Raw genomic sequence first — 56,607 nt, 5'->3', positions numbered from 1 at the left:
TACCGTACTCGCCCGGGAACAAGGTTACGACGGGGTGCTATCAGTCGGTCGGGTCCAGACGCCTACATTACGCCTGGTCGTCGACCGGGATCGTGACATCGAGCGTTTCGTGCCGAAGCCATTCTGGGAAGTCTTAGGGCAGTTTTCGGCCTCGACCGGTAGCTTTGCCGCGAAGTGGAAACCAGCCGATGAAAAGCTGCTCGACGAGGAGGGACGTTGCATCAATCAGCAGGCGGCCCAGGCTGTGGCAGTTAAGGTCGCTGGGGGTACGGGGTCCATCACCCAGCTTGAGACGAGGCGTAAGAAGGAAGCACCGCCGCTGGCATTCGACCTATCAACGTTGCAGCAAGAAGCCTCGCGCCGTTGGGGTTACGGTGCCCAAGACGTACTCAACGCCGCACAAGCACTCTATGAGAAGCACAAGGCGACGAGTTATCCACGGACGGACTGCGGCTATTTGCCGGAGTCGCAGCTATCAGAAGCGAAGCAGGTCGTTGCCGCTGTTATGCAATCGGATTCGACATTGCAGCCGCTGCAGGGTCACCTCGACATGTCGCGCAAAAGCCGCGTCTGGAACGATGCCAAGATCACTGCACACCATGGCATCATCCCGACGCTGCAGCCGTGCAAGATCGACTCAATGAGCGAGATGGAGCGCAATCTCTATGATGCGATCCGTCGCCGTTACCTCGCCCAGTTCCTCCCCGACCATGAATACGATCACACTACGGTGACCGTGAACGTTGGGAATGAACAGTTCGGTACGACAGGGCGCAAAATCGTAGTACCGGGCTGGAAGGCGCTCGTTGCCAGTGGCAACGACCAGGACAAGAAGGACGAACAAACACTCCCACCACTGACCCTGGGGGAGTCATGCCATGTCGTGGGTGTCGAGGTGCAAAACAAGCAGACGGCGGCGCCCAAGTCTTTCACCGAAGGAACGCTAATCGCAGCGATGACCAACGCGTCCCGGTTTGTCACCGATCTGCAACTCAAGCAGCTATTGCGCGAGCATGAGGGGATCGGCACAGAGGCAACCCGGGCCGGAGTCATCGAGACGCTGCTGAAGCGTGGCTACTTGGAGCGCAAGAAGCGCGCTATCGTTTCGACCGCGACCGCGAGGACATTGATCGACGCGTTGCCGCCGATGATCACTGATGTCGGGACGACCGCACTCTGGGAGCAGTCACTCGGTGATGTCCAGAGCGGCAAGCTCTCCCTGGATACATTCATGAATCGCCAGGAAGCGGCGATTCGAAAGCTGGTTCAACTCGCCGGCAATGCCACCATGCGTTTGCCGGTACAGCCGTCCAAGACATGCCCGGAGTGCGGCAGCAATATGCGCAAGCGTAACAGCGAGCGTGGTGCCTTTTGGGGATGCATTAGGTATCCCGACTGCAAGGGGATCATCAATGTCGGAGGCAAATCAAGGGCGCGTAGCAAGAGGGCAGCGTCATGATGTTACTTGAGGTCTCTGCCGGGCGTGCTTGGGGGATCGCAGAATCCCGTGGATCCTGAAGCGTCTATTCAACACGGAGGACCTTACTGGCTTGTATGGGGGGGCGATTATCAGCCAGTCGTTTATCACCGCTGTCTGACGTTGGTTGACGGTAAATTGGATCGCACCGATAATGCCAAGGGAGTCCCGTTGGCAGCGTTCGGTCAAATGCTGCATCCCTTGATCCGTGTTCTGTGAGCGTCCACGGATCATGCTGAAGCGCTTCAAAACTCGCGAAAGTAGAGCGCGCCGCCTTGCCCCTGCTGGCAAAGTCTACACTCACACCACGACTGGCGGTCCGAGTTTCCTTTTTCCGCGCCGGACGGACACTCCGGCATACTGCTCCTACCGCCCGGCTCTCCACTGCCTCCGCTCCGCGGGGATAGCGGAGAGCCGGGTGTCATTTTCTCCTCAGCAGAGCCGGCTGCTCGAACACCGGACCCTTTTGTTGTTGTTGCCACTGGCAACACAGCTGATCCGTGATTAAAGGTACGGACTACCAGGTATCCACCCATTTGGCCTGGCTGCGAGGCTCATGCACGGCTACGAGGGACGTGCTCGCGCACGCAGAAGTGGACAACTGCTCTCAGCTACTCAACCGGCGGGTAGCATTAACTGCAATCTCTTGTTCTCTCCACATCATGAGGCCTGGCTCCGCACCTGCGGAGCCACCCTCATCGATGCAAACCCCCAGCCCTGAACTTAACGTTTCTTGCAGCATGCGGCGGCGGATACCGTCATCGTGGCTCCAATTCGACATCCGTGTATTGGGGCTGACACCTTGAGCCAACATCTTCCACTTACCTCTGCCGTGGCCATGGCGTGCATGCTCGCGGGCTGCGTGCCTCTGCAGCACCATGCCGCCGGCGCGAATCCTGGCGAGGACCATCCGCTCGCGCTCGATCGGAGCCAGCGAATGCCCAGTGTCTATGATCGTGAGCTCGAGCCTGTCGAAGTGCTCCGCACCGGACGCTATCAGTTGCGTACTGCATCAGCGTCATTAGGCCAACGACGTCTGCTAGAGCAGACCGTCGACGTTCAGATTCCACCAAGTGTCTCAGCCACCGTCGGTGATGCATTGGACTATGTGCTCGAGCATACCGGCTATGAGCGTTGCGAGCCGCGCGTCACCGCGCAGCGATGGCTGTATTCCAGACCGCTGCCGGGAGCGCACTACCAGATCGGGCCGATGCCATTGCGTGAGGCGCTGCAAACGGTAGCGGGAGAGTCCTGGGAGCTGGACGCAGATCACATCACTCGCACGGTCTGTTTTGAACCCCTGGAAGAGATCCGCTTTGCCCGCGAGCCGACGTCCGATCGTCGTTTCTCGACACTCTCGAGCCAGGCCCATGGTGGTGCTGATTGGGGTAGCGTGGAAGGGGGCACTACGGCAGTTCAGTCCATGCCGTTGTTGGCATCCAGTTCTCCCGTTTCCTCGACTCCACTTGACTCCCTGGCGGCGGGGGACGGCACTCACACCACTATCGTCACATCGGCGGTGGGTGACAACAGTGAGGAGCGTAACGCAGGGAGTGATGGGCCAGCACGTACCGCGCTGGAAGCGATCGAGCGAGCACGAGTGCGCGCCGCCGCGACGTCTGCAGGCGAGTCCGCCGCGGGAGCTTTCCCTGGCGCTGACGCCGACTCATCAAGTGCGAGTGCTGTAATCGTTTCCGAATACGTTGCTACTGACAACGGCAGCGGCGTTAGCACCTCCGGTGCCGACGCCGATGATGACATCCGAACCATCGACATTACGGGGACGGCTCCAGCATCTCGGACCGAACCGGCATCCGCTCCGATCCAGTATTGGGATATCCCTGCAGGCCAGAGTCTGGAAGAAGGTCTTTCAGCATGGGCCGAACGCGAGGGCTGGCAGCTCGTCTGGAAGAGCCGAGTCAACTATCGCATCGCGTCCCGCGTGTCTTTCACCGGGTCGATCGAGGATGCCGTAGAAGAGCTCATTCTCCTCTACAGCCACGCGGAACGCCCGCTCTATGCCGACATCAGCCCGAGGCAGCAGCTCGTCGTCATTGCATCCGATCCGGAGGACCTCGGCGAATGAACTTCCACACTCTAATGCGCGCACTCGCCGGGTGCGGGATGGTACTGGCCATTGGTGGGTGCGCAATCCAGCAAGCCAATCAGCGAGATGCCCAGGTCAATAACAACTACCGGGAAGCCCGGGAACAGCTCGCTCAGCTGCAAGCGGATGCAGCGGAACGCCGGCCGTTCGTGCGTGTGCGCGACCGGCAATGGGTCGATACCACTCCGATCATAAGCTCAAGGCAGCGTTTGCCTGAAGCACTGAATTGCCGTGTCAGCTATGCACCGTACTCACCGTCTGGGGTCTATGAGCTGACGCAGATTGTACAAGAATCCTGTGGAGTATCCGTACGGCTCACCTCTGATGCCGTCGAGTATCTTTGGGGTGAGCATGATCGCGGTAATAGCAGCGCGTCGACATCAAGTGATGGCTTCTACCAAGGGTATCCGAGTGGTGGAGGCGACTATGGTCCGGTCTCTGGGTCAGCTGCGGATGCGGTGTTGATGCAGGCGTTGGGGATCGGTGGCGAGCGTCCGCTCGGCAGCCGTAGTCTCAATGACCTGGTCTGGAGCGATGAGCCGCTGGATCGGTTGCTATCGGGGCTTTCAGCACACCTCGGCTTATCTTGGAAGTTCGAGGAAGAAGCTGGCGAAGTCGTGCTGTTCCACGTCACCTCACGATCGTTCCAGATCCACGCGATCGAGTCATCGACATCGATCAGCTCGACGATCAGCTCCGGCACTGCACTCGGTTCCACAGGCGCGGAAGGGGCCTCAGGGGATAACGTCACGACCGGCAGTGCTCAGTCAGGCATAACCACAAGCGTAGAACTCGATCACTCTCTCTATGACGGTATCGCGGGTACCGTCGAGTCGATGCTCAGCGCATACGGGCGCTTCCACTATTCTCGGGCCACTGGGCGCCTCACGGTCACGGATACCCCCGACGTCATCGCGGAAGTTGCACGCTATGTCGAGGGTGAGAATGAAGCGCTGGGCAAACCCGTCATGCTCGACATTACACTGCTGTCGGTGACTATGGACAGCAGTGACAGCTTCGGCATCGATTGGGATCTCCTCTACAGCACCGCCCAGGGACAAATCGGTTGGGACGGGACGATCAGTGAGCTCGGGGCCGGTGGGCAGGGATCTGTTCGTATTTTGGATTCTGGTAGCCGCTGGAATGACAGTCGTGTGCTGATTGATGCGCTCAGCACTCAGGGCAACGTCTCGCTCGTTAGCAATCATCCGATCAGCACGACAAACTTGCAGCCAACGCCTGTGTCAGTTTCCGAGCAAATTGGCTATCTCGTACGGACTAGCGTGACCGCAATGGAAGGCGGTCAGACCACTACCGAGATGGTTCCTGGAACGGTAAATGTTGGGCTGTCTCTTACAGCATTCCCACAGATCATTTCCGAGCGAGACATGCTTCTCCAGTTCGCGATGAACCTCTCGCAGATGCGTGACCTCCGTGTCGCCGAGAGCGGTGATTCTCGTATGGAGATTCCAGAACTCATAGTGAGGGACTTCTCCCAGCGCGTGCGACTGCGCTCCGGGCAGACCCTGGTACTGTCCGGGTTCGAGCAGGAGTCCAACCGCTCGAACCGGCGCGGCGTCGGCACTGCCAGGAATTTCCTCATGGGCGGTGGAGTCCAGTCCCAGACGTCACGTGAGGTACTCGTGATCCTCATCACTCCCCATTTCCAGGCGTGAGGTGAGTCATGGGTGATGGACGCTCATCGGTCACGATTTTGACAATCAATGGCCATCAGTTCGTCGTCGGACTGCTCTGGAAAACCCTTGCCCGAGTCACAGCCTATGAGCGAGAGGCAAAGGAGTTTGGCAAGTCCGAAGGGATGGATATCGTTGTGCTTAGGCGCACCGAGGAAACGGCCTATGCAGGTTTCGTGCAGGCCGGTCTCGGTGCCCAGAAAGGGCAGCTGTCTCTTGCCATGGCCCTTCATGGAGAGCTTGGTAATGATTGGTTCGGGGCGTTCGAAACCGAGCCGGGCAGCGGGGAGTACTTCATATCTGGCGTCAGCAAACACACGGTGCTGCCCAAGGGCGACCACATCGTAGACGCTGATGCAGCGAGGCAATTCATCGGTGACCTGCTCTCTCGATTCAACAAGGCGGTCAATGAGGGACGCTATCGTGTCTTTGCCCCACCTGGTTTGGGTATTCCCATCAAGGTCGAATATCAGTCCCTCACTGAGATCCTCGATCGAAAGCGATTTCCTAGGGAGTACCGTCTACGCCCGCTGACATGGGGCATGACGCGGCGTGAGTGGAGTTATCTGGGACTCTGTAGTGCGATTGTGATCGCTGGCATGAGTTGGTACTCGAAGCATCAGCGCGATGTCGCCGAAGCCGAGCGTCAGGCAGAACTCCGTCGGCAGCAGCTGCTCGCCGAACTAGAAGAAGAAACAGGGCGCAATGCCGCGATTGAGGCGTTGGAGTATCCGTGGGTCCATCAGCCTGATCCTCAAGTGATGTATCACCGATGTATCGAGCATCTGCTCGCCGCGCCGATGGAGCTGGGCGGCTGGCAGCTGACGCGAGGAGCATGCAGCCGCGATGCCGGCGAGACCGTGCTCACGTACCAGCGCGCTGAATGGGCCACTGCCCGGGATTTCCTAAGCGCCGCCGAGGCGGGGCCTTTCGATTTTTACGAAATCGACGACTCGGGGGATCTTGCTCTGACCGGGTTCGAGCTGCAGTGGTCACGCTACGGCGATGAGCCGTTGCTTGAGCAGCTCGATGCCGTGTCAGCGTTGCACTCTCACTACCAGCGTAGAGGGCGCGAAATGCGCATCCTCGGCTGGTCATCGTCCGGGTATGACGCCGAATTGATCGCAGCAGGTGCAATGGACTGGAGAGCATTCCAGTTCGAGGTGCGAGGCGAGCTCATTGAGTTCGTGGAGCTCGGCGACTTCTATCAAGCCGGGTTGCGGCTCGAGGAGCTGCTGATCGACCTCCCAAACGGTGGACTCGGCGAGGCTAACTGGATTCTGACTGGAGAGCAGTATGTCCGTTAAGCGATCTTCCATCTGGCTTCCCATCTGCGCCGGGGTCCTGGGCGTCATCGTCATGGTGACAGCGACAGCCGGGTATACCTTCGATCCTCTACCAGGTGTTGCCACTGGCAACGAACCCGCGCATCTCGAGCCCATCGGGGTAACTGACCCTCTCGATGATGTGATGGAGGAGATGGCCCAGGAGCTCGACGCCAGTATAGAAGCCCTTGAGGCTGAAGCCCCCGTGCTTGACACCAGCCTCCTCGTTGGTTCGCAGGGAGCCGGAGCGACGCTGGGCGAGAATACGCGTCTACGCCAGGAAATCTACCGGATGGAGCGGTTGGTGGAACTCTATGAGCGACGCCATCAACTGCGTCAGCTAATGCGTGCGGGCGCTGCAGACGGTGAGATTCCTTCAGTAACCGGCGCTCAGTCGAGAAGCGATTGGGAAAGAGAGCTCGATGAGCCGGGGCTCAGTGGGTTCGGCGATTTTCTGTCCCCAGCACAAGCGGCGCCACCGATGGCTGCGGAGGAGTTGCCCCTAGTCTCCCGGGTCTATAGCAACAGTCAGGGACTGCTTGCGGCGCAGCTCATCTACCGCACGGGCGATGTCATTCCGGGCGCTGTCGTGGGCACACGTCTGCCCAGCGGTGAGTGGGTTCGTCGGGTCAGCATGACCGGTGTCGTTGTTTCCGATGAGGAGGGAGAGGAGATCCCGCTCCGTTTCGTTCCCCGCCATCTCGCGCGCTAGAAGGATCCCGTGATGACTGACGTGAATGAATATGTAGATGTCACTCATGTGTGCGATCGACTCCAGCGTGGCGAAATGCGTCTGTTGAGTGAACAACAGGATATGAGGCCGCACCCGACTCTCGAACATTCGCTCGCGCTGGTTGTAATGGAGCAACCAGATCGTGTGCAGCACATCCTCTATGCAGCTGATAATGTCTGGGAGGCTCCTCTACTCCACGACTACGAAGCAAGTATTCAGCGCCGAGGGATTGAAGCTAGGCTGATCGCGGTCGAGCTCGAGGACATCGCTCGGCTGAGGGCTGCAGGACAATCGAATGCTGGCGTGCGCGCCTATGCCGGTGACAACCTCGAACAGGCGCAGGAGAAAATCATCGAGCTCGTCGCCGCCGCCAAGCGGATGAAGGCCAGCGATGTGCATTTTGTCACGGAAGGCGATGCGGATGGAGACATCTGCTACATCCGAATCCGTGTGGACGGTGAGCTCCGTCCATACCGGCAGCTCCCTGCACGTCAGGGCAATGTCCTGATGCGAGCCTTGTTTGGCTCGATGAGTCAGGTTACAGGAGCCACGGAAGGCTACCATCCTGATAAGCCTCAAGATGCCCGCTTGCTGCCCGAGTACACCACACACCTAGGGCTATTTGGTGCTCGCGTCACCACCCGACCCCGCGCGCCTGGACAGATGATGGTTCTGCGCCTGCTTCACGAGACACTGGATGTCCAAGGTGGACTAGAAGGCCTTGGCTACCTGCCAGAGCAGGTAGAACTAATGCGAACTTTCACGAGAATCTCTCATGGCATCGTGTTGCTGACCGGCCCAACAGGGTCGGGAAAATCCAACACAATGAAAGAAGCCCTGCAGGAGATGCTCGAGCAGTTTCAGTTCAATCTGCACTTGCTTACTGTCGAGGATCCGCCGGAGTACCGAATTCGAGGAGCCAACCAGACTCCACTGACCCTGGGCGGCAATTGGGAAGTCGACATTCGCAGTGCCATGCGCTGTGACCCCGACGTGATCATGGCCGGCGAAATGCGTGACCGCGCTTCCGCCGATGCGGCATTCAAATTTGCGGAAACGGGCCACGGATTCTGGTCTACCTTGCACACCAATGATGCGACATCAGCGATCGAGCGTCTCCGGCACATGGGGGTCCCCGATGTGCTACTGCTCGATCCTGGACTAATGCGGGGAATTGTTGCTCAAAATCTCGTCCAGAAACTGTGTCCGCATTGCTCGCTGACTTACAAGGAAGCCCGGGAGGAAAAAGCGAGCGGTGCGGTGATCAACATCAGCCTGAACCTCGAGAAGCGTCTCCAACGGCTGACTGATCTCAACGCTATACGGTTTCGCAGGCCGGGAGGTTGCCCTGAGTGCGAGTGGCATGGAATTTCGGGCCGGCTGCCAGTCGCCGAAATCCTCGTACCGAATCACCGCCTGTTCGATGTATTCCGTAAGGAAGGTAAGCTCGCGGCGCGGCGATGTTGGCTTGAAGAGATGGGTGCGCGCTCCAAGGTCGATCACCTGATTTTCTTGATCAATCAAGGGTTGGTGGATCCTGCTCACGGCGAGCAGGCCGTGGCGCCTCTCGACGATGATGAGCGGAGCCTGGGGATCGACATTGAGATGCGTAGAGGCCAAGTGGCATGAACGTTTCGTTTTCCTTCGGGCAGATGATCAGCCGCTTGCTATTTTCTCCCCGCAGGCGTTTGTTCACATACAAATGCCTGGGTAGGTTAATGGCGAACTCGGCAAAACCCTATGATGCGGTTGTCAAAACTCTCTCCGTTTTGATGGATGGTCGACGCGAGACGCTTCTCAATTTTGGTCGACTTGGAAAACTTTATCGCCCAGAAATTCTATTTCTTAAGGAAGCGAAACAAACGCTGGCTTCAGGAGAGAAAGAAAAGTTTGATGAAGTGCTTTCGGATTGGTTGCCAGCCCAGGAAGCAATGATGCTGCAAACTGGTGTAAAGACGGGGCGACTAGACATCGCATGTGAGGAAGCTAGCAATATCATGCTAAGGTCTCGAAAAATTAGAACAACGATTTTTAGTGGATTAATCGGTCCATTTCTAATGATCCAGGTCTCCATTGGGGTGATGATCATTATGGGTGGCATGATGAGCAGTGCGATAGCCCCATTGATGGGAGATGCCCGTGCAGGTGGTGCAACGGGCCTAATGTTTAGCTTGGGAGGATGGCTGCGCGATTGGCTACTTTGGCTGGAACTCGCGATTTTTGGTGCTATCGCGGGGATCTTCTGGATGCTACCACGCTGGACGGGCCGCCTGAGAGACAGGTTCGATCTCTACCCGCCGTTTTCGCTTTACCGCATCCTCTATGGTGGTACCTTCATCATCTCGCTGACGTCCATGCAGCGCACGGGATATCTGCCGTATAGAGCACTCCAGGAAATGTCGCGTAGTGCGAGTCCATGGCTCAAGCAACGGCTGGAAGATGCGCGCAAGGGCCTGGCTCGTGGGGATGCCCTTGGCGTATCTCTTGATAATGCGGGACATAACTTTCCTGATCCCTTTGCGATTTCATACATCAAGGTTCTTGATGAACAGGAGGGGTTCGAAGATTCACTGGAAGAATTCGGACGGCAATGGATAGAGGACAGTATCGAAACAGTGAAAGCTGTCGCAAAAATAATGAATATCGTCGGGCTGTTAGTGGTGGCCGCCATGATTTTCTTGTTAGCTCGCGGCATCATGGGGATCAGCCAAGAACTGATGCAAATTTATCAATTCTAGATCTGCAGAATCGTGGGAGAACGAAAAGATGCATGCTAAAGCTAAAAATGTAAGGGAATCTCGTTGTAACTCTCGGCGGCAAGGTGGATTCGTGTCCGCAGAAATACTCATCGTTATTGTGGTGCTAGGCCTGCTCGCGTGGGCCGCTCTTGGGCCGCTTACGAGTTTTTTTCAGCGTGGAACAGGCAGTGCTGAAACAACCAATGCGAGGAACCTCGTCAATAATGTTAGCACCCTGCGACTGAGCGATGGGCGGTATCCTGCGAATCTTCACCAGGCGATGCAGTTGGTCGAAGCTTACCCTGCAAACATGGAAAGCACTAGCTCAGGGGTACGTAATTCGTGGGGTGGGAATGTCACCGTAGCACGGGGGAGTAATGCCCGGCATTTTGTGTTGACATACGAGAACGTGCCCGCTGCCGCGTGCCAGCAGCTTGCCACGAGTGTCATTTCCGCTCGTAATATCGATGTCTATATCGGAAGTCAATCTGCACCATCGAGTGACCCCGAAGCGCTTTCCAACCTGGCCATCGCACAGTGCAGTGGTGATGCAAACACTATCAGGTGGCAGGGGTTCCATTGATGCAAGAACAATCAATGTCGCCCGTCAGGCACGGTTCGTTCTCCCTTCCTGACGAGTTCGTGAATCTCTATGTGGGCGCGGACTTCTGCCAGATGGCTGCCGGGGGCGGGCCTTTGCAGGATGCATATATTGGAGCGGAAGAGCAGCGCCTAGCGCTGTACCAGGCGTTACAGCATGAGTATCAGGCCGTAGGGGGGGCGGAGTTCACTTTCCGCCCTTCTCCGGGGCTAAATCTGCGTGCGACATGCGTGCGTGTGGTTGACGGCACACCGATATTCATCCTGCGTCGTTTTCGCCGGATCCCCGAGATCCATGAGCTTGGGCTGCGCACCGAATTGATCGATTTTCTCATGCGGCCTGATCTGACGGGGCTAGTCATCATCGCAGGCCAGCAGGCATCTGGAAAAACCTCGACCGCGGCGAGCCTGCTCAGGGAACGGCTTCGTCGCCATGGTGGCGTTGCGGCTGCGGTGGAGGATCCGGTGGAGACTGACCTTCTTGGAGTGCATGGAGCAGGGAGGTGCTTGCAGTTCGTTGCTTCGGCGGCGAATGGTGGGTATCCCGAGCAAATCAAGATATCTCTGCGCACTGGTGCGCTGCTAACTTTGATCGGAGAGGTGCGGGACCCGGTTGCAGCGGAGCAAGCGGTGAACGCAGGAATCAACGGCCACCTGATTCTCACCACCGTCCATGGGGGCGGCATCACTGAAGCCATTGAGCGCGTATGTTCGCTGGCAGGCCGGGCTATGGAACAGCGCGACAGCGCCAACTCCATCGTGGCGCATGGGCTCACGGCAGTGATCCACCAGGAGCTCCTGAGCGGTGCCGGCAGCACGATGGTGATTTCCCGAGGGCTCTATCTCCACGGTACCGAACAGGCCGTCAGGGACCGGATACGGAAGGGAGAGTTCTCCGCTCTGGAAGGGGAGATAGATCGCCGCGCGAATGAGCTTACGTGGGGAAACGGCTGATGTTTCTCTTTCTGGCAATCCCGTTCATCACGCTCATGTTACTGCTTTCTCAGAGCCTGGCGATGAGCATTGTGGTCGAGGGGGCCGATTTAAGGGCACGGACACTGGCGAACGCGATGCTAACTGCACGGATTTATGCCGATCGCAGCGTTGGCCCTACGCAGAGTGGTGTTCTTGACCTGAACGATGTCCTTCCGGCGCATCACCTGCATATCGCCACGGACCTTGGCGTTCGCGCGCTGGCTGACAGCGGGACGGTGTATCTCTATCTCGATGCCGATGTGCCCGGATTGATGCATCACCTTGCTGAGATGACGCGTCATTCGGTGCACGTGGGACGCATCATGGCTGGCACTGGCAATAGCCGAGTGCTGGTACCAAGTGCGGAGGCCTGCAAAAGCCTTGGTGTTACCGGCAATGCCTGCCAGACGCCGGCAGCAGCGGAACTCACGATTGGCGCCGTAGCGCTGCGCAGCGGCAATACCTGAGGAAAACGTCATGATGGTTAAACGTAATGCGTCACCTCTAAAGCTGTTGTCGAAATCGTCTCGACAAGGTGGTTTCGTTCTTCCCGGCGTAATGATAGCTCTCGTTGTTGCTAGCATCGTATCGGCGTCAGGCTGGCAGCTCTGGGGTTATTACAATGATCGTCAGGTGGCCGCTACGGCAGCAGAGCAGCATCTGCGCGTTGCACAGGCCGCTAGGACAGCATTGCGTGAGAACTACGCGTTTTTTCAGAGTAATAACAACTGTTCAACCAATCGCTGGAACTACCTGATCAATAATGGGTATCTGCCATCCGAGGAATTCTCCTCCGGGGTCAACCTACTGGGGCAGACCTACCAGGTCCGTTACTGTCGTTCTGGCGGGTCAGGAGAACCGATCCAGACACTAGTGCTAGCGTCAGGTGATCCAGCGACGAGCGCGCGTGTCCAGCATCGGCAGGCCATGAGCATGGGAACACAGGCTGCCTGGCAGACTAGCGCAGGACTGATGAGTCCGTTCTATGAGTCATTCGGCTATGAGTTGGCCACATTCGGGCAGTCTGCCGCTGCGGTGGGTTCAGTCGCATGGTTCGACACGCTCGAGTTTTCCTCTGCCGGAGGCAGTGAGTATCTCTATCGGCATGCGGTAGCGGGTTTCCCTGAACTCAACCGGATGCAGACCGACCTGGACATGGACGGTAATGACATCGCCAATGTAGGAGACCTCGGTGCTGTCTCTGTTGAGGCTAGCCAGGATGTCAATGCGGACCGCGACATCAATGCTGGTAGGCGGCTGACAGCGGCACAGGATCTTGTCGTCGGGCAGGATGTACTTGCCGATCGTGACGTGCGTGCAGGGCGGAATCTAACGGTCGGGCAAGATGCCACGGTGGCTCGAGACTTTCGGGCTGATCGTGACGTGACAGCGGGCCGGAACATCATTGCCGATAATGAGCTACGCGCTCAGGGTGATGTGCGCACCGGAGGTTATCTGCGCCTGGCCTATAACGGCCACAGCGCTGGGCAGAGCTGCAGCCAAGGACGGGGGGCCATAACGATCGATTCTTCCGGTATGATACTTTCTTGCCAATCCGGTCGCTGGTCTACGCCAGCGGCCGATGCCCCAAGAATTACTACCAGAACATACAGCAACCTGCCTAACGACAGCACTGTGAATGTTGGCACCTTTGATATGTGTTGGTTGCTTCGAGTAAATCCCACTGGCGATAGATCATTTAGTCCATACCTTTATTACACGGGGTCAGCTCCACCATATAGGTGGTATTTGACCGGCTACAGACTGCGCGATGTGCACGTTGGATGTATCTAGGCCAGCTTCGAGGTGCCAAAAGGCGTATCAAGTTTGGTTGTGGCAGCGGAGTATCTCCTATGGCCAAAGGTAAACAAGAACCTGCTGATATGGATTGAGCTTTCTACCTTGGCGTAGCCACCGTTATGTAAGAGCTGCTGCCGGACCCTCGGCTATTAGCACACTGAGTAGTTCCTGTATCACTCGTTAGCGTGCCGCCCCGATGGCTGGATATAGATTTTTCATGCGATTCCGTCGAGTAGCCAAACCAGAAGAATCTGACCGTATGAGTCGCTACGCTTGTTCCCGCCGGCGGCCGGATCGTAGCGCACCGGCCAGTTCGGTTTGCCTCGGTAACGACTCCGACTGGTGTACCGGACCGCCAGCGACCGGATTGGCAAAGCTGTTGCACGCAAGCGATTGAAGTAACATGGAATTTCCAGGATTTGCGTGAAACCCTTTCGGTTTTACAGTCGCATGCGGAGAACTGATAGTTGCTGCCTGATGATGAGTATGCCATGCATTACAGGCGTTGCCAGTGGCAACGCCTGAAGAGAGGTCATGCGGCCAGCGGATCGATGTACAGCGAGCAGTGTTGCGGTTCTGTGTCCGTGTCTTCGTAGCCAGGGGTGGGCAACTGATCACCTCGGGCCAGCGTTGTTGCGATCAGCTGGCAGAGCAGCGCTCGAGTGGTGTATTCAATCGAGTCTTCGCTGCCGATGATCTGATGCTTTGTGCCGAAGTCGGGGAACTCGACAACGACAGTGCCACAAGACTTGACCTCGAGCGTAGCGGGGTAAGGGATGAAGTGAGTGAGGATCTGCTGCCGTGCGCGTTTTCGCCCTGCGTCGAGCTTTTTCACCAAGCGCCGGGCGCGGAGGTGGGTATAGCGCTTGAGCATGGCGAGGCTTTTGTGGCCGCTGATCGTGGCGATTTCCATCACGTCCAACGTACCGAGTTCAAACAACCGAGAAATTGCTTCGTGACGGAGGTCGTGGAAATGTAGGTCTTCAATTGCGAGCTCTCTCATCATTGCGCGCCAGACACTCTTCAGCCCGGCCGCACGATACGTGAAGACCCGGCCCTGAGGTTGTGGTCCCAGGCGCATGAGCGCCTCCCGTGCTTCAAGAGATAGCGGCACATCTCGGCTTGATCCGTTCTTGGTTTCTGGAAGGTGAGCGATTGATGCTTTGAGGTCGATGCGCTCCCAGCGCAGGCCGAGCAACTCAGCCTGACGCATTGCTGTCGTGAGCGCGAGAATATAGATCGACAGCAGTTCCGGGTTCGAGTACGCCTCGCAGTATTTTCGGATAATTCTGTCCTCTCTGGGCATGAGGCGTCGTGTCCGCGGCGGTGCGGGCTTGGGTTTGCGCACCCGAGTGACAGGGTTTTCGTCTACCAACCCCCACTCGATTCTGGCGACATCGAACACGCTCGACAGCAGTGACATCTCCAGGCGCACAGTGCTGGGGGAGAGCGGCTTGCCGGTTTTGGGGTTGACCTCTGATAGTCTCTGGTCCCGGTAGGTTGCGATATCAACGCTTGTGAGTGTGCTGATAGGCTGCTCAGCGAGGAAAGACTGCTGCAGCTTGCGAATCCTATAGGACTCTTGTTCAAAGCCGCGCTTGAGGATCGATACGGCGTTTTTATAACGATCCAGCACCTTGTGGAGAGTGGGGTACTCAACGAGGGCGTCCATCAAATCATCTGCTCCGGAGTTAACGTTTCTGCTCGCTGCCGTTTCTGCTCGCTGACAAATTGAGCGGCAACTTGGTCAACAGCAGAACGCATGATGTCAACGTCAGCCGACAACACGGAACCCCTTGATTACAGTTACGATTCGCCTGGTGACTCCTCTAAGCCTGAGTTTTCGTTAGCTGCCGACCAGGATCATAAGCGTGAAACTCGTGGTCGCCAGCCCCGGGGCATGCTGGTCGCCGCTGTGGTGGTCTTGCTGTTTGTCGGGGCCGCAGGCCTCGTCGCTAGTTGGTTCATCATGCAGGGCAATGAGCAGAACGGGCTGCAGCTAGAGTTATCGGCGACCAGGGCCGATGTTGTGCTACTCGAGGAGCGTGTCGCTGACCTGATGATGCTCGGCGAGAGACTTGCTGAACTTGAGCAGCGTATAGAACAGCTCAGTGAGGCGTTGAGTGATCAAGCGGATCGTGTTGACGTGCGCATCTCGGGAGTGCAGCGGGAGCTCGAGCGGGTAAATGCACAGGGCGCTCGCTCGGAAGTCAGAATCGAATCGCTGCACGAGCAGCTCGGCAGTGCAGTTCAGGAGTTAGAGGGGGCGGTCAACGAAGCCCGCGAGGAGGCCGCTCAGGCGCGTGAGCAGGCGAGGGCAAGAAGCCAACAAACTCAGGCCCAAGTCGCCCGCGCTTCCTCTCCCCCTTCTCGTCCTCAACCTCAACCTCAACCTCAACCTCAACCGCCATTTCGCGTCAGCGGAGTAGAGTGGCGCGGAGGCAAACCTTTCTTGAGTATCGCCACCGGCGCCGTTCGGTCGCTGCGTGATGTGCGCCTCATCGGTGAGCGCGAGAGTGTCGATGGTTGGCAACTGATCGCCATTCGTGGCGGCACGGCGCAGTTCAGCGTGCGCGGCGAATCCGTCGATGTGCCTATCCCTTGAAGGAGATCTGATCGTGGCTCTAAATCCCTACCACCGAGCCCTGCTGGTTCTTGTGGTGTTTACGCCGAGCGTCGTGCTTGCTCAGTCGCAGCAACAGCAGGTGGCCTCCGATGTGTCTGGCGTTGAGCAACGCCAGACACAGATTCGAGACACACTGCGCGAGCAGGCCAAAGACTGGGGGCTGTCCGAGCATGAGTGGGAACGCTATGAGTCGATTATGGAAGGGATCCGCGGCATCTGGTCGCCTGGTCTGGACCCGCTCACCGCCTTGGGCGTAGAAGCTGAGACTACCGCCGAGCGTCGGCGCTACGCAGAGCTCATGGTCGAAGTCGAGCGCGCACGTGTCGAGCGAGAACTTGCGTTTGAGCGTGAGTACCAAGCCGCCTGGGCGCGGCTGTACCCTGATGAACTGCGCGTGCTGCCGTTCGAGACTAACCCTTCCGGGGGCGATGGGGGGGCCGTTGCCACTGGCAACGGATTCTTGTCCCAACTGACCGGAGGTAGTTCAACTGGTGGGTTAAGCACGAGAGCCCGTGTCTATGTCGCCCGAGAAGGCTGTCGTGAATGCTCCGCCGCTGTGTCGGAGCTGATCGGTAACGGGCAGCCGCTCGACATTTTTGTCGTCGATGCCGGTGGTGACGATGATGCGATCCGAGCATGGGCGCGAGCGCATGAGATTCCCGTCGAAGCAGTGCAAACCCGCCGCATCACGCTGAATCACGGGGCACTGGATGCATCCCGGGGTATCACACCTGAACGTTTGCCCGTCGTTCAGTGAGGGGAGCGATGGGATGCGACGAACCATCGTTCTGGTAATCGCTGCTCTTGTCACGCTGACTGCTCTGGCGACACCGGCGCAGGCCGGTCGCGATGTGCCGGCAGCTTATGTCACAGCGGCGAGCCGACACGGCGTGCCGCCGGCGATTCTCTACGCTGTGGCGCTTGCCGAGTCGCGCATGGCGCTCGGCAACGGTATGTCCCGCCCATGGCCGTGGACGCTCAATGTCGCAGGTCAGGGGCACTATTTCCCCGATCGTGCCAGTGCATGTGCGGCGCTCCAGAGGCACTTGCGCAGTACTCGTAACGTCGATGTTGGTATCACGCAGATAAATGTCCGGCACAACCCAGACCTCTACGGACAGGGACGTCGCTTCGCGGATCCGTGTGCGGCGTTGGATCCGTATGCAAATCTCGACGAGGCCGCACGGCTACTGCGGCGACATTACGGTGTTACGCGCAACTGGCTCGATGCGGCAGGACGCTATCACCGACCAGCTGGTGGGGCACCGGCGGAGCGCTACCGCCGTATCGTCGCCCAGAATCTGGCCCGCTTGCAGGCTGCCGTTGACACCATGCCGGCCGACCCACCGGAGGTTGCTTCGCTGGGGGCTATGGTGAGTGAAGCTGAGGCGCTGGGTAACGACGGCTCGCCGATTGCTATGTGGGTGGAGCCCGATGCTCCTGTGTCTACATGGATCGACCCCGAGAACCGTTGGTATCGGCTGGTTGCGGCTCACTATTGAGAGAGACAAATACATGAAAGGACTACGTCCGTTGCCATTGGCAACGCTTTGCATGGCCGCAGCGCTCTGGGGGCAGGGACACGCCCAGGAGAGACCACCAGGACTGCCGAGTCTCACAGTCGTGGCCGACCATGGCGGCGAGCCAGCGAAACCCTACTACGTTGCCATCGGAATGTCCGGAGTTGAAGAGCATGAGGGGTATGTGCCGGGACCAGGGTATCTCGCGCAGATCACTGAGCGAGACATGCTGCCGGTCATCAGCGAGCGACTGACACCCGGGCGAGTCGAGCCGCGTGTGCTGGATTTGCCCGCGTCCATGACGCCTTTCTTCCTGATTGGTGATGACGATGTCTCGTGGCAATGGATTGAGCAACGCCGGGACATGCTACTGGAGCAGCGCGCAGTCGGTTTGGTGGTCAACGTTAGTTCGATCGAATCGCTGGAGCAGTTGCGTGCTCACAGCGGCGGCATTGAGCTACGTCCTGTGTCGGGCGATGACCTGGCCGGACGCATCGGGATCGCCCACTACCCTGTACTGATCACGCCCCAAGGGTTGCACCAGTGACGGTAATTGATTTCAAGACATTTTGGCGCCGGAGAACGCGCGTGGACTTGCCAGAACATACCTTTGATGAGAACGAGTTGCCGCTGATACGCCTGTCTGAGGCACTGGGTGTCCCGGACCCCGAGCATCGTGTGCTCGTCGCTCGGGTGATGAGTGTAGTCCTGCGAGCACGTCGTGAGCTGGGGGCACCGGTATTGAACCCGTCGGAGCTCGTCGAGTGCATCCGCCACATCTCGGACCTGGACGATCTGTCGCTGGAGTATGCTGGGCATGTCCTGCCGGCCAGCGCGTGGCGAGCGGTAGCCGCACGCCTGGCGGAGCTTGAGCCCGATGGTATACCGGCACGGTATCGAGGGCGTGACCGCCGCATCCCGGCCCTGCTGATGCACTTGGATAATGAATCGGAGTCGTTCCCTGCAGATCCTTTGCTGGTGATGTGGTGCGAGCTGTGGCGTTACGATCCTGCCGTGTACCACGCCGTGGTCGCGGATCTGCAGCGCGAACGCTTGCTAGATCCCTTGGCTCGTGCGGTGGTGCTCTACCTGGGGGATACGCCCGAGTCGCCGTCGCCGGAGGCGTCGGCCTGATGGCGCACTATCCCATTGAGTCACTGCTGCGGCCCGCGGTCGAGCTCTACACCGCGGCGACGTGCGCGGCATGCGCACTTGTCTGCATGTATGCCCCCTGGGCGCTCGCGTTGACGCCCAGCGTTGGGTGGGGAATGTCGGCCGCATTCGCTGCGTTCGGTGCCTACCGTGGCCGGCAGGGATGGAGAATCCTCCGCTACCGACGCAACATGCGTCGTCTGCCGCGTTTCGAGCTGCGGGCCGATCAGATCCCAGTGAGCACAAGGGGACTGTGGATCGGGAAGGGGTTCCGGTGGGAGGCGCAGCATACCCAGCGACTCTATGAGGCCGCGGCACCGGATGCACGTCATTACATCAACCCGTCTCCGCTCTATAAGCTGGCACGCTCGCTCGAGCACCGCTGGGAGCGGTTCCGGATGCTGGCGATCGTCATTCGCCTTCTCTCGGCGGATACCGCGCTCAACCCGGTCCGGCCGCTGCCTCCTGTAGGGGGCAAGCCGGCGCTGCACGGCGTCGAGCTCGATGAACATGACGTCTACCTCCCACTAGGAGAGAGGGTCGGGCATACCCTGGTCGAGGGCACGACGCGAGTCGGAAAAACTCGACTCGCCGAAGTGATGATTACACAGGACATTCATCGCAAGTCTAACGAGTGTGTGATCGCCCTCGATCCGAAGGGTGACGTGGACCTGATGTTGCGGATGTACATTGAGGCGCTACGGTCGGGGCGTGGCGATGACTTCTATGTTTTCCACCTTGGCTACCCTGACCTTTCGGCACGCTACAACGCCGTGGGGCGCTTTGGCAGGCTATCAGAGGTTGCCACACGCTTGGCCGGACAACTCTCCGGGGCCGGTAACAGTGCGGCATTCCGAGAATTTGCCTGGAGATTTGTGAATATCGTTGCACGTGCACGTCATGCGCTGGGGCAGCGCCCCACCTATGATCAGATTCTGTCCGATGTCGTCAACATCGACGGCCTGATGATCGAGTATTCGCAGCAAAAGCTCTCTGAGCATAACGAGACAGCCTGGGAGAAAATTGCAACGATCGAAAGCAAGCTCAACGACAAGAACATTCCGATGGCGATGAAGGGGCGAGACAAGCGTGTCGTGGCCATCGAGCAGTTTCTACAGCAGGTTAAAGTGCGGGATCCTGTGCTTGAGGGGCTGCGATCGGCGGTGCGCTATGATAAGACCTACTTCGACAAGATCGTCGCATCTCTCCTGCCACTGCTCGAGAAGCTGACCTCGGGCCGGATCTCCGAACTACTGTCGCCCGATTACCAGGACCTGGACGATCCGCGTCCGATCTTCGACTGGATGCAAGTGATCCGGCGGCGCGGAATTGTCTATGTCGGGTTGGATGCGCTGTCCGATTTCGAGGTCAGCCAGGCGGTGGGCAACTCGATGTTCGCGGACCTTGTCTCGTGCGCCGGCCATATCTACAAGCATGGCGTGGATGATGACATGCCTGGGGCTGCTGGGGGTGGCAAGAAGGTTGCGATCAACCTCCATGCCGATGAAGTCAACGAGCTGATGGGGGATGAATTCATCCCACTGATCAACAAGGGCGGCGGCGCCGGCATTCAGGTCACTGCGTACACCCAGACGGCCTCGGACATTGAAGCTCGACTTGGCAGCGTCGCAAAGGCAGGACAAGTCGTGGGTAACTTCAACAACCTGATCATGCTGCGCGTGAAGGAGGAAAAAACTGCTAGGCTGCTCACCGACCAGCTGGGCCAGGTCAACATCAACGAGCGGATGCTGATGTCGATGACATCGGATGACCCTGATGTCGATACAGGGGTCGATTTCCGCTCTTCCGGTGGAGACAGAATCAGCACGCGTGCCGTGCCGGTGATTCAGCCCAACGACATCATCACTCTACCGAAGGGCCAGGCGTTCGCCCTGATAGAAGGCGGGCAGCTTTACAAGATCCGCATGCCGCTGCCGAAGCCCGACAGGGGCATCGATATCCCGAAGAACATCCAAGACATCGCAGAGCGTATGCGTGAGGACGCACAGGAGACAGGGGAGCGTTGGTGGGTACCGCTGATGCCGCCGCCAGTCGAGTTCGATGTGCCGGAAGAGTTCCGCGACGGGCGCAGGCAGGCGATGTACGTACCGCCTGGCGGTGGTGGCGATGCCGGCGTTGACGACGTGATGGGTAGCTGACTATGGCGAAAGCGGAAGCGCAGCGCACCCATCGGCGTCGCAGCAGCCTCTTCGGTAAAGCCCTGGGCTGGCCGTTTCAGTTGCTCGCGATCCTGCTTGTTTCGCTGGTTTGCTCGATCATCATCGAGTGGTTCGGCATGTACTGGGGATGGTGGTCGCAGCCGGGGGCAGAGCATGCGCGAGTGACGATGGAGCGCGAGATGGGCTGGCTTGATACCGAGTTCAACCGCTCGCTGCTGATCGCCGAGCCCATCGAGATGGCTACCATGGTGGTTGGCACGGCTTATGACTGGCTGTTCGTGCGCACTGGGATCGCCGGTTGGATCGAAGGCGGCGATGCTGGGAGGGGGGGGTGGGCTGTGACCGTGAGAGAGTATCTCGCCGCGGCGGTCTTCGTCACGCTGATGACGCTGACGCGGGTGGTCATCCTGCTGCTGACCTCGCCTCTGTTCGCCTTGGCGGCCCTGGTCGGCTTCGTCGATGGTCTCGTACGTCGCGATCTCAGGAGATTCGGCGCGGGCCGCGAGTCAGCATTTATCTACCACCATGCCAAGCGCGCCGTGGCGCCGGTGTTCGTTGTGGGCTGGATCCTCTATCTCAGTGTCCCGTTCGCGGTGCACCCTAATGTTTTCTTATTGCCGAACGCACTGTTGTTTGGGCTGATGGTGTCGGTCGCCACGGGCAGTTTCAAGAAGTACCTATAGCATCGGAAGTCCCCTCGGTGGATTCCACTGCTACCATTCTTGAGGCCCTCTCGGGCCTTATTTCATTCGGCGATCCGTTGCCACTGGCAACGGATCGACTCTCCGCGAAAACCCTCTCCACTGCGCTTAACGTTTACGGCTGCCCGCAGCGGCTTGATCTCGGATGATCGGCGCATCCGAACCAACCGTGGAGTGATCGAGTGATCCCGAGTTGCCTGTCGATGAGTCGTGCCGTTGTCGCCCTGGGGGCTGGTGTCTTCGGCGTAGTGCTGATTGGGCAGGCGATGGCTCACGACGAGATTCAGCGGCGCGACCTGGCTGTGATCCAGCAGCAGCTGGAGCAGATCCATGTGGTGGTTGATCGCCTCGAAGCGCGTCAGGCGAACCACACCCCGCAAACGACGAGCGTCTATCTCGACATCCGGCAGCTGCGCGCGGATCTCGACCGGATCAGTGAGGGCATCGATCTCTTCCTGGAACCTGTGCGCCTGCCGCCTCGCGAGCCGTTGCCGCTCGATGGCGATTATTTGAGGAGGACACGCTGATGGACGCGTTCGATGCTGCAGCGGGCAGTGGTGTTTCAGCGGCGGGAATCGCTTGGCTGATCGGAGGCTTCGGCTTCGGCATCGTGCTCGTCTGGACCGGGTGGGTGCTGCTGTCCGCCTATCGAGGTTGGGCGAGTGAAAACCGAGGCGTGGATGACAACGTCTTCTTGAACACCGTAATACACACCCTGCTCATTACCATCCTAATGAGCTGGATTCTTGGCTACAGATAAGCGTGGAGCGCAACAATGCAAGCTATCTATCGTTTTCTCACATCTGACCCACGAGGTATGCGTATCTCGATTGCCATCATGCTGCTCCTGCTATTGGTGGGCGGTGTGCCGGAATCCTGGGCACAGCAGCTGCCCAATGTGGGGGGAACCCTGACCAACAATAACGACTTGGTGGGTGGTAGCGCCGGCTTGGGGAACTGGGCGATGCGAATTGCCGCGCTCGCTGTGGGGGCCGTGGCCTTTATCGTGGTATCGATGCAAGTCTTGGCGGCATACCGCATCGCACGTGAGCGTGAAAACTGGGGAGGATTCCTGGCTCCGTGTGTCATCGGCGTCGTGATCCTAATCGCCATCATCTGGGTGCTTACGCTGGTCTGGCAAATTGACCTTTCCACCGCGACGACCACCTGACGGGAAGCCTTCTTCATGCCGACGATCGAATTCGTGCCCCGCCGTCTGCAAGAACCGCCCGTAGTATTTCGCGGCATGACTTCGGAGGAACTGAGGTACGTGATCATTGCCGGAGCGCTGCTTGGCGCAGTGCCGGGTGTTGTGGCTGCTTGGTTCCTTGGTTTCGCTACCATTCCCACCCTGGCTGTTGGTGGGGGGATGGTGAGCCTGCTCTTTGGTGGGTCTGTTATACAACCACTGCGCCGTGGCCGAAGCGTGCGCTGGCTGTATCAATGGGTGGAGTGGAAGCTGGCCCGGGCAGGGCTCATGTATCACGGGCAGTACATCACCGAGTCAGGGGCTTACCGCATCACCGGACGTGACCGCAGGGGGGGGAGAGCGTAGATGAGCCATACCCGCAATGCGCTGGCGGCCAAAGACTCGCACATCCTGACCCTGCGCGCCGTAATCGCTGTCTTGGTACTGATATGCGCGGGCCTATGGTACGGCTGGCAGTCGGCGCCGGAGCGGCTAACGATCCACAACCCGCCCGATCTGCGTACCGGCAGTACCCGCGCCTGGTGGGAGGTGCCGCCCCCGACCGCGTACGCCTTCGGCCTTTACGTATGGACACAGCTCAATCGCTGGCCGCGCAACGGCGAAGCCGACTACCCCCGAAATCTTCATGCGTATCAGGCCCTGTTGACAGAGAGCTGCAGGGCGGAGCTGCAGGCCGACGCCCAGCGCCGCGAGCGTGCCGGCGAGCTGCGCAATCGCTCGCGCGGGATCTACGAGATCCCAGGGCGGGGTTATAGCCGAGATGCCGTCACGATCGAGAGCCGTGATAGCTGGATAGTGCGACTTGATATGGGTATTGAGGAGCGCTATGCCGGGGAACCGGTACGCGACCTCTATATACGCTATCCGCTACGAGTTGTGCGGATGGACGTGGATCCGGAATACAACCCTTGGGGGCTCCAGCTCGACTGTTTCGAAGGCCAGCCTCAACGGCTACAGCTGCCCAATCAAGTATCTGGGGAGGGCCGATGAAACGGATCACCGCCGTCGTTGGAGTAATGCTGCTCTGCCTGCTGTCTCCGCTGGCGGCTTGGGCGCTGGAGATCATGGAGTGGGATCGCCGACCGCTTGCGATCGCCTTGCCGGTGGGCACCGAGCGGGTGGTGCAGATCGACCGCAATGTACGGGTCGGACTGCCCGCGCCGATCGCTAGCGTCGACGTGCTGCGGGTACAGAGCACCGGCGGCATGCTCTATCTACTTGCTCATGATGCGTTCGATGTCCAGCGGGTACAGCTGCAGGATGTCGAGTCCGGCGAAATCCTGCTCGTCGATCTCAGCGCGAGCGATGACGCCAGCGACGAGGATATCCGCATCGTCGACGCCCCGCCGCGCTTGGCGACAAGCGGAGGGAGGGCCGGAGTGGCTAGCGCACCGGCGAGCGCTGAGGCTCAGCACCCAGTGCCGGGTGCGCCGGTACCGGTAGCGCTCGTCAGACACGCCGCACAGTCACTCTACTCGCCGCTCCGTGCGATCGAGTCGTTGCCGGGAGTGCGGCGTACGCCGATGCAACTGCCAGAGACCTTACCGAACTTGATCAACACTCTACCGTTGCGTGCGGAGCCCATTGGCGCATGGACCCTCGACGGGCACACGGTCACTGCCGTGAGATTGGTCAACACCGATGTCCGTGGCTGGGAACTCGACCCGCGCTACATCCAGTGCGACTGCTACTCCGCCACGTTCATGCATCAGACATTGGGGCCGCGCGGCAGCGCCGAGGATACGACCACGGTGTTTCTCGTGACCCAGGGCGGCAGACTGCGTAGCGCCCTGTTGTTGCCACTGGCAACGGATGCTGGGGAGGGTGGGTAGTGAAAGGTAACCTTTTGCTCAAGCTCCTGGTCCCATTGATCGTGATTGTCGCCATGGTGTTGACGATCCGAGGATGCAGCAGCGGCCCGGAGCCGTACACCGCTCAGGATGTCGAGAATGCAGATCCAACCCTGATCCTCACCGACGACGATATTGAGGTGCTTGGCATCGAGGGAGACACCCCCGCCGATACGCTCGCGACCCTGGTCGGTGAGATGCGCATGATGCGCCGCGAGAACGACGATCTGCGGCAACAGCTCGCCGACATCCAGGCGCGTGAGATTTCAGTGGACGCACGAATCGAGGAGGCGGTGAGGGAGTATTCCTCGGATCGCGTCGATGCAGGTGTGCTCGAGACCGTGCGCCGCGAAATCGATCAAGTGCGGCAAATGGTGCGCGCGCCAGGGCCGGCGTCGAACGATAATCGCGGCGATCAGGATCTGCCAATAGGACTGGGGCTCGGTGACGATATTCCATTAGGAGTGCAGTCGCCGCCAGCGGAGCTTTCATGGGTCGAGCCGATAGATGCTCGGGAAGTCCCCCGTGGCGGTACCGCCCGCGATGAGATCAAGTTCCCGCGTGCGTTCGGCGAAGCAGTGACCGGCGCGGCGCGCAGCACTGGCGAAGCGCTCTCGCGCACTGGGACTAGTGTCGAGCGGGGCCTGACCGGGCAGCCTGACACCTCGACACTCGAGCCGCGCTATACCGTGCCGGAAAACTCCATGCTGGTCGGCTCGCTGGCGATGAATCCACTGATTGGGCGGATTCCCGTCGACGGTACTGTCAATGATCCCTACCAGTTCCGCGTGTTAATTGGACGCGAGAACCTGATGGCGAACGGCATCGAGCTGCCCGAGTTGCATAGTGCGATCGCCAGGGGCACCGCCACTGGCGACTGGACGCTGAGCTGTGTCAGGGGGCAGATCCACTCTCTCACCTTCATTTTTGACGATGGTACCGTGCGCACCGTGCCCTCTCCCGGCGATGTCGATGGTGGCGGGGGCCGTGGCGGCAATAGCACGGTTCTGGGCGAAATCGCCGACGCCCACGGCGTGCCATGTGTCAGCGGTGAGCGTACCAGCAATGCTGCGCAGTACCTTGGCACGCAGTCGCTGCTGACCGCCGCCGGGGCGGGGGTGGCGACGCTGCTGAGCGATGGGAACTCGGTATCAACGGTCAACCCGGATGGCACGGTCTCGAGCGCAATGACCGGCAGCCAGGCGGCGCAGTCGATCCTGGCCGGTGGTGTCAGCGACATGAGCCGTTGGGTAAACCGGCTGTATGGGGAGGCGTTTGCGGCGATCGTCACGCCGCCGGGGCAAGAAGTGATCGTCAACATCGATCATGAACTGCACATCGACTACGACACCGCAGGAAGGAGGGTCCGCTATGATCAGCGCGATTTGTTCATCAATCCTATGCCGTAGTGTTCTTGCCGTGGCTGTCATCACTCTGGTGGCGGGCTGCGCAACGAACAAGGATCGGCTGTTCGATCACGGTGGTGGGCCCACAGTCGCCGAGCTATGGCGACAAGGTCCTAGCGGCCGCGGTGCTGATGATACGACACATCGCGGGCTGCTCGACCGGCGCAGCGAATTGCGCCGCGGCATCGGCGATGGCGCGCTGGTCGATGAGCGCATCCGCTACACGCGGGAGGCGGCAAACGAGATCAACAGCCAGTTCCGCCGGCTCCCCAATCCCGACCTAGTGATGTACGTCTATCCGCACCTCGCCGGTGGCACCGAGCAGGTGCCAATCCCGGGTTACAGCACGGTGTTCCCGCTGTACTCGCGCACTCCCTACGCGATGCCCGGAGAGACGGCTCGCCCATGGCGCCAGGAGGACTGATGGGCACCTTCGATCGATTCCTGGAGTCGCTGTTTCCGACGGGACAGCAGAGTAGGCCAACGCCCACAGAGCCGTCTGCCTTCCAGTCCTCTAGTGGCCTGCTCACCGATGAAAGCGGACGACCCTTGACGTTGCCTCGCGGCAAGCCGATCACGCGAGCGGCACTGAAGAAAGCGTATAAGCGCCGCCCCTCGTTCGTGGACCGGCTGCCCTGGCTCGAGTATCTGCCCGAGAGCAAGACCTTCCTGCTGGAGGATGGTGTGTCCGTCGGCATCGTGGCGGAAGTGACGCCGATCGCAACGGAGGGACGTGAGGAAGCGGATCTCGACGAGATCCGCGACGTCATCGAGGGCGCACTGCAGGACAGCCTCCCCGAATACGACCGCAATCCGTGGGTACTGCAGCTCTACTGCACCGATTCCACCGACCCGCGTGAAGAGATCGAGCGCTTGCGCGCGTATCCCAAGCCAGAGCTCGCCGATACGCCCTATACGCAACATTGGCTCGACATGATGGAACAGCACTTGCGTTCCATCGGCAAGCCTGAAGGGCTCTTTTCCGACAACACCGTGACGCAGACCGTATGGCGCGGTCAGCGCCGGCGGGTGCGCCTGGTGCTCTACCGCTGGCTGAGTGCGGGCAAGAAGGGCCAGATCGATCGTGATGGCCTTACCCCGGAAGCGGCGATCAATCATGTCTATGAGCGGCTGACGACAGCATTGGCCGGTACCGGCCTGACGTTCCAGCGCTACGATGCCCGCGATTTCCACCGTTGGATGGTCCCCCGTTTCAATCCGAGACCTGAGTTCTCACCTGCCGATCCGCAGCGCTTCTACGACGCGTTCGACTACCCGGGTGACGATGACCGCCTGCCCCAGTACGACCTAGCGCAAGGGCTGCTCGCTAGCAGTCCGCGTGTCGATGTCGACAATGGGTTGTGGTACTTCGACGGGCTACCGCATACCGTGCTAGCCGTCGAGGAGATGCGCCGAGCGCCGAGCATCGGGCACCTCACTGGCGAAGTGTCGCGCGCCGGCGGCACGAGCCGCAACGCCCTTATGGATTTGCTGCCTGAAGGGGTGGAGGTGTGTCTGACGCTCGTAGTTACGCCGCAAGAGCCGCTGGAGGCCCGTATCGACGACCTGCGCAAGAGTGCTCAGGGTGACAGTGTGCTGGCGGACCGGGTGAGGAAGGACTGCAAGAAAGCTCGAGAATATCTCGGTGATGATCACAAGCTTTACCAATCGTCCCTGGTGTTTCTCGTGCGGGGTAATGACGAACGCGACCTGCAGTCACGACTGCTGAAGCTCACAACGCATTTGACGAACGCTCAGCTCAAGCCCGTACGCCCCGAAGATGCTGTGGCAGCACACAATGCCTATCTGCTGTGGCAGCCCATGGCATATGACCCCGATCTGGACAGGAAGGGGTATCACCGGCAGATGAATTTCGTCCAGCACTTCGCCAATCTGGCCCCATTCTGGGGGCGCGCGCGAGGCACCGGAAACCCAGGGTGGAGCTATTTCAACCGTGGCGGTGAGGGGTTCCACTTTGACCCTCTCAACAAGCTCGATCGCACACAGAATGCGCATTTGCTGATGTTCGGGCCGACCGGCGCCGGGAAATCAGCGACGCTCAATGATGCGCTGATGCAGCAGATGGCGATGTACAAACCCCGCCTGGTGGTGATCGAAAAAGGAAACTCCTTTGGGCTGCTGGGACAGCACTTCGAACGCCAGGGACTGTCCGTCAACCGGGTCCGGCTGACGCCAGGGGCTGGAACGACACTGCCACCGTTCGCCCAAGCGCATCGGTACCTGGAAGAAGAAGGTTTGGTCACCGCGAACGAGTGGGCTCTGGATACCGCCGAGATTGCCCGCGAGCTCGACACACCGGCGCCGCTTGAGGAGGAAGATGACACGGACCGTCCAGAGGGCGATGACGAGAAACGCGACCTGCTGAAAGAGATGCTGACCGCCGCACGGCTGATGATTACCGGAGGCGAGCCGAAAGAGGAGGAGGTGTTTCGGCGGTCGGATATCTCGCTCGTCACCACCGCGATCACCAGGGCGGCGCTGGCGACATATAAGGCCGGGCGCCAGTGCCTGACAGGGGATGTTCGTGACGAGCTGTATGCGCTTTCTCGCGATGAGGATCTGCCGCCCGCAGCCCGGCAGCGGGCCTACGATATGGGCGGCGCACTGGACGTATTCTGTCACGGGTTCGATGGCGAGGTTTTCAACAGTAAGGGGGAGGCTTGGCCGGAGTGCGATGTCACGATCATCGACCTGGCTCACTTCTCGGAAGAGGGCTACGAAGCGCAGCTAGCTCTGTCCGTGATCGGAGTGACCAACACGGTCATCAATATTGCCGAGCGGGATCAGATGTCCGGCCGCCCCATCATCCTCTGCCTGGACGAAGCCCACCTGATGATGGCCAACATCCTGCTGAGCCCCTATTTCGTCAAGGTTGCCAAGATGGGCCGCAAGTTGGGGCTATGGCTGTGGTTGGCCACACAGAACCTCGAGGACTACCCCGACGCCGCGGCCAAGGTGCTCAACATGATTGAGTGGTGGATCTGTCTCAACATGCCGCCTGACGAAGTGGCCCAGGTCGCTCGCTTCAAGACGCTCTCGCCGGCGCAGCGGCAACTGATGCTCTCTGCGGTCAAGAGTCCAGGGCAATATACCGAAGGGGTCGTGCTTGCGAAGAAGGTCGAAGCGCTGTTCCGCATCGTGCCACCGAGTCTCGCGTTGTCACTCGCCGGCACCGAGCCGCACGAGAAGGAAGAACGCCGCCAGGTGATGTCTGAGCTGGGCATCAGCGAATACGACGCCGCGGTTGAAATCGCTCGGCGGATGGATGAGAAGCGTGGCATTATCGCGCAGCGGGAGGCGGCATGACTGACTCCCGCCTCCCCGAGATGCCCGCGCCGGCGGATGACGAACGCCATCTGGTCACGCTGCGGCCGTCCGCGCGGGCGGCAATTCCCGTTCTTGGCGTCGTTGTGATTCTGGCCGTGATCGCTACGGTGGCAGTGTTGGCGTACCGTTACGAGATCCATGCCGTGATGCAGGTGGTGGATGAAGTGCTGAGTTGGGTGGGGCCCGAGCACGATACCCCATGGATAGCGATCTTGCTCACTGGCATCTGGGTCGGCGCTTTGCTGCATCCGTCGATCCGGCTGCTCGAGCTCAAGACCACCAGCTATACCTTCACATCTCAGCGGCTGCGCTATGCACGCGGCATTCTCCATCGCCGGCGAGATCAACTAGAGCTGGCCAGGATCCGCGACTTATCGACGTCGCGTCCCCTCCTTCAGCGCATGCTGGGGATTGGCACTCTGACGCTGGACACCGTGGATCGCACACACCCTAAGTTCGTCATCGAGGCCCAGCGCGATGTCTATGCGCTCAAGGAGTGGATCCACAGGCTCAACGTCCAGGAGCGTGAGCGACTGGGATACCGGGAGTTCGAGGGGACCCATGGGCCTATCAACTGAAGACGTGGGAAATGAACGGCCACTCCTGTGCGGCATTATCGCTAACGGCTTTATGTACATAAAATTATGTGCTATCAATACATTAATCTATGTGGTGTACAGGTGCGCCCGGGTGCTTTATGCAGATTTTCTAAAAGAGATTGAAAAAGCAGGGTTGAGTGTCCGGGCCTTCGCGGAGCTTATCGGAATGAATCCGAATTCGATCTCGAATTACGCGCGTATCGGCGAACTTCCTACGCACCTGGCCCTAATCGCCGTCTTGATCGCTGGAATCAGTGAAATGGGTGGCGACTACCGTAGCATGATGTCGAAAGTCGAAATCGTGCCGAAGAAGCCGCGTGGCGGTGCGCGTCGAGGGCATTTCGGTGGAGGTCGGCAAACTAATTTGGATTTGGATATATGATATTTTGCGGCATCCGGGTTCCATGTGTCTCCCACCAAGGCGGGAGCAAGTTCGATGGCTGATTTAGCAGGCATCATTACAGAGTTTGGGGGCGATCCTGCAGGGCTTCGTCTTTTGGATAGTAATGATCCTGATCTGCTGCCCTATGCAACACTCCTAACTACGCGCCGGACTGGGAGCGACCCGTTGGGCAGCGTAAGCGCCGTTTATGAATGGCAAGGTGCCCCACTGGTTTTCCTTGTCGATGCTGATACCCTTCAGGATGATAACCACCTCCATAAAATTAGAAGGTTGCTCGCCATGCGAGGTGACGCTCCGTACCTAGGGGTTGTCGGGCCGGGCCGTTTGGAGGTTTATCGGATCGCGCTCGACCGCAAGTCACCACAACAGGCCCGGGTTGATTGGGGAAATGATCAGAATGGTCGAGCAGCTGCCTTTGCACGCCTCGGTAATGTTCGTCCTGAAGCGGCAATCAGTCAGAGAAACTGGATTTCCAATGTTGTTCTGAACCTGCTCACAGGTTCGATTACGCGGTTAATAGTTAGTTCTAATGTCACAGACGAGGATGCCATATCGCTCGTTGGGCGTGCTCTTTTCACGCGATTTTTAGCAGACCGTGAACTGCTACCTGCGGCGCTGTCTAGCATTGAGGGAGGGGCTGGCCTCTTTGATAACCAAGAAATAGCAAAGAAAACATCTACATGGCTGGATGAAACCTTCAATGGAGATTTGCTGCCGCTTTCTGACGAAATTTTCGCAAAACTCCCAGATCATGCTTATCAAACTCTTGGCGATGTACTACGGCGCGCGCCAGACAGTCAGCTTTTTCTCGGTTGGAAAGAAAAGTGGGATAATCTTGATTTTGCGCATATTCCAGTTGGCGTTCTAAGCCAGGCGTATGAGCTTTATCTGCGTAGCCACGCGCCACTCCGCCAGCGGCGAGAAGGGGGGTTTTATACTCCCCGTCCGATAGCTGATCTCATGGTGAGAGCGTCATTCCGAGCCCTGGAACGGCAGGATTTAAGCCACAAGGCCAAGGTGCTTGATCCGGCGGCGGGCGCGGGAGTCTTCTTGCTAACGGCATTTCGTGAACTGGTCGCTGAGCATTGGCGTATAGAAGGAAAACGGCCTGATACGAATGCTCTTCGGTCCATCCTTTATGAGCAAATCGTTGGCTTCGATATCAATGAAACCGCTCTACGTTTTGCTGCATTGGGCTTGTACCTCATATCCATTGAGCTAGATCCGAATCCGCAACCAGTTGATAAATTGCGGTTCAAAGATCTGCGTGGGAAGGTGCTTCACCGCATCGGCACAGGTGGCGAAGAAGAGGGCGCTGAACTTGGAAGCCTGGGGCCGCTGGTAGGGGACGAGCACATCGCTCGTTATGATCTTGTGATCGGCAACCCCCCGTGGTCAAGCGGAACCGGACTGCCCGACTGGCACCTCGTTCGCAAAACAATTGCTCGGATAGCAGCGAAGAGGAATATATCCATAGTATCTCCCCCGTTACCAAACGAAGGCCTTGATCTGCCTTTTGTGTGGCGAGCCATGGAGTGGGCAAAAGCCGATGGGCAAATAGCCTTTGCGCTTCATGCCAGGCTGTTATTTTTGCAGGGCGACGGGATGGGCGATGCTCGCCAGGCACTATTCGAGGCGCTTGACGTCACTTCTGTCATCAATGGTGTGGAGTTGCGCCAGACGAAGGTCTGGCCAGAGATCACCGCTCCCTTTTGTATTTTATTTGCTAAAAATCGAATACCGGGGCCAAGTGCTGGTTTCCGCCTCATCAGCCCTAGGATTGAGGCGTCTCTCAATGAGGCCGGTGCGATGCGGATTGATGCGCTCAATGCGGAAGTGATCCCATCAAAGCAATTTGCCCATACTCCCGAGATTCTGAAGGTTCTTTTTCGCGGTACAAAAGCTGACTTAGGTATTCTCGAACGGTTGCGAAATCACGGCTATCCTACATTGGAAGCATTTTGGCGTGAGGCAATCGGAACTACCTCTAGTGGTCAACTCAGTGGTAGCGGAAACGGTTACCAGAAGCTACGCCCCAGTAGCACGATTCGCCGGAAAGGGGATGGTATGCCAGGCGTAGACGCATATCCGCTCTACGGTCTTCCGGAAATCACAGCGACGACGTTTAGCCGTGTAAGCATTAAGCATGAACGCTTGACCCCTTTTATGCAGGAACGTGTACACCGTCTCCGCTCCCAGGAAATTTATTCTGGCCCACTTGTTATTGTGCACGAGGCGCCTCCCGTGACTACTGGACGCATTGGGGTTGCAATTTCAGAAGCGGACGTAGTATTTAACCAGAGTTTTTATGGATACAGTCCGCGTGGATTTTCCGACGCTCATCTGTTCGTGCGCTATCTTGCTCTTGTTTTTGGAAGCAAGTTGGCCATGTGGATTGCTCTTGTCACAAGCGGGCGGTTCGGGATCGAACGTGAAGTTGTTGAGAAAGCGACATTGGATCGGATGCCACTTCCTGACTTCAGGAAGTTTTCTGTATCCCAGAAGGCTGAGATAAAGGCAATTTTCGAGAAATTAAGCCAAGGAAAAATATCTTGGAATGAAGTGGATGAATGGGTCTTGGAGCTCTATGGTCTTGGACAGCGAGACCAGCAAGTTATTGCCGATACACTTCATTTCAGTCTCCCGTTTGCGCATAACAGGCGGGAGGCTCAGGCCACTCCTTCAGAAGAGGAACAGATTCGCTTCTGCGAGGCTTTAGAAGCAGAACTATCTCCTTGGTGTGAACGGTTCGGATCCAAATTTAACGTACAGCGACTTGATCAGCCAATCATATCCCCTTGGTATGGTATTGAGATCCGCGCAAGCCGACCAAACGACGATATGTCGGTAGACGCGAGCGATTGGGTGGGATTACTGCGTGCTGCCGATGATGCGGCGGCGTCAGAGATAATTCTCCGTAGCGGTGCTGATACTTTGCTCATTGGACGTCTCGCGCAACGACGGTACTGGAGTGAAACGCAGGCGCGGCTGCTTGCTCAGCGCATCATTTGGTCTCACGTCGATCTATTCGAGAGGTCGTCGATCGCATGAGGCCTACTGCAATCCGCCCACGTCCAGACCAGATAGCTGAATTAACGCGCGGTCTTCATCTGCCGCTGCCCGAAGTGTCGAGTGTACATCTCGAAATCATTGCGGAAGGTCTGATCCGAGCGTTCAGCGGCATTTGCCTAGAAGCGCAGGCGACCGTTGCATCGGGCAGTGAGGCAGAGGTCACAGCGCTGATGGTATCACGCTTAAACGCAATGATTGAGTATGAACCTCTCTGGGGGCAACTTGTTCTGTGTGTGGCGCGCGGCCAGGAAAGCTTGAGCTTTGATGGATCTCATCTAGAAAAACGGCCAGATCTCTCTATCATCCTTTCCAACCAAAATCGAGGCTTTCCTCTTATAGCGGAGGCCAAGATTATAGATGCTGCCACGTCCAAGACGGAGGTTCTCTATTGCGACAATGGTATCCGCCGTTTTGTGGAAGGTGAATATGCTTGGGGCAACCGAGAAGCGTTCATGATTGCTTATGTTCGGGATGGCTCTTCGATAAGCGGAAAGCTAGTACCCTTCCTGTCCAATGCGATGACTAAAGCGCCACCAGACTATTGCATCGAGGAGCTTCCGGTAACAATTGGAGCGGGAGAAGCTGATATGGCAATTTCCCGCCATGAACGTCCCTTCACCTATCTGAACTCTTCGGCATTGGCAGACGGGCCGGGGCCGATTTCTGTATGGCATCTGTGGCTTGCTTAAGTCCATTCAGACTAACTGAATTCTAACAACGCCAGGGAAACCCTTAGCGTTGTTGGATTTCCATTGTGTAATTTACGAGTCAAGCTTTTAGTTATGCCGTGTCCAATATAAAGGGTGATAGCCCACCGATGGCGATGAGAGGCGGTCCTCAACCGCCAAGAAACAATGCGCTCCCAAGCTGGTGCGACCGAACTGCTGGTAGCAATAAGGAAAGCCCGCCGAAGCGGGCTTTTTGAGTATGAAGCTGCTTTTGCTCTTTATGAATCATGCTCTTGAGCACGTAGGAGCAGGCCTCGATAAATGAAGAATCCACCAATAGCGATGAGGGACAACCCCCAACCGCCAAGTACAAGATAGAACCCGAGATCCATCGTTAGGCCTCCTCGTCCAGTGAACCATCTGCTACCCAGTATAGCATGATGGCAACCATCAGGGTGATCACACCCATGGTGAACAGTGCAGCTGCCCCTAAACGGGTGAAGTCTCCTGTCGGGTTGAAAAAGGCTATCAACCCGCCTACCTGTGTTGCCAGGGCCAACTTACCAAGATGGTCACCAACCCTCTCCATCGTACGGAGTTCGCGCTTTGAGGGCTTCGCATCAAGGAGCGGGCGCAATAGCCGCTTGTACTTACCGAACATTTTTATCTCCTCATGTCCGGATGGATTGCACTCGCGAACCCCGCCCCGGTGGGGCGAGGCCCCGCCAGGGTGGGTAGAATGGCTAACCGAGGCTCTCGGCTCGCCACTGGTTTCGGTGTGTTGAGATTTCCTTGATCTCCACGAGCCTGCCTGCTTCATCGAACGTCGGCTCTTCGACGATGACGCGCTGGCGGCCTTCGTAGACCAAGCGCACCTCCTGGCCAGCGGCCAATGAGTGCTCCTGCGCGACGCGAGCGAGGTCGATACCCCAGACATCGCTTTCATTTCCGCCTACGTTGCGCAGCCGGATGAAGAAGTTCATCTTTTTGCGCTTATCGTGGCGGTAGTGGGCATGTCCCAGAGCGACGATAGTCCCCTCGTGCATACGCTCGGAGCTGGACTCAATCTCTGCGGCCTGTTCCTGCCTCGATTCCGATGACGCCGGCGGCGCCGGCAGCAACAGGATCTCTTCGCCGCGTAGGCGCCGCGCCCAGTACGACAGCCGGCCGCGGTGCTTCCATGCTGCGCAGCCAACCCAGCCGATCGCTAGCAGGATGGCCATGATGATGGCGACGCCAGCGATGTCGGGTGATGCCAGGCATAGCCCGATGAGGAACGGCCAGCCTCTCAACACCGTGGACATCATGGAGGCCATCCATGAGCCGGATGATGCGGGGCGGGTTGCAGGTGTTGCTGTTGCCATGGTGTTTCTCCTTCAGGTTTCAGTAGACGAACGAAACCATGAGAAACACCGCTCCCCGATGGGAAGGCAAATGCTTCCCATGGTGGGGTAGGTTGGCCGGAGGCCAGTGGTTTGAGAGTCGTGCCTTCACCGCTTGCGCGGCGCCGCCTGCTTGCGGAAGGCTTGGGCGGCTTCGGGGGAGCCCGTGGGCTCAAGGGGCTCTCGTTGGGGCCGGTGAGAAAGTCCGGGCTGCCATCGGCAGCAATTGCACTTCCAAGGATAGCCGAGCCCATGCTTGGGCGGAAGGGGGCGATTCTAATCTAGGGGCAATGCCGCCGTTGCCAGTGGCAACGGACGCTGCATTAAACCTCCACTAGCGGATTTAACGTTTCCACTCTCTGCAGCGGCATCGAATCGGTATCACTGCCCTGATGATGCCGCCGAATGGGAGAAAACGATGCCGCTTGTACTCAACCGTTTTACCGCCGCCCTGGGGCTGGGAGCGTGCCTGGCTGCCTCTTGTGCCTCGGCGGCGCCGCTGGCGGAAACGATCGAGGTGTTCACGGTCGCCGGTCAGCCTGTCACAAACGTGCCCAACGGTGTCGCGGTCATTGAGCTCGATGCTCCCGCGCGTCTCGACTTAGAACTGTCGCGGGGTCTGCCGGAGGACCCGGTCGCCGCAGAGGCTATCATGCGTGAGCGTATGCGTAGTGATGAGTGGCTACGGGCCGTTCAGGAGTACGGGGATCTGCATACCGGCCTGGCGCGCGCCTGGATCCTCGGCGTTGAGAAGGTGCCGGCGGTGGTGATGGGAGGCGCGTATGTCGTCTATGGCCAGCCTGACGTTCAATCCGCAATCGTTGAGCTCGAGCGCGGGAGGGCAGGGCAATGAAGTGGCGATCACTGCTCCCCGCGGCGCTGCTTTCCGTTTCCGGGATCGTCGGTAGCACGGCGCCGTCACCGGCTCATGCGATCACTACGCCGGAGATTATCGCCAGTGCTGTGGCACCGGACTGCCTCGAATACCGCGTGGTGGGTGTGTGTGTCTGGCTCCACTGTAGCTGGACAGGCTGCTCGATCCGTACGTCAGTAAAAGTCAGGCACTACGTCCCCGAGCTTGTCGTTTCCAGCTACGAGCGCCCTGGGTCGAATCCCTGGCGGGAAGTGTCGCTACTGACATCGCCGCTTGTGGACCTGGCGGAAGGCGCCCTGGGGATCGCCGGCGGCAGAGCGACATCCGATGGTACAACGCAGCACCGACAGTCGCTTCGTTTCAAGGAGGCCGATGTCATCGGGCACCCGGGTAACGAGGTATTTCGGGAGATGGCCGGCGCTTTCGGTCTCACCTGCGCGGGGCGCAGCCGGGCATTCGAGCCCTATTTCAGCTCCCCCTTAGATGTCCTGGCCTGGCGCTCGAACATCCCCGAGATGGCATATCCCGAGGCGCTGATCCCTGGGCGGAGGGAACTCGGCCAGCCGGGTGACAACTGGGGAAACATCTACCCGAGAGGAGCCTTCATCGGCTCGCGTAGCCATGATTACAAGGTCGCGGCGCTGATTGCACAGCGCGCCGTGGACATCGTCACTCGCACAGGCCAGCCCCACGTCTACCAGCCCCTGGCAGGTGGGGGCCGCGATGGCTATTGGCCGCCCGGCCCGGTGGTCGAGGGCGATGGCGAGCATCGCTGGCAGCATCTCTCACCGAATATGACGCAGCAATGTGTCGCCTGGCCGGACCGCAGTCCCAGCGACACCTACGCCGACCGGCTTGACCCCCAAGGCAACTACACCTTCGCCCTGTGGCAGCGCTACCGCTGTTGCCAGCGCCGAGGCCAGACACTGCTTACCCACACCGGAAATTGAGGTGGATGCCACTATGTCCCGTGCCTTTCGTGTATCTCGAGCACTCATCGCCGCTGCCGTGCTGGCAGCATCGACCCATGCCAGCGCCCAGTCCGCCGGCGACGCGCTCTATTACCAGATCGGTGGTGCGTCCCCGTTCAGCGTGTCCGCCGGCCGTGGCCACAATCCCTTCTCGCAGGGGATCGGCATTCGCTGGAACAGCAACATGACCTGCGGGAATTTCGATATCGGCACGACCGTGTCGAATCAGCTCAACGGCCTCACTCGTGGCTTCCAGAACCTGATGGGCGACGTCATCAATAACGCCCAGAGTGCCGTCATGTCGATGCCTGCCATGATCATCAAGCGCAGCAACCCGGACCTCTACGACATGATGAACAACGGCGTCTTGCAGGCATCGGCCTCGTTTGACCGTAGCCGGGTCTCGTGCCAACAGCTCTCCGAGCAGATGGCTGATGTCGTCATGGGCGACGCCTTCCGGCGGCAGTCCCTGGCCATGGCCTGGCAGGATGCCGCTGGCGGAACGCGGGACGCGGTGGCCGCCGAAGAGCAAGCCGAGTCGCGCTCAGGTGATGCCGGCGTGACCTGGGTCGGTGGTGAGCGCCGAGGTGGCGCCGGCCAGGCACCGATTCGTGTTGTCGAGGATGCCGCGCGCGCCGGCTACAACCTTCTGCACGGCCGCTCCGATCCTGGCAGCCGCCAGCCTATCGCAGGTGGCGGTGGGGGCTGGGGGGCCGCAGGGGCGAGGAATGGCAACGGTACGGGCGACGGAGGTGGCGGCTCCGGTGCGAGCGGCTGCGCCGGCGGCATGTGCTCTGTCTGGGCGTCTCCGGATGATGCCGTGGGCTGGGTCCAAACCGTGATCGGCGAGCTCGAGTACCAGACATGCGATGACTGTGAGCAGAGCCGCGGCCAAGCCGGTACCGGCCTGGCTCGCGAACTCGAGGAAGAGTATGCGGAACTGCACGAGCAGCTCGTTGCCCTGGTCAACGGAACCACAGCGCCGACCGCGGAGGCGCTCGCAGAGGTATCCGCCGGCGATGGTTTCGGCATCAGCCGTGGCGTGATCGAGAGTCTGCAGCGAGATCCGCAGCGCGACCTGCTCACCCACCGGCTAGCGAGCGAAATGGCCATGGCCCGCACCATCAGCAAGGCACTCTGGGGCAGGCGGCTGATGCTTGCCGGAGCCAGTGAACCGGGCATTGCTGGCAACGAGAAGGGGGTCGCAGCGATCGATCGTAAAGTGTCGGACCTGGACCGAGAAATCGAAGCGCTGCGCTACGAGTTCGAGTTACGTCACCAGCTGGCCGATAGCGCCGTGGGCAGCACGCTGCGCCGCGAGGCGTCACGTCGCTCGAGCTCCCAGGCGGAGACCGTGCGCCCGGGATCGAGCCTTCTCGAGCGAGAGTTTATTGGGGGCGACGAATGACCCCGCATCCCTGGTATCACCCGCTACGCTGGCACCCCCTGGTGCTGGCGATCGTCTCGTTGCTGTTCACGCTGCTTCTCGGCCTGCTGATGTTCGTGTTCATGTACCGGCAGCTGGGCAGCGTAATGGCAGTGCACGCCTGGATCTCGGAGTCCGAGTTCGGGCTGTTCATCTGGCGGGTACTGTTCGTCTGCGGTCTGGGCCTGGCATGGCTGAATCTGTTGCGACCCCGGCTGCTGACCCGGGTCGCGCAGGACCGCGACGGAGGTGTGTATCGCCGGCGTGTGCTCGAGCTGCTCGAACGCTACACGCTCTACTTCCTTGCCTTCCTTGAGATTCTCAACCAATACCGGTGGTGGGTGCTGTAATGGGTACCGCACACCTGGTCGTCTTCGATTATTTCCACAACCCGCTGTTGTTGGTGGGCTATATCGTCCAGAACTCGCTCTGGGGCATGCTGATGGGCACCAAGCTGGCCGTGCTGCCCTTCGTTACCCTAGTGATCCGTGAGTGGTACAAGGCCACCGAAGAGGGCGACGAGGCGGGCAACAAGGGCATCCTCACCGTTAATCGCATCAAGAGCTCATTCTGGGCGATGGTGTTCTGCTTTTCGCTGACATGCCAGCCGACCATGACACTGTCTGTGGTCACTGCGAGCATCAACCGGGACGAGTCGAGCGAGTGCGGAACCCGACGCCTCGACGCGGAGCAATGGGCGGGGGACACACTCAATCAGCTCGACGGCCAGTCTCCGGGTGTGCCGATCTGGTGGGCGTTCGTACACGTCGTCAGCCAAGGCGCGGTGGCGCATGGGGTGTCGGCCGTCCCCTGCACCACCGACTTCCAATCCATCCGCGTCGCCGTTAACGCCGAGTCGATCTCAGACCCCGCGCTGCAGCACGAGGTGCAGCGGTTTGCAAGCGAGTGCTACGCCGCAGCGGTGAGTATCGTGCGCAGCAACTACGGACGCATCGAGGACCTCTCGAACTCTACCATCCGCTATCCGGATGGTACCGAGATCGATGTCTCTGGCGACATTGGCTGGATAGGCTCGCGCTTCTTCCGCGCCACGCCGGGCTATTACGATGAACTCTTTGCGAGGGACGCCATCAGGCGTTTCCCTTACGTAGAAGAGCGCGACTACGGTCGCCATACCCCGCCCAGCGATGGTGGGTACCCAACCTGCAAGGAGTGGTGGGAGCACTCGGAGCTTGGGCTGCGCGCTGCGCTGCGCAATCAGATATCGCCGAGCACCATGGATCGCCTGCGGGGCTGGTGGAGCCGTAACGTGGGGGATGGCGAGATGGAACTGGCGGAGGATGTCACCATTCGCAGGATGGTGGCCCTCGAGCATGGTGCGGCCAACAACCGGCGGCTTGAGACTGCGGGCTACGCCGACACTCTCGGCTCCGGCTCGGCATGGGACGCACTGGGTGGGGGGCTGGGCACGGTCGGCGGTGCCGCCGGCCTGTTGGCTCTGGAATCCGGCATGTACGTGGTCAAGATGACGCTGCCGATGATCCAGGGGATCATGATCATGGCGATCAGCATGGTGCTGCCGATCATCATCGTGATGTCGGGGTACAGCTACAAGACGGTGGGCACGGCCACCTTTACGCTGTTCGGGATCTATTTCCTGACGTTCTGGTGGGAGCTGGCCCGCTGGATCGACAACCGGCTGTGGGACCTCATCTATGCCAGCGACGGCGCGAATATCGGCCTCCTGGGCCGTCTGGGCAGCGTACCGGATATGATCGCACTGCAATTCGTCTCGGCCACGACCTACCTGTTCCTGCCGGCACTCTGGATGGGGATGTTGGCGTGGGCGGGGCATCGAGTAGGTGGTGGGTTAGGCGACATCACTGCTGGCGGGGCAGGTAAGGCGCGCCAGGCTAGCGAACAAACCGCGAACAAGGCGACGCAGCGGTTGAGATAGGGCCGACCAGTGGTGTTGCCAGTGGCAACGGGGCTATCTTAGGCTGCCCCCTGTGGGAACAACAACCGCAGGGGGCGTCAATCATGGCGATGAAGCTATCCAGCAAGGCTAAGGGGCAGGTGGCTCAGACATTAAGTAAGTTGCTGCTTGAACAAGTAGGATATCGGGTAGTCCCTCTTGGTGTTGAAGAGCTTGTCAAAGGTGCGGCCTATTTAAGCTATGATGATTACAAGCAAATAAGCCTTCCTGATGGGTTGCGAAAACTCCCTGATTTCTTAGTGATTGATCCAGATAAGAAATCCTCGTTTCTGGTGGAAGTGAAATATATGAAGCGGAGTAATGGGTCTGTTTTGCATGCTATCCATGAAAGGCTTGTCGAGCAACTCAATTATTGGCCTGAAATGATAACCCTCTTGTTGAGGAGCACGCCTGGACATTCGAAGTCGAAGTTTCATTGCGACTTTATAAGAACGTTGGGGCCAGGCAAAGAACTGGGTCAAGATGCCTATTGTTTGATTGGTGAAGAGAGGTGGAGGGGGCGATGGGAATTCCTCCGAAAGCATGCTCGCCCGGAAAACGTAGAGAGCTACATAGGAAATGATATGTGGGAGTTGTTGCCAGAGCTAAGCGCTAACTTCGACAGGTTTCCCGAGAAGCGAGGGGGTGAAGATGGGCACCCTATGGGAACGGATACGGGCGACTTTGTTGCCAATGCGCTTAAGAATTTAGCGTTTAGTGAGGATTTCGATTGACTTAAGAGAGGAGGTGGCCAGCAGAGTAATAACCATTCTGGCCACTCGCTTAGTCGTCGCTATCGTAGTCATACATTTTGCGCCCCTCGTACCACTCGGAGCCATCGGAAGCGAAGCCATCCTTTAGACCTAATTTCAGTTCAAGGTCGCGTGAAAAACTTAAATCAGTGGCTTCGTCACCTTTCTCGCGCCCGGTAGTCACCAGCAGCTCGCCCGCCGCCTTCACCACACCCGCCGCGGCACCGGCCACCACCGGAGCGGCGACGCCGAGGAAGCGTACCAGGCCCTTGCCGACCCGGGCAGTAGTTCCGGGCTGTTCCTGGCAATCGTCGTCGTAGCAGACATGCTGGCGTTGTTGAGCGTTGTTTTTCATGGCCTTTCTCCCCTGCGGGATTTGACATATGAATCACTATATCCAAACGAAGTGAAATCGTCAACTCTGAGGACCACAAAAATGCTTTGATGTCAATAGGTTGCTGTAACAGTTCTAAATGCGCGCGAAGGGCTTGGGCTGGGGCAGGATACATAGAGTGGGGCGCGGCACGAAAAAGTCCCGGATCGGAAGCCAGGGAACACGCATGGTGTCGTGTAAGGCAAAGCTAAGCAACAATCGATTACATGATGTATTGTGAGCTGTACCACTTCACTGCCAGAGGAACATCCTATGGACGCTACGGCTCAGGCTCTGTATCAGCAGATGCGACTGACCATCTTGCTAACCGCGCAGGACGGAATTGAAGGCTCACCATTCACACCTGAGTATCTGCTGGCTTGGGATGAAGAGATCTATCCGATTCTCAACGACGGTCCCGAATGGCATAAACCACATGCCGACTGCTTCAAGATCAGCAAAGAGCGAGCAGAAGAAATGTTTGATTACCTGGTCCAGCATTTTGACAGTGGCGATGAACTCACATTCTATGGCCTTGAAGATAAATTAGGCATCAAGGGTACAGCCTATTCAACAGGTAGCTGGGAGCGTTACGAAGTTATCAAGCTGTGCAGATACTTCTACCTGTATGGATCATTCAACGAAAAATTCTGGCAGACGCTTACACGCAACGGTGAGTGCCCATCAGAGGCACACAGCATCAGAGTACAACCGGAGAAGATGCATATTTACTTCTGCTGATGATGGGGCGCCCTACCGGAAACGGGTAGGGCGCTGAAAGTATCTTTGCTAGTGCTAGTGCTAGTGCTAGTGCTAGTGCTAGTCGTGGGAGCGCGAAGGGCTTGGGTTGGGTCAGGTTACAAATAATCTTGGTGTTGCCAGTTGAAATATGGTTTGCATAGACTCTTGCGCTGATTGCACTGGCTGGTGAAGATGTCGCATGAAACTTGTCTAACAAGGCCTAAGAGTAGGAAAGTCAAATGAGTGAGCCTGAATCGACACCGTTGTCCTTGATCACAGACGCAGTTAGTTCGATACCAGAGCCTGTGCGGAAGCCCTTATGTATAGCGCTTAAGGATTTGCTGAGTGGACTTGTCTCCGTTCCGGCTGCGAAGCTCAAGCAATACGCTCAGGGAATCGAGGACGTGACGGCCGCGAGAACTAAGATAACAAATGCCATTGTGGCGTCTATGGCTGACGAAGTTAGTAACGACCCTGAGGTGATGCAGGCTGCGTCCGAGATTTACCTACCCACTACAGTACGAAAGCTGAAAAATAGGTTGGGTGTCGCCAAAAGAGCAGTCGAGCATGTGGCAAAAGCCGATGTTGATACTAATGGAGAAGGATGCGCGGCACCAGATGACGACTGGATGAACTGCTTTAGCCGGTTTGCCGAGGACGCCTCGTCAGAGCGCCTCCAAGATTTATTTGGCCGGATATTGGCCGGCGAGGTCTTGCGTCCAGGAGCGTTCGGATTGGCTACGCTACGGATTTTGAGCGAGCTAGATCAAACCCTCGCTAACGACTTCACCCAGGCGTGGTCCAAAAGTGTTGGAAATGCAGTCGATTACAGCCATGAGTGGAGCAAAGGGGATGAATTTTCGAGGTGGAAGCGACTGAGTGAAGCGGGATTGATGGCGCCTGATACCACCACTCAATATCTCCCACCGTTTAAACCCCTTATTAACGGCTCATCACTGTGGTCCCCAACTAACGTAGATGGCGTAGGGTTGCTTGTATATTTTCAAGAAAAATCTTCCTCGACTTGGAAGCATATTGATTTCACCCGTGCAGGCAGGGAGCTTGGAAGCATACTCCCGAAACCTGACTATGAAAATAATATCCGGGAAGTAGCGCGTCGCTTGCCGAAGCAGGGACTGACACAAATAGATTTTTTCAGTAATGGAAAAAATCCCGAGGTCATCTGGAAGTCCTCATCTTAGCGTGCAAGAGCCTGGGGCTGAGGCAGTGGGTGCCTTGCACAGTATGAAAGCTCTATACGGTCAGCTTTATATTAGTTTTTGTAAAACTTCTTGCTCTCGCAACCACGCTTGCTTGTCCAATGCTCGCTGCTCTCGCAGTTTAGTTATTTTCTCTTCAGCATCTTGCATATAGGATATGGGATCCCAGGCTCCAGCCAAACGTGCTGGCAGCTTGGCATGTTCGCGAAGGCGTGTTGAAAGATCCGCTGCTAGCAAGCCGAGTTGAGCGTATTGTAGTTGACGCTCCTCGAAGAACTCCACAAACTCTGGAGGGGAGGCTACATGCTCTTTCACACCTTGAATCCTGCGTTCTGCGACCTCAGTCTTGTACGGAAGATCTAGTATCTCGTACATTAATCGCACGGGTAGTGAACGCCATTCAACTTCTATTTGTTGAAGCTCAAGGCTTGGTGGATCGACTTGCGGGCTGTGATATCCATCCTTATCAGGTTGGCCATAGCATAAGCCATCATCTGCAACTACTTCAGCACAAGCGAGCACAAATTTATCTAGAAGAATGGAAACACGAGCAGCAAGATATGCAGAATTTCTCTTATTGCTGAGACTTTGAAGCCACCATTCTTTGAGGGCGGTCAATAATGAACCGCATATTACACCTATTAGTCCAAAAATTCCCGCAGTCATTGCTTTCTGTCCTTTTGTTCGATATGTGTATGCAGCAGTACAAGGGCATTGTCAGCGTTGTGGTCCGGCACCTGCTAGACTTTCGAGCTCCACGTGCTTTATTGTGAGCAACGGGAAAAACTTGGCAAGTAAATTTCTGATCGCTCGCGATAGGCTTTGGTCTGAATAGTAAAAAAAGGTCGTTATGTTCAAGAGATTACCTTCCATGGACAGCGTCGGACAAGACTCTCCTTTTTCGACACCGCGGATCTTCGTGCTAAGACTAAATCCGATAAGGAAGCGAGACCAGGCTGTGGCCCTCTTGGTCGAGCGTGAAGAACATCTCTCCAACCATGAGGAAGAGGGGGGGAGTGCCAGCCTGAGTTTTCATTACAAGTTAATATCAGATGACATGTCGGGATGGGAAAAGGATGGTGGCGAATTCTCAGCATCATATGACGACAGCTTCCTAGGAAGCCCCCATGTGCGCATCACTAGCTCCACTGTCTTAACAGGTGGATATTTTGTCGTGGATCCAGGGTGGCTTGCAGGACGTGGCATTGGCACTTTCTTTATGAACGAGATCGTTCGTTGGGTTAAGCAATGGCCAGAGGCAAGTGTGATGCCGGTAGAGCTACTAGAATCAGATGCCCACGGTGTGAATAAGGAGCGCCGTAACCGATTTTACGAAAACTTTGGATTTGTTTTTGATTATGAGGATGGTCGGAGAGTGTCCGGTCAGTCTATCCCCATGAAAGCAAGAGATTTAATACCGCTGTCCGATCATAAGAATCAGCTGCTGCAAGATAAGCTGGAGTGTTGTGAGCTCGGCGAGTTCTTATCGGGTCTTGTGCGAGATGTGCGTATTTTGGAACTCGAAAGATGGGGCCTACAGAATCAATTGGCATCATGCGACAGCGAGCTGGAAGCAGCTTATAAGTTCCCATTCCGGTGGGCTATGAAAACCTTCGCGTCTAAGTTCTTGAGAGGGTATTAAGCATGTTTTGCCCGTAATGATAGGCGAAGATTTTAGCTGTGTGGCGTTCACGTGCACCCTTATGCCTAGAAGAATCCAATGTAAAAGGTTAAAGGCCTGCAAAAGGTTTTAATGGAATGGATCGATCAAGGGGAAGGGGCTTATCCGGAAAAGCGAGAAGATCGGCGGAGAGGAGACACCAACCTCGAAAGGGCCAAAGGGCGAGGGAAAGGACCCATTGCCTGGCCCAGCTCCCGATGACAGGAAGCTTTCTCGCGCGCCCGTAGGCCGCGCTCGTGGGGTACTGTGGTCCAGTTCCACCTATTGCCAGAGGGAGCCGCTGCCCCAGTTCCCGTACGGGGAGGGACTTGCTACAGGACCTCAGCCAGGCGTTGCCACTGGCAACGCCTGGCTGAGGCTGAATTGGTGCTGAGGCAGTACGCCTGGAGATAACCTGTACTGGCTGAGGCAACGTTTCGCGCAGGGGAGATGCCGCCACACCAGAACCTTGGCTTAGCAGGAGATATTGGAATACCAGCTTCAGAAACGTTCTAGTGGTTGGTTCAACGTTTTTTAAGGCTAAGATCTGCTTCGTCAGATACCTTTAGGGGCGGCTCTATTAGCCAGCGCATGCATTCGGAATTCTGACATGGAGCGGTAACGCTCCATGGATGATGCCCGCTCGCTTCGGTCTAGCGGGTGCGTCACCTGCCAAGTGGTGAGCAGCCGGGGGCATCCCGGCACTCCAACTCCCCAGCTCTCTCAGAAGGGGATTATATGTCCCAACCTAACGGGCGGTAGCGTTGCCACTGGCAACGGATCGTCAGGGCCTATGCCTCTTCCGCTGCGCCCGTGCCTCGGCTATCCTTGGAAGTGCAACTGCTGCCGATGGCAGCCCGGTCGCCCGCCGGTCCCAACGAGGCACCCTGAGCCCACGGGCTCCCCCCCGAAGCCGCCCAAGCCTTCCGTAAGCAGGCGGCGCCGCGCAATCGGTGAAGGCACGACTCTCAAGCCACTGGCCTCCGGCCAACCTACCCCACCATGGGAAGCATTTGTCTTCCCATCGGGGGAGCGGTGTTTCTCATGGTTTCGTTTATCTAAACCTGAAGGAGAAGCACCATGGCGAATCAGGTGTATGAAGACGAGGTATTTCACCTCTTCAGGAAAAGCGCTGACGGTACCGTCAGCTTCTATGGTAACCAATCTGCTTCCGGCCTTATTGGACTGGGCCAGCCCCGTTCCATCGAGCCGCTGGTAAATGGAGCAGGATTTACAAAAGCGACTCACGTCGCCTGGTATCCAGGCGGCTGGGGGATTGGCATCCAATTGCCCGCTTGATTACTAACTACCGCCTGTCACAGGCGCACCCGACCAGGGAGATACATCCTTCCCTGGCGGGAACGGTGTATCTCCCATGGTCATATGAACCGGAAGAAGGGGATCCACCATGTTGATGAAAGACGACATCCGTCACGTCCGTATCGAAGCCGACTATCGGGACGAGGGTACTCGGCAAAGCATTCAGCAATTTACGCTTCCTTGCCTACGGCGCCGTGCCGAAGACTTGGAGAGGGAGAGGAGAGGTTGTGAAGTCCGAGCCGATTGGTTGGACAACTGGTCCAGCATGGGGTTGGTTACTGCGGAGGCGGAGCTGCGTCAGGCAATTGCTTATGCTGAACGCCAGCTTGCGAAGTACCCCACTCCTGAGCTGAAACGCGCTGGGGATCGTGGACATGGCTGGCGATCCCATCAGGGCTTGGCACAGCCAGTCGAATCGCTGGCAGCTCGCCTCGGCCTAATCTGAATACCTATACACTCCGACCGGCCCATGTGGCCGGTCTTCTTTTGTGCGGCCGTCGGAGGATGATGCAGCTATTGCCAGTAGCAACGGCTGGATCCACTGAAGGTTTTCGGCGATCAGTTGTTGGTTGGCACGGCCACCCAGCATTTGGCACCTTTGTAATCGTCGCCGCCTTCCGCCACGAACACATGATCATCCGCATCGACAGCATATACGCCTGGGCGCTCGTGGGCAGCGTCGCGCAACCGATCCTTCCACCCGTAGCCTTGCGCTTGCCAGACGAGCACTACTCCGCCTTGGTGCTCCGGGTGTTCAGTTCGCCACTGGCTGGCAGCAGCACGCGCAGCTTGGATCATATGGGGCATGTCGTTACCGCTCTTTCCAGAAGCCATCCATTCGGTCATTCGCTACGATTAGCCAATTCTGGCCTTTCAACTGGCAGGTCAAGACCAGCAAGCCTGTGGCGACATTCGTAAATGAACAGAACCAGATCAGCTCCTCGAGCAAAGCACCTGGTGCTTCGAATGCCAGGAGCAGGCCGAACGCAACAGCCACAATGCCTACCACCAACGATACTGTGCTCAAGATGCGATCGATCATTGCCGTGTTCCTTTTCCTCAGTCGAATAGTGTCTGGACCCTGGCGAGGGCGTCATCAACTACATAATCCGGCGCCGATTCGACCTTTTGCGCCCTTCTGGCTACAAGGTCCACGGCTCTTATCTGGTTGACCAACACGACTCCCTGGGTATGGGTGCCGGCCCCTGTCAGTGGTACCGCAAAGCCTGCGTGGCGGGCAAAGTTGCCGCCTTGTGTGATTGGAGCGATCACCACAGTGCCGAACTGATTGAATGCTGCCGGGGTCAGCACCAGTGCCGGACGGAAGTCCCCCTGCTGTTCTCGACCCTCCGTAGGGTTGAGATTGACTCGCACGATATCCCCTCGCTTGAACTTTGCTCGCTTCATTCCTCGCGCCCCACCGGCTTCATGTCATGCCAGGCTTTCAGCTCCTCGGGCTCAGGCGCATCAGGATCACACTGTGCGAGTAGTTCCTTGAGTGTGTATTTCGGCTTTGCAGTAATTGGCTTGAGCACCAATTTGTTGGGTGCATCTTCTACTTCCAGAATGTCGCCATCATGCAGGTCATATTTTCGGAGCAGGTCCACTGGCAGCCTGACGGCAGCGCTGTTACCCCACTTTTGAATCTTGAGTTCCATGGATCACCTCGTAGGCGTAAGTATCTACAGTGTAGATACGATGCACTCGCATTGCAAGTGATTTTGTAGATACGGCGTTTCTACAGTGCCAGCTCGAATGCACACCGTATCGTCACGCGACACGTGGTCAGGTATGGCTTCGTGTGATCCAACTCCTGGTGCCCCTGTACGACTGCATCGTCTGTACGCCGCCGGTGCGGCCAGCACCAACCTCAAGCGTGACATTCTCGATAAGTGCTCTCGCGGGTGACCCGCGGGCTCTGCAATGGCTCAACTTACCGCCTTAGCGGCCGATATTTCACATGACTCGAATCCATCGTCGGTGACGTTAACGTTTTCTGCGGCTCGAGCAGCTGGCGATTGGCAGATTGGCGCTGTAGCGCTACCCACAACCAAAATCCACAGATAAGGGATCTCATCATGCGTAGGACCTTTCTTGCCACGGTTGCCGTGGTAACCCTTGGGGCTAGCTCTCTGGCTCAGGCCGCTAACGAACTCACGCTCGGAGTCATTGGAGGCACCACTGGCGCGGGGGCCGACATTTCATGGCGTTTCAGCGATCGCTGGGGAGTATCGGCTCGTTATACCGGGGGCTTGAGCTGGTCCGGCGATTTCGATGACGATGACATCGCATATACCGGCGATATCGACCTGCGTGCCGGCGCCCTGACACTGGACTATTACCCCTTCTCCGGCGGCTTCTTCCTCACCGCCGGCGTGATGCTGCCCGACATGGAAGCCAATGCCACAGGGCGTCCGCGGGATGGTCTGACCTACGAGTTTGAGGGTAACACCTACACTGCCGCGCAGCTCGGCGAGGTGCGCGGTACCGTTACCCTGGCCGACAGCGTGCAACCCTATGCCGGCTTCGGCTACCGTAAGTCCCACCGCAATGGCTTTGGGATCTTCGGTGAGCTCGGTGTGATGGCCACGAACATCGACGTTTCGCTTTCCACCAGTAACAATTATGAAAGCGTCGACGCCCAGTTCAGCGAGGATCTCCGCGCCGAGGAACGTCGTATCAAGGATGATATCGATAAGCTGCCGTTCTACCCGGTTGCTCTCATCGGGGTGACCTACACGTTCTGACAACGCGGTAATCGTTGCCCGGCATATGCTGGGCTTTTTTGGTAGTGCCGGTGGTAACCACTACAAATTCCGATGTAAGTGAGGAAACAATGACCTACGTAGAGCGGTTCCGAGCTGCCCAAGCGCGCACAGGACGCCTGGGCCTGCCAGTTCCTACCGTGAGCACTACCGATGCCCGCTTCCTGACTGGTCCAGGGCTTTCTGATCTGCACGCATTATTGACCGACTTATTTAGCGAGCTTTCGCCTAAAGATCTGGTCGCGCAATGCGTATCTATCCATCGCGCTACGCGAGCGGACGTTTCCCGTGTACTAGGTTGTGACGCAGTGCTGACAATCGGCCATGTAGAGATGGCTGAAGCAGTGCTGTTTGAACGCAGCGAAGAGGATTACCTAGCCAACCTGGAGGGCACCTTTCTTGCTAACTTAAACCAAGTACATTGCTGGTTGACGCTTCCCTCGATGGAGATTGTTGACCTAACCCTGGTGACGAGCCTCGCGGTGATTCAGCAGTGGGACGAGTCATATGTCGGTCGACCGATCCTGCGCCATGGCGACGAGCTGACCGGCGGCATGGCCTATCATCCGATGTTGCTGGGCAACGCTTTCTTTGATGAAGTTGGCCGCCGGCATGGTGTCTGGATGCTATAACTGATCGAGAAAAATGGCATGGCAATTGGCGCGGGTATCGTGACCCCAACGTTCTAGGTCGCCCCCGGCTTCTGTGAGATCGACCCAGGCCTCGTCGATGCTGTAGACCGAGATGCTGGGGCCAGCCGTCCGAGCAGAGCCCTGACACGATTGGAGATGTCCTGATCTAGCGCCTTCTCATGCAATTGACATCGGTTAGCGCCACGCGCAGAAATGGCTGCCAGGGGTTGACATTGAGCTGTCCATGGCTAGCATGAGGATTGCAACTGTTGCCGATGGCAACCCGGTCGCCCGCCGGTCCCAACGAGGCACCCTGAGCTCACGGGCTCCCCCGAAGCCGCCCAAGCCTTCCGCAAGCAGGCGGCGCCGCGCAAGCGGTGAAGGCACGATTCTCAAACCACCGGCCTCCGGCCAACCTACCCCACCATGGGAAGCACCTGCCTTCCCATCGGGGAGCGGTGTTTCTCATGGTTTCGTTCGTCTACTGAAACCTGAAAGGAGAAACACCATGAGCAACTCCAACACTGTCAAGAAGTACTTCGATCTTCATATTTCCGGCCTCGGTTATCTCAACCGGATCCGCGAAGTGACTCCCAAGAAGGGATCGCCCTTCCTGGCTTGCGACATAGCAGCCCTTAGCGGGGATGCTGACGATGCATCCTACACAAGGTTTGACTGTCGAGTATCTGGCGCAGAAGCACAGTCTCTCGTGCGTCGTTGCCGAGATGCTGTAGAAGCCGAGAAGAAAGTTCTGATCGGCTTCAAACTCGGAGACTTGTGGGGAGACATCTTCACCTACTCCAAGGGAAAGAAAGCAGGGCAGCAGGATGTGAGCTTCAAGGCCCGACTATTGTTCGTCTCCTGGATCAAGGTCGACGGGCACATGGTTTATCAGGCGCCGAAGCGTGAGGGTGAGCATTCCGAGCTGGTCCCGCCCCAGGGTTTGGGTCAACAGGTGCCCGCTCAGTCCATGCCTCAACAGGTGCCGGACCAGGCTGCGCAATCAGGCGAGGCAGCCGGGGGCTACGATACACCTGCTGTCGCGTCATTCTGAAACTCAACCACCCACTCGCACGGGAAGTCTCCGCCCACGGTGGGCGGCGGTTCTTCAGTGTGGTAATCAGCTGGGAATCGTAAGTTTGCAGCCGTGAGCGTCACCGCTTAACCTTTTCATACCATCATTAAATTTCCGCAGCACTAAATCTCTTGGCCCCCTTGGGGCCTTCTTTTACCCCACTAGGGAGAGCCTCTCCCTAGTGGGGTGGTTCTCTCGTTGATGCATTCAACCCCTTGGGGAGCACGACTCCCTATTGAGGGCGTGCTTCCCTGATTTATCGAGGAGAAGCACAATGAAGGCACAAAGCGACATCTACCAGCGCGTTACTGATCGAATTATTACAGCCCTGGAGGCTGGGACTGCGCCTTGGGTCAAACCATGGACGGGGAAGGGGCTGGCAGGTGAAATCATTCCATGCAACGCCCCTACGGGCCGGAGTTACAGCGGCATCAATGTGCTACTGCTCTGGGTCGCGGCGGAAGAGCGTGGTTTCAGTCGGCAACGTTGGCTGACGTTAAAGCAAGTTCATGCTGCTGGTGGCCGCGTCATTGAGGAGGAGATACGGCGCAGTACGGAGATCTGCTTGTACCGTCCTCTGATCAAGCCCGAGCTCGACATGGACGGCAAAGAAGTGATGGACGAGGAGGGTAAGCCCAAGGAGCGGGTTGTGCCCCTCTTCCGAGGCTTCAGGGTCTTCAATGTCCAGCAGTGCGAGGGCCTGCCCGAGCAGCTTGTTGGTTCACGTATTGAAGCCACGCCGCAGTGGGCTGCTCATGCTGCGGCGGACCAGGTCATCAAGGTGAGTGGTGTGCCAATCGAGCATGTGCTTGGCGACGACGCATACTACTCGCCAGTTCTGGACAAGGTCCGCCTGCCGCTGCAATCACAGTTTGACGATGCAGAGCGCTACTACAGCACGGCACTGCACGAACTGACTCATGCGACCGGGCATCAATCACGGCTTGCACGTGATGGAATCGTAGCTTTCGAAGGCTTCGGCAGCGAGTCCTACGCGCACGAAGAACTGGTCGCCGAACTAGGTGCCGCCTTCCTCTGTGCCCAACTGGGCATCGAGGGTCGGTTGCAAGACCACAACGCCAGCTACATCGCAAGCTGGTTGAAAGCGCTGCAGAGTGACAAACGCGCCATCTTCCGGGCCACCGGGAAAGCGCGCAATGCAGCAGAATATCTGCTGGCACGAGTCGAGCACTACTCACAGCAAGCTGCATGACCCCAATGCCCTACCGCTTCGGTGGTGGGGCTTTTTTCTGTCCTGAAGAAATGTTACTTGGCGCGTATATCGTTTCCGCTGGACGGCCACCACCCGACTGGCAGAGTCGGGACAATCTGCGTTCAGAGGATCTTTCTTGTGCTCTCAACTCTTTTTGCCCCGGCACGCTGGTTCCGCAGGTCTTACCAGCAGACCGCCGGCGCTGAACATGGCGACAGCAACTGGCTAGTACCTGCCACTGGGCACGAGCTGTTGGGCGCAACACACCGGCGGCAACTGCTCCGGCAGATCTGGGACGTGGTCAGCGTGAGCCATGACGCATACCGCGTTCTGATGCTACAGCCACTACAGCGCTACGCTAACCTGGTCCAGCAGCTTCCCGCGTCGGAATCCCACCACCACAGCTACGCTGGAGGAATGCTGGACCATGCGCTGCAGGTCGTGATCTACGCGCTGCGATTGCGTCGGCAACACCTGCTGCCCCCAGGTGCGTCTCCCGAGGCGCAGTCATCGGCGGGCGAGCGCTGGACCATCGCCATCGCCTACGGCGCGCTGCTCCACGACGCGGCCAAGGTCCTCGTGGATGTTGAGATTACCCTGCGGGACGGTCGCCGCTGGTCGTTGCTACAGGGCGACATACCGGGTCCATACCGCGTCCAGTACCGACGTGGTCGAGATTATCGGCTGCACCAGGTTACGAATGGGCTGCTGTGTCAGCGGGTCATCGGGGCGGACGCATTGAACTGGCTCAGCGAAGATCCGGACGTATTCGCGCAGTTGATGTACGCGATCACAGGCTATGAGCATGAGGCCGGCATCATCGGAGAGATCGTTGCCCGGGCCGACCGCTCGAGCGTCGCCAAAGCCCTGGGAGGAGATCCATCTCGAGCGTTTCAGGCGCCTACTACATCGCTGCAGCGGAAACTGGCGGAAGCCATGCGCTACATCGTGCGCGAGCAGCTGCAGTCGAAGCTCAACACACCACGGTCGCCGGCGTATCTCACCGATGATGCGCTCTGGCTCGTAGCGCCGGCGGTACCCAACCAGGTCAAGGCCCATCTGCTGCACAACGGCGTGAGTGGGGTGCCGTCGCAGACGACGCGGCTCTACGACGAGATGCAGGCACACGGGCTCATTCAAGACACCGACGGCAAGGCAATCCACAAGGCGACAGTCGCGATCGGAGAGTGGTCGGCGGATCTCTCATTCATTCGCGTCCCCCCGCAGCTGATCTGGTCCGGCGATGATCGTCCCGCGCCCCTGGACGGCACGCTGACCGTGGTCGGTGCAGTGGCCGCAGGGGAGAAGGAGTCCGCTTCGGCACCCTCTAGTGAGAAGGCGCCGGCGGCTCCCGCAGCACCCACCAATGAGTCTGGCAAGCCTGAAGCGAATTCGGTGGACTTGGCGGACACTTCATCCGCGCAATCAACTGGCAACGATGACATGGCCGAAATGATCGCCCTGCTCACGGGAGGCGAGCCCACGGGTGGCGAGCCGCCCCAGTCCATTGGGAGGAGCGCCTCTTCTGCAGCTCCTGTGGAACCGAATGAAGTTAGTGCCAGTGCGGACGAAAAGCCGGTCGCGGCAGAGGAGGGGCCGGGGGGGCAGGCCCAAGATGATCTGGGGCAGGCATTTCTGACATGGCTGCGCACGGGGCTCGCCGATGGCACCCTGATCGTCAACGAGACCAGGGCTCTCATCCACGTTGTGGACGGGCGTTATTTTCTCGTCTCGCCTCGCATATTCAAGCGGTTCGCTCATCAGATGGTAGGAGACGAAAGCGCATGGGAGAGTGTGCAAAAAAGATGGGAGCGTTTGAAGTTTCATGACTGTCCTGCGCCAGGGAAAAACCTCCATCAGGTTAGCGTTCAAGGGCCGAATCGAAAGGGGAGAAAACTCAGTGGTTATCTACTCAAAAGCAGCTCTCATGTTACGCCCCGTTTACCAGACAATCGACATCTGACACTGCTAACAGAGCCGGCAACTAGCAAGGAAGATGCCTCATGACCTCGCAGAAGAAGCACCAACTCCCCTACGTGTGGCAGGACCTCCTTGAGACAATGACAATGGAACGCTGGCTGAAACCGAAGACACTGCAAACCTACAGCGGGGCCATTGCCCAACTGCTCCGCTTTGTGGGTACCGAGCGCATCCCTAGCAGCATTGAGCGTAGTGATGTTCTAGAGTGGCGCCGCGCGGTCGCACGTCATGCAGACAACCCTGGGGGTATCACTGAGCGGAGCTGGAACAGCTATTGCCGGCAGCTGCACGCGATATACAACTTTGGTATCAAGTCAGAGCCTAGGCTGATTGAGTGTGAGGTGTCTCCGTTTTCTGGCGTGCAGTTGCGTGAACCAATAAAGCCAAAGAAAACGCTACCTGAAAACAGCATATTCCATATCCGAGAAGTGATGGAAGAGTGCCGTCGCTGGGAAGTTGTGCATCAGGAGCCCTCCCAACTGTACCCTGTGTGGTTCTGGAGAGTGGTGATTGAGACCTTCTACTGGACGGGAATGCGGTTGAGCCAGCTGTTAGGGATTCGCCCTGAGCATGTCAATCTCAAGCGGCAATATATTGTCGGTGCTGCTGAGCATGAGAAGAACGGCAGGGAGCATTATTACCCTATCGTCGATGAGCTTCTTCCATGGATATCGATGTTGATGTCGTCGGCAAGCCTAGCGGGGGTGCAGCGGGATAACCAGTTATTCAATGTCAATGTCTGGAATCATCGCACACGAAAAACCACCATGGACGTGGATCAAGTTGAGAAGTGGTTTCAGCGCCTCTCGCGGCTCGCGGGGTATCGTGTCTCACCGCATCGATTCAGGCACACGTTCGCGACAGAGCTGCTGGCCAGCGAGCAGGGGGACCTCTTGAAAACCCAGGTCGCGCTGAACCACCGTGACATTAAATCGACCCTAGATTATGTCTCGTTCCCGCGCGACGGTGTTAGGCGGTACGTAGAACAGCGACATACCCGGGCCACCCACCATTCATACGATTGGTTGAAGTTGAGGCGTGACATCGTGTGAGAGGAATGTGATAAGGTAGCTGCCAGGCTTGCGCCATAGTTGCTTGACGGGTGAGCCTGGCTTGATGTAAAAGCAGTGTGTGAGTGTAGCGGGCAGGTGACTGCGACGCGAGAGGACTCACAACAGACGGCATTCACGACTGCCTCAGCCGATGGACTCACACGTCGGCAATGAGGAGAGAGCGGTGCAATGCGGGCCGGGAGAGCGTATCCGGCCGGCATAGCTCAGTTGGTAGAGCAACTGACTTGTAATCAGTAGGTCCCGGGTTCGACTCCTGGTGCCGGCACCATCCGAAACGGATGAAGAATCGGGACAAGCAGCGACTGGCAGACACCAGAAACCGCCCATCGAGGCGGTTTTTTCGTGTGCGCCAGGCATGGCGCGCAGCGCCTGACTGGCGCTGTTCCTGGGGGTGGTGCCTCGGGATGACTCGGGGGTGAAAGTCCCCTGCACGCCCGGCAAGGGGAAGTGCTAGCCGACGGCAAGGGTGTCCCCCGCGAGGGGGAATCTGAAGGAAGCCCGAGGCAAAACGCTGGCCTGACGAACAGGAAGCGGATACGAGGCGTCATGGTGGGGTGAGGTGGCACGAATCACCAAAGCCCGATACTTGCACAGAACCCCATGACGTAGATCCGACAGGCATAAGCGGGAAGGTCGCGCGTCTTACCCTGGGAGGTCTGGTGGTCTGCCACGGTGCTACCGGCGTCGAGAGGCGACGGGATGGGCCATCAGACGTCAGCAGAGGCCATAGTAAGTGCCGATTCACCCCGGCACCAAGGGCCGAACATGAAGAACCGCGAGTAGGCGATGACGTCTCGAGGATCGATCATGAAGACAGAAAGTGGCGCTGATACCGCCACCCACCCAGAGGGGCAGGGGCGGAACCCCGCGTCCCGGCCGGTGAGCGTCGAGACGGTCCCGGCGTCGTCATCGTGGACGAAAGCGGAGCCCGCCCCGCTCATGGAGGCCGTGGTAGAGAAGGCCAACATGGCGCGGGCTTACCGAAGGGTGATCGCCAACAAGGGGGCGCCGGGTGCCGACGGCATGACGG

56 protein-coding genes and 1 tRNA gene (1 of these 57 only partly in view) are annotated in these 56,607 nt (G+C 58.2%); 48 read left to right on the top strand and 9 right to left on the bottom strand.

Annotated features, from left to right (window positions below):
• The 11 genes from C4S71_RS17335 to pilV all read left to right on the top strand — a co-directional run.
• Positions 1-1,459 carry the 3' portion of a DNA topoisomerase III gene (locus C4S71_RS17335; protein WP_103970027.1) on the top strand. The gene continues 521 nt to the left of window position 1, outside the view, so the window shows 1,459 of its 1,980 coding nt (coding positions 522-1,980); its start codon lies off the left edge, out of view; its stop codon occupies positions 1,457-1,459.
• A gap of 955 nt (positions 1,460-2,414) precedes the next feature.
• Positions 2,415-3,563, top strand: a complete 1,149-nt coding sequence (gene pilL2 / locus C4S71_RS17330; RefSeq protein ID WP_160113408.1) for a PFGI-1 class ICE element type IV pilus protein PilL2 — start codon at positions 2,415-2,417, stop codon at positions 3,561-3,563.
• Positions 3,560-5,260, top strand: a complete 1,701-nt coding sequence (gene pilN, locus C4S71_RS17325) for a PilN family type IVB pilus formation outer membrane protein (protein ID WP_103970025.1) — start codon at positions 3,560-3,562, stop codon at positions 5,258-5,260. The genes pilL2 and pilN overlap by 4 nt, the downstream gene beginning before the upstream one ends.
• Before the next feature lie 8 nt (positions 5,261-5,268).
• A complete protein-coding gene (pilO2, locus tag C4S71_RS17320) occupies positions 5,269-6,585 on the top strand; it encodes a type 4b pilus protein PilO2 (RefSeq protein ID WP_103970024.1) in 1,317 nt (438 codons plus the stop codon).
• Positions 6,575-7,315, top strand: coding sequence for a hypothetical protein (locus C4S71_RS17315; RefSeq protein WP_103970023.1), 741 nt, complete (start codon positions 6,575-6,577; stop codon positions 7,313-7,315). Before pilO2 ends, C4S71_RS17315 begins: the two co-directional genes overlap by 11 nt.
• A 12-nt stretch (positions 7,316-7,327) precedes the next feature.
• Complete coding sequence (locus tag C4S71_RS17310) at positions 7,328-8,965, top strand: GspE/PulE family protein (RefSeq protein WP_103970022.1); 1,638 nt, start codon at positions 7,328-7,330, stop codon at positions 8,963-8,965.
• On the top strand, positions 8,962-10,074 hold the full coding sequence (locus tag C4S71_RS17305) for a type II secretion system F family protein (RefSeq protein WP_103970021.1): 1,113 nt from the start codon (positions 8,962-8,964) through the stop codon (positions 10,072-10,074). The genes C4S71_RS17310 and C4S71_RS17305 overlap by 4 nt, the downstream gene beginning before the upstream one ends.
• Before the next feature lie 28 nt (positions 10,075-10,102).
• The gene (locus C4S71_RS23040; protein ID WP_103970020.1) at positions 10,103-10,657 is read left to right on the top strand and encodes a type 4 pilus major pilin; all 555 of its coding nucleotides are present in this window, start codon (positions 10,103-10,105) and stop codon (positions 10,655-10,657) included.
• Complete coding sequence (locus C4S71_RS17295; protein ID WP_103970019.1) at positions 10,657-11,628, top strand: ATPase, T2SS/T4P/T4SS family; 972 nt, start codon at positions 10,657-10,659, stop codon at positions 11,626-11,628. Before C4S71_RS23040 ends, C4S71_RS17295 begins: the two co-directional genes overlap by 1 nt.
• The gene (locus C4S71_RS17290) at positions 11,628-12,116 is read left to right on the top strand and encodes a hypothetical protein (protein ID WP_103970018.1); all 489 of its coding nucleotides are present in this window, start codon (positions 11,628-11,630) and stop codon (positions 12,114-12,116) included. The genes C4S71_RS17295 and C4S71_RS17290 overlap by 1 nt, the downstream gene beginning before the upstream one ends.
• A gap of 10 nt (positions 12,117-12,126) precedes the next feature.
• Positions 12,127-13,443: a shufflon system plasmid conjugative transfer pilus tip adhesin PilV gene (gene pilV / locus C4S71_RS17285; protein ID WP_103970017.1), complete on the top strand. Its 1,317-nt coding sequence runs from the start codon at positions 12,127-12,129 to the stop codon at positions 13,441-13,443.
• Between the two features lie 538 nt (positions 13,444-13,981).
• On the opposite strand, the gene C4S71_RS17280 is transcribed toward pilV, so the two are convergent.
• Complete coding sequence (locus C4S71_RS17280; protein ID WP_103970016.1) at positions 13,982-15,121, bottom strand: site-specific integrase; 1,140 nt, start codon at positions 15,119-15,121, stop codon at positions 13,982-13,984.
• A 90-nt stretch (positions 15,122-15,211) separates the two neighbouring features.
• On the opposite strand from C4S71_RS17280, the gene C4S71_RS17275 reads away from it, so the two are divergent.
• The 20 genes from C4S71_RS17275 to C4S71_RS17180 all read left to right on the top strand — a co-directional run bounded on the left by C4S71_RS17275 (position 15,212) and on the right by C4S71_RS17180 (position 34,205).
• Positions 15,212-16,054, top strand: a complete 843-nt coding sequence (locus tag C4S71_RS17275) for a hypothetical protein (RefSeq protein ID WP_103970015.1) — start codon at positions 15,212-15,214, stop codon at positions 16,052-16,054.
• A gap of 13 nt (positions 16,055-16,067) precedes the next feature.
• A complete protein-coding gene (locus C4S71_RS17270; RefSeq protein WP_160113406.1) occupies positions 16,068-16,832 on the top strand; it encodes a TIGR03759 family integrating conjugative element protein in 765 nt (254 codons plus the stop codon).
• A 13-nt stretch (positions 16,833-16,845) separates the two neighbouring features.
• Positions 16,846-17,577 carry a transglycosylase SLT domain-containing protein gene (locus C4S71_RS17265; RefSeq protein WP_103970013.1) on the top strand — a complete coding sequence of 244 codons (732 nt, stop codon included), beginning with the start codon at positions 16,846-16,848 and terminating at the stop codon, positions 17,575-17,577.
• A 13-nt stretch (positions 17,578-17,590) separates the two neighbouring features.
• The gene (locus tag C4S71_RS17260; protein ID WP_235014605.1) at positions 17,591-18,142 is read left to right on the top strand and encodes an integrating conjugative element protein; all 552 of its coding nucleotides are present in this window, start codon (positions 17,591-17,593) and stop codon (positions 18,140-18,142) included.
• Between the two features lie 41 nt (positions 18,143-18,183).
• Positions 18,184-18,729 (top strand): hypothetical protein, encoded by a 546-nt coding sequence (locus C4S71_RS17255; protein WP_103970011.1) that lies wholly within the window; start codon positions 18,184-18,186, stop codon positions 18,727-18,729.
• On the top strand, positions 18,729-20,906 hold the full coding sequence (gene traD, locus C4S71_RS17250; protein ID WP_103970010.1) for a type IV conjugative transfer system coupling protein TraD: 2,178 nt from the start codon (positions 18,729-18,731) through the stop codon (positions 20,904-20,906). Before C4S71_RS17255 ends, traD begins: the two co-directional genes overlap by 1 nt.
• Positions 20,907-20,908: 2 nt before the next feature.
• The gene (locus tag C4S71_RS17245) at positions 20,909-21,610 is read left to right on the top strand and encodes a TIGR03747 family integrating conjugative element membrane protein (protein ID WP_103970009.1); all 702 of its coding nucleotides are present in this window, start codon (positions 20,909-20,911) and stop codon (positions 21,608-21,610) included.
• Between the two features lie 221 nt (positions 21,611-21,831).
• A complete protein-coding gene (locus C4S71_RS17240; protein WP_103970008.1) occupies positions 21,832-22,155 on the top strand; it encodes an integrative conjugative element protein, RAQPRD family in 324 nt (107 codons plus the stop codon).
• The gene (locus tag C4S71_RS17235; protein WP_103970007.1) at positions 22,155-22,388 is read left to right on the top strand and encodes a TIGR03758 family integrating conjugative element protein; all 234 of its coding nucleotides are present in this window, start codon (positions 22,155-22,157) and stop codon (positions 22,386-22,388) included. Before C4S71_RS17240 ends, C4S71_RS17235 begins: the two co-directional genes overlap by 1 nt.
• A 15-nt stretch (positions 22,389-22,403) precedes the next feature.
• Positions 22,404-22,799, top strand: a complete 396-nt coding sequence (locus C4S71_RS17230; RefSeq protein WP_146064621.1) for a DUF2976 domain-containing protein — start codon at positions 22,404-22,406, stop codon at positions 22,797-22,799.
• Between the two features lie 15 nt (positions 22,800-22,814).
• Positions 22,815-23,183: a TIGR03750 family conjugal transfer protein gene (locus C4S71_RS17225; RefSeq protein ID WP_103970005.1), complete on the top strand. Its 369-nt coding sequence runs from the start codon at positions 22,815-22,817 to the stop codon at positions 23,181-23,183.
• Positions 23,184-23,828 (top strand): PFL_4703 family integrating conjugative element protein, encoded by a 645-nt coding sequence (locus tag C4S71_RS17220; RefSeq protein WP_103970004.1) that lies wholly within the window; start codon positions 23,184-23,186, stop codon positions 23,826-23,828.
• Positions 23,825-24,670, top strand: coding sequence for a TIGR03749 family integrating conjugative element protein (locus C4S71_RS17215; RefSeq protein ID WP_103970003.1), 846 nt, complete (start codon positions 23,825-23,827; stop codon positions 24,668-24,670). The genes C4S71_RS17220 and C4S71_RS17215 overlap by 4 nt, the downstream gene beginning before the upstream one ends.
• Positions 24,670-26,097, top strand: a complete 1,428-nt coding sequence (locus C4S71_RS17210) for a TIGR03752 family integrating conjugative element protein (protein WP_103970002.1) — start codon at positions 24,670-24,672, stop codon at positions 26,095-26,097. The genes C4S71_RS17215 and C4S71_RS17210 overlap by 1 nt, the downstream gene beginning before the upstream one ends.
• The gene (locus tag C4S71_RS17205) at positions 26,060-26,518 is read left to right on the top strand and encodes a TIGR03751 family conjugal transfer lipoprotein (protein ID WP_103970001.1); all 459 of its coding nucleotides are present in this window, start codon (positions 26,060-26,062) and stop codon (positions 26,516-26,518) included. The genes C4S71_RS17210 and C4S71_RS17205 overlap by 38 nt, the downstream gene beginning before the upstream one ends.
• The gene (locus C4S71_RS17200; protein WP_103970000.1) at positions 26,518-29,421 is read left to right on the top strand and encodes a conjugative transfer ATPase; all 2,904 of its coding nucleotides are present in this window, start codon (positions 26,518-26,520) and stop codon (positions 29,419-29,421) included. Before C4S71_RS17205 ends, C4S71_RS17200 begins: the two co-directional genes overlap by 1 nt.
• The gene (locus tag C4S71_RS17195) at positions 29,418-30,020 is read left to right on the top strand and encodes a PH domain-containing protein (protein ID WP_103969999.1); all 603 of its coding nucleotides are present in this window, start codon (positions 29,418-29,420) and stop codon (positions 30,018-30,020) included. The genes C4S71_RS17200 and C4S71_RS17195 overlap by 4 nt, the downstream gene beginning before the upstream one ends.
• Positions 30,004-30,423 carry a helix-turn-helix domain-containing protein gene (locus tag C4S71_RS17190; protein WP_200825319.1) on the top strand — a complete coding sequence of 140 codons (420 nt, stop codon included), beginning with the start codon at positions 30,004-30,006 and terminating at the stop codon, positions 30,421-30,423. The genes C4S71_RS17195 and C4S71_RS17190 overlap by 17 nt, the downstream gene beginning before the upstream one ends.
• 54 nt (positions 30,424-30,477) lie before the next feature.
• Entirely contained in the window at positions 30,478-33,495 is a 3,018-nt protein-coding gene (locus C4S71_RS17185; RefSeq protein WP_103969998.1) for an HsdM family class I SAM-dependent methyltransferase, read from the top strand.
• Entirely contained in the window at positions 33,492-34,205 is a 714-nt protein-coding gene (locus C4S71_RS17180; protein WP_200825318.1) for a hypothetical protein, read from the top strand. The genes C4S71_RS17185 and C4S71_RS17180 overlap by 4 nt, the downstream gene beginning before the upstream one ends.
• 373 nt (positions 34,206-34,578) lie before the next feature.
• Here C4S71_RS17180 and C4S71_RS17175 read toward each other — a convergent pair whose 3' ends face one another.
• The gene (locus tag C4S71_RS17175) at positions 34,579-34,845 is read right to left on the bottom strand and encodes a hypothetical protein (protein ID WP_103969997.1); all 267 of its coding nucleotides are present in this window, start codon (positions 34,843-34,845) and stop codon (positions 34,579-34,581) included.
• A gap of 82 nt (positions 34,846-34,927) precedes the next feature.
• A complete protein-coding gene (locus C4S71_RS17170) occupies positions 34,928-35,548 on the bottom strand; it encodes a hypothetical protein (protein WP_146064620.1) in 621 nt (206 codons plus the stop codon).
• 436 nt (positions 35,549-35,984) lie between these two features.
• Here C4S71_RS17170 and C4S71_RS17165 point away from each other — a divergent pair, with 436 nt between their 5' ends.
• From C4S71_RS17165 to C4S71_RS22355, 6 genes are all read left to right on the top strand, one after another.
• Entirely contained in the window at positions 35,985-36,419 is a 435-nt protein-coding gene (locus C4S71_RS17165; protein ID WP_103969995.1) for a TIGR03757 family integrating conjugative element protein, read from the top strand.
• Positions 36,416-37,390, top strand: coding sequence for a TIGR03756 family integrating conjugative element protein (locus tag C4S71_RS17160; protein ID WP_103969994.1), 975 nt, complete (start codon positions 36,416-36,418; stop codon positions 37,388-37,390). Before C4S71_RS17165 ends, C4S71_RS17160 begins: the two co-directional genes overlap by 4 nt.
• Before the next feature lie 13 nt (positions 37,391-37,403).
• A complete protein-coding gene (locus tag C4S71_RS17155) occupies positions 37,404-38,819 on the top strand; it encodes a hypothetical protein (protein WP_200825317.1) in 1,416 nt (471 codons plus the stop codon).
• Positions 38,816-39,187: a hypothetical protein gene (locus C4S71_RS17150; RefSeq protein WP_103969993.1), complete on the top strand. Its 372-nt coding sequence runs from the start codon at positions 38,816-38,818 to the stop codon at positions 39,185-39,187. The genes C4S71_RS17155 and C4S71_RS17150 overlap by 4 nt, the downstream gene beginning before the upstream one ends.
• Positions 39,187-40,755, top strand: coding sequence for a conjugal transfer protein TraG N-terminal domain-containing protein (locus C4S71_RS17145; protein ID WP_103969992.1), 1,569 nt, complete (start codon positions 39,187-39,189; stop codon positions 40,753-40,755). Before C4S71_RS17150 ends, C4S71_RS17145 begins: the two co-directional genes overlap by 1 nt.
• Before the next feature lie 83 nt (positions 40,756-40,838).
• Positions 40,839-41,507, top strand: a complete 669-nt coding sequence (locus C4S71_RS22355) for a hypothetical protein (protein ID WP_146064619.1) — start codon at positions 40,839-40,841, stop codon at positions 41,505-41,507.
• A 49-nt stretch (positions 41,508-41,556) separates the two neighbouring features.
• Here C4S71_RS22355 and C4S71_RS17140 read toward each other — a convergent pair whose 3' ends face one another.
• A complete protein-coding gene (locus C4S71_RS17140; protein WP_103969991.1) occupies positions 41,557-41,880 on the bottom strand; it encodes a hypothetical protein in 324 nt (107 codons plus the stop codon).
• A gap of 291 nt (positions 41,881-42,171) precedes the next feature.
• On the opposite strand from C4S71_RS17140, the gene C4S71_RS17135 reads away from it, so the two are divergent.
• Positions 42,172-42,639 (top strand): hypothetical protein, encoded by a 468-nt coding sequence (locus C4S71_RS17135; protein ID WP_103969990.1) that lies wholly within the window; start codon positions 42,172-42,174, stop codon positions 42,637-42,639.
• 239 nt (positions 42,640-42,878) lie between these two features.
• Positions 42,879-43,841, top strand: a complete 963-nt coding sequence (locus tag C4S71_RS17130) for a DUF2806 domain-containing protein (RefSeq protein ID WP_103969989.1) — start codon at positions 42,879-42,881, stop codon at positions 43,839-43,841.
• Positions 43,842-43,907: 66 nt separating this feature from the next.
• Here the strand turns inward: C4S71_RS17130 and C4S71_RS17125 are convergent, their stop codons facing one another.
• Complete coding sequence (locus C4S71_RS17125; RefSeq protein ID WP_103969988.1) at positions 43,908-44,525, bottom strand: hypothetical protein; 618 nt, start codon at positions 44,523-44,525, stop codon at positions 43,908-43,910.
• A 205-nt stretch (positions 44,526-44,730) separates the two neighbouring features.
• On the opposite strand from C4S71_RS17125, the gene C4S71_RS22350 reads away from it, so the two are divergent.
• Both C4S71_RS22350 and C4S71_RS17120 read left to right on the top strand, forming a co-directional pair.
• A complete protein-coding gene (locus tag C4S71_RS22350; protein WP_160113405.1) occupies positions 44,731-45,501 on the top strand; it encodes a GNAT family N-acetyltransferase in 771 nt (256 codons plus the stop codon).
• A 1,098-nt stretch (positions 45,502-46,599) separates the two neighbouring features.
• Positions 46,600-46,818, top strand: a complete 219-nt coding sequence (locus tag C4S71_RS17120) for a hypothetical protein (RefSeq protein ID WP_103969987.1) — start codon at positions 46,600-46,602, stop codon at positions 46,816-46,818.
• A 579-nt stretch (positions 46,819-47,397) separates the two neighbouring features.
• Here C4S71_RS17120 and C4S71_RS17110 read toward each other — a convergent pair.
• Genes C4S71_RS17110 through C4S71_RS17095 form a run of 4 tightly spaced genes read right to left on the bottom strand, consistent with a single transcriptional unit; the run spans position 47,398 to position 48,497 of the window.
• Positions 47,398-47,646: a hypothetical protein gene (locus C4S71_RS17110; RefSeq protein ID WP_103969985.1), complete on the bottom strand. Its 249-nt coding sequence runs from the start codon at positions 47,644-47,646 to the stop codon at positions 47,398-47,400.
• A gap of 4 nt (positions 47,647-47,650) precedes the next feature.
• The gene (locus C4S71_RS17105) at positions 47,651-47,881 is read right to left on the bottom strand and encodes a hypothetical protein (RefSeq protein ID WP_103969984.1); all 231 of its coding nucleotides are present in this window, start codon (positions 47,879-47,881) and stop codon (positions 47,651-47,653) included.
• 17 nt (positions 47,882-47,898) lie between these two features.
• Positions 47,899-48,246, bottom strand: a complete 348-nt coding sequence (locus tag C4S71_RS17100) for a type II toxin-antitoxin system ChpB family toxin (RefSeq protein ID WP_103969983.1) — start codon at positions 48,244-48,246, stop codon at positions 47,899-47,901.
• Complete coding sequence (locus tag C4S71_RS17095) at positions 48,243-48,497, bottom strand: AbrB/MazE/SpoVT family DNA-binding domain-containing protein (protein WP_103969982.1); 255 nt, start codon at positions 48,495-48,497, stop codon at positions 48,243-48,245. Before C4S71_RS17095 ends, C4S71_RS17100 begins: the two co-directional genes overlap by 4 nt.
• A 420-nt stretch (positions 48,498-48,917) precedes the next feature.
• Here C4S71_RS17095 and C4S71_RS17090 point away from each other — a divergent pair, with 420 nt between their 5' ends.
• From C4S71_RS17090 to C4S71_RS17060, 7 genes are all read left to right on the top strand, one after another.
• Positions 48,918-49,586: a hypothetical protein gene (locus tag C4S71_RS17090; RefSeq protein ID WP_103969981.1), complete on the top strand. Its 669-nt coding sequence runs from the start codon at positions 48,918-48,920 to the stop codon at positions 49,584-49,586.
• An 89-nt stretch (positions 49,587-49,675) separates the two neighbouring features.
• Complete coding sequence (locus C4S71_RS22345; RefSeq protein WP_146064617.1) at positions 49,676-50,236, top strand: hypothetical protein; 561 nt, start codon at positions 49,676-49,678, stop codon at positions 50,234-50,236.
• Between the two features lie 508 nt (positions 50,237-50,744).
• Positions 50,745-51,290 (top strand): STY4534 family ICE replication protein, encoded by a 546-nt coding sequence (locus tag C4S71_RS17080; protein ID WP_103969979.1) that lies wholly within the window; start codon positions 50,745-50,747, stop codon positions 51,288-51,290.
• A 295-nt stretch (positions 51,291-51,585) separates the two neighbouring features.
• A complete protein-coding gene (locus tag C4S71_RS17075) occupies positions 51,586-52,524 on the top strand; it encodes an ArdC family protein (protein ID WP_103969978.1) in 939 nt (312 codons plus the stop codon).
• A 21-nt stretch (positions 52,525-52,545) separates the two neighbouring features.
• On the top strand, positions 52,546-54,531 hold the full coding sequence (gene mobH / locus C4S71_RS17070) for a MobH family relaxase (protein WP_103969977.1): 1,986 nt from the start codon (positions 52,546-52,548) through the stop codon (positions 54,529-54,531).
• Positions 54,528-55,556, top strand: a complete 1,029-nt coding sequence (locus C4S71_RS17065; protein WP_103969976.1) for a site-specific integrase — start codon at positions 54,528-54,530, stop codon at positions 55,554-55,556. The genes mobH and C4S71_RS17065 overlap by 4 nt, the downstream gene beginning before the upstream one ends.
• Positions 55,557-55,769: 213 nt before the next feature.
• Positions 55,770-55,845, top strand: a tRNA-Thr gene (locus C4S71_RS17060).
• Positions 55,846-56,607: the final 762 nt, after the last annotated feature.

This window comes from Billgrantia desiderata, assembly GCF_900108215.1.
Lineage (GTDB): Bacteria > Pseudomonadota > Gammaproteobacteria > Pseudomonadales > Halomonadaceae > Halomonas > Halomonas desiderata.
This window is presented reverse-complemented; position numbering and strand designations above follow the sequence as displayed.

What these genes read in the sequence shown, in the direction of transcription:
- pilL2 (WP_160113408.1), top strand. Translation starts at nt 2,415, where the DNA reads ATGCCCAGTGTCTATGATCGTGAGCTCGAGCCTGTCGAAGTGCTCCGC.
- pilN (WP_103970025.1), top strand. Translation starts at nt 3,560, where the DNA reads ATGAACTTCCACACTCTAATGCGCGCACTCGCCGGGTGCGGGATGGTA.
- pilO2 (WP_103970024.1), top strand. Translation starts at nt 5,269, where the DNA reads ATGGGTGATGGACGCTCATCGGTCACGATTTTGACAATCAATGGCCAT.
- C4S71_RS17315 (WP_103970023.1), top strand. Translation starts at nt 6,575, where the DNA reads ATGTCCGTTAAGCGATCTTCCATCTGGCTTCCCATCTGCGCCGGGGTC.
- C4S71_RS17310 (WP_103970022.1), top strand. Translation starts at nt 7,328, where the DNA reads ATGACTGACGTGAATGAATATGTAGATGTCACTCATGTGTGCGATCGA.
- C4S71_RS17305 (WP_103970021.1), top strand. Translation starts at nt 8,962, where the DNA reads ATGAACGTTTCGTTTTCCTTCGGGCAGATGATCAGCCGCTTGCTATTT.
- C4S71_RS23040 (WP_103970020.1), top strand. Translation starts at nt 10,103, where the DNA reads ATGCATGCTAAAGCTAAAAATGTAAGGGAATCTCGTTGTAACTCTCGG.
- C4S71_RS17295 (WP_103970019.1), top strand. Translation starts at nt 10,657, where the DNA reads ATGCAAGAACAATCAATGTCGCCCGTCAGGCACGGTTCGTTCTCCCTT.
- C4S71_RS17290 (WP_103970018.1), top strand. Translation starts at nt 11,628, where the DNA reads ATGTTTCTCTTTCTGGCAATCCCGTTCATCACGCTCATGTTACTGCTT.
- pilV (WP_103970017.1), top strand. Translation starts at nt 12,127, where the DNA reads ATGATGGTTAAACGTAATGCGTCACCTCTAAAGCTGTTGTCGAAATCG.
- C4S71_RS17280 (WP_103970016.1), bottom strand. Translation starts at nt 15,121, where the DNA reads ATGGACGCCCTCGTTGAGTACCCCACTCTCCACAAGGTGCTGGATCGT.
- C4S71_RS17275 (WP_103970015.1), top strand. Translation starts at nt 15,212, where the DNA reads ATGATGTCAACGTCAGCCGACAACACGGAACCCCTTGATTACAGTTAC.
- C4S71_RS17265 (WP_103970013.1), top strand. Translation starts at nt 16,846, where the DNA reads ATGCGACGAACCATCGTTCTGGTAATCGCTGCTCTTGTCACGCTGACT.
- C4S71_RS17260 (WP_235014605.1), top strand. Translation starts at nt 17,591, where the DNA reads ATGAAAGGACTACGTCCGTTGCCATTGGCAACGCTTTGCATGGCCGCA.
- traD (WP_103970010.1), top strand. Translation starts at nt 18,729, where the DNA reads ATGGCGCACTATCCCATTGAGTCACTGCTGCGGCCCGCGGTCGAGCTC.
- C4S71_RS17245 (WP_103970009.1), top strand. Translation starts at nt 20,909, where the DNA reads ATGGCGAAAGCGGAAGCGCAGCGCACCCATCGGCGTCGCAGCAGCCTC.
- C4S71_RS17240 (WP_103970008.1), top strand. Translation starts at nt 21,832, where the DNA reads ATGAGTCGTGCCGTTGTCGCCCTGGGGGCTGGTGTCTTCGGCGTAGTG.
- C4S71_RS17235 (WP_103970007.1), top strand. Translation starts at nt 22,155, where the DNA reads ATGGACGCGTTCGATGCTGCAGCGGGCAGTGGTGTTTCAGCGGCGGGA.
- C4S71_RS17230 (WP_146064621.1), top strand. Translation starts at nt 22,404, where the DNA reads ATGCAAGCTATCTATCGTTTTCTCACATCTGACCCACGAGGTATGCGT.
- C4S71_RS17225 (WP_103970005.1), top strand. Translation starts at nt 22,815, where the DNA reads ATGCCGACGATCGAATTCGTGCCCCGCCGTCTGCAAGAACCGCCCGTA.
- C4S71_RS17220 (WP_103970004.1), top strand. Translation starts at nt 23,184, where the DNA reads ATGAGCCATACCCGCAATGCGCTGGCGGCCAAAGACTCGCACATCCTG.
- C4S71_RS17215 (WP_103970003.1), top strand. Translation starts at nt 23,825, where the DNA reads ATGAAACGGATCACCGCCGTCGTTGGAGTAATGCTGCTCTGCCTGCTG.
- C4S71_RS17205 (WP_103970001.1), top strand. Translation starts at nt 26,060, where the DNA reads ATGATCAGCGCGATTTGTTCATCAATCCTATGCCGTAGTGTTCTTGCC.
- C4S71_RS17200 (WP_103970000.1), top strand. Translation starts at nt 26,518, where the DNA reads ATGGGCACCTTCGATCGATTCCTGGAGTCGCTGTTTCCGACGGGACAG.
- C4S71_RS17195 (WP_103969999.1), top strand. Translation starts at nt 29,418, where the DNA reads ATGACTGACTCCCGCCTCCCCGAGATGCCCGCGCCGGCGGATGACGAA.
- C4S71_RS17190 (WP_200825319.1), top strand. Translation starts at nt 30,004, where the DNA reads ATGGGCCTATCAACTGAAGACGTGGGAAATGAACGGCCACTCCTGTGC.
- C4S71_RS17185 (WP_103969998.1), top strand. Translation starts at nt 30,478, where the DNA reads ATGGCTGATTTAGCAGGCATCATTACAGAGTTTGGGGGCGATCCTGCA.
- C4S71_RS17180 (WP_200825318.1), top strand. Translation starts at nt 33,492, where the DNA reads ATGAGGCCTACTGCAATCCGCCCACGTCCAGACCAGATAGCTGAATTA.
- C4S71_RS17175 (WP_103969997.1), bottom strand. Translation starts at nt 34,845, where the DNA reads ATGTTCGGTAAGTACAAGCGGCTATTGCGCCCGCTCCTTGATGCGAAG.
- C4S71_RS17170 (WP_146064620.1), bottom strand. Translation starts at nt 35,548, where the DNA reads ATGGCAACAGCAACACCTGCAACCCGCCCCGCATCATCCGGCTCATGG.
- C4S71_RS17165 (WP_103969995.1), top strand. Translation starts at nt 35,985, where the DNA reads ATGCCGCTTGTACTCAACCGTTTTACCGCCGCCCTGGGGCTGGGAGCG.
- C4S71_RS17160 (WP_103969994.1), top strand. Translation starts at nt 36,416, where the DNA reads ATGAAGTGGCGATCACTGCTCCCCGCGGCGCTGCTTTCCGTTTCCGGG.
- C4S71_RS17155 (WP_200825317.1), top strand. Translation starts at nt 37,404, where the DNA reads ATGTCCCGTGCCTTTCGTGTATCTCGAGCACTCATCGCCGCTGCCGTG.
- C4S71_RS17150 (WP_103969993.1), top strand. Translation starts at nt 38,816, where the DNA reads ATGACCCCGCATCCCTGGTATCACCCGCTACGCTGGCACCCCCTGGTG.
- C4S71_RS17145 (WP_103969992.1), top strand. Translation starts at nt 39,187, where the DNA reads ATGGGTACCGCACACCTGGTCGTCTTCGATTATTTCCACAACCCGCTG.
- C4S71_RS22355 (WP_146064619.1), top strand. Translation starts at nt 40,839, where the DNA reads ATGGCGATGAAGCTATCCAGCAAGGCTAAGGGGCAGGTGGCTCAGACA.
- C4S71_RS17140 (WP_103969991.1), bottom strand. Translation starts at nt 41,880, where the DNA reads ATGAAAAACAACGCTCAACAACGCCAGCATGTCTGCTACGACGACGAT.
- C4S71_RS17135 (WP_103969990.1), top strand. Translation starts at nt 42,172, where the DNA reads ATGGACGCTACGGCTCAGGCTCTGTATCAGCAGATGCGACTGACCATC.
- C4S71_RS17130 (WP_103969989.1), top strand. Translation starts at nt 42,879, where the DNA reads ATGAGTGAGCCTGAATCGACACCGTTGTCCTTGATCACAGACGCAGTT.
- C4S71_RS17125 (WP_103969988.1), bottom strand. Translation starts at nt 44,525, where the DNA reads ATGACTGCGGGAATTTTTGGACTAATAGGTGTAATATGCGGTTCATTA.
- C4S71_RS22350 (WP_160113405.1), top strand. Translation starts at nt 44,731, where the DNA reads ATGGACAGCGTCGGACAAGACTCTCCTTTTTCGACACCGCGGATCTTC.
- C4S71_RS17120 (WP_103969987.1), top strand. Translation starts at nt 46,600, where the DNA reads ATGGCGAATCAGGTGTATGAAGACGAGGTATTTCACCTCTTCAGGAAA.
- C4S71_RS17110 (WP_103969985.1), bottom strand. Translation starts at nt 47,646, where the DNA reads ATGCCCCATATGATCCAAGCTGCGCGTGCTGCTGCCAGCCAGTGGCGA.
- C4S71_RS17105 (WP_103969984.1), bottom strand. Translation starts at nt 47,881, where the DNA reads ATGATCGATCGCATCTTGAGCACAGTATCGTTGGTGGTAGGCATTGTG.
- C4S71_RS17100 (WP_103969983.1), bottom strand. Translation starts at nt 48,246, where the DNA reads ATGAAGCGAGCAAAGTTCAAGCGAGGGGATATCGTGCGAGTCAATCTC.
- C4S71_RS17095 (WP_103969982.1), bottom strand. Translation starts at nt 48,497, where the DNA reads ATGGAACTCAAGATTCAAAAGTGGGGTAACAGCGCTGCCGTCAGGCTG.
- C4S71_RS17090 (WP_103969981.1), top strand. Translation starts at nt 48,918, where the DNA reads ATGCGTAGGACCTTTCTTGCCACGGTTGCCGTGGTAACCCTTGGGGCT.
- C4S71_RS22345 (WP_146064617.1), top strand. Translation starts at nt 49,676, where the DNA reads ATGACCTACGTAGAGCGGTTCCGAGCTGCCCAAGCGCGCACAGGACGC.
- C4S71_RS17080 (WP_103969979.1), top strand. Translation starts at nt 50,745, where the DNA reads ATGAGCAACTCCAACACTGTCAAGAAGTACTTCGATCTTCATATTTCC.
- C4S71_RS17075 (WP_103969978.1), top strand. Translation starts at nt 51,586, where the DNA reads ATGAAGGCACAAAGCGACATCTACCAGCGCGTTACTGATCGAATTATT.
- C4S71_RS17065 (WP_103969976.1), top strand. Translation starts at nt 54,528, where the DNA reads ATGACCTCGCAGAAGAAGCACCAACTCCCCTACGTGTGGCAGGACCTC.